The organism is Hydrogenophaga sp. L310, assembly GCF_055703065.1.
In genome coordinates this window covers 1-55,267 of record NZ_JBVPZA010000017.1, presented here as the reverse complement: position 1 = coordinate 55,267, position 55,267 = coordinate 1, and the positions used below count along the sequence as shown (strand labels likewise).

Annotated in this window: 52 protein-coding genes and 1 pseudogene; 37 read left to right on the top strand and 16 right to left on the bottom strand. The window is 67.3% G+C overall.

What is annotated here, in order from left to right; translation table 11 throughout:
* Nucleotides 1–181 precede the first annotated feature (181 nt).
* A complete protein-coding gene (locus AC0GNO_RS20860; protein WP_472886899.1) occupies nt 182–853 on the top strand; it encodes a helix-turn-helix transcriptional regulator in 672 nt (223 codons plus the stop codon).
* Nucleotides 854–929: 76 nt separating this feature from the next.
* The gene (locus tag AC0GNO_RS20855; protein WP_472905354.1) at nt 930–1,694 is read left to right on the top strand and encodes a type III pantothenate kinase; all 765 of its coding nucleotides are present in this window, start codon (nt 930–932) and stop codon (nt 1,692–1,694) included.
* Nucleotides 1,695–1,712: 18 nt separating this feature from the next.
* Here the strand turns inward: AC0GNO_RS20855 and AC0GNO_RS20850 are convergent, their stop codons facing one another.
* The gene (locus AC0GNO_RS20850; RefSeq protein ID WP_472905353.1) at nt 1,713–3,269 is read right to left on the bottom strand and encodes a wax ester/triacylglycerol synthase family O-acyltransferase; all 1,557 of its coding nucleotides are present in this window, start codon (nt 3,267–3,269) and stop codon (nt 1,713–1,715) included.
* 167 nt (nt 3,270–3,436) lie between these two features.
* On the opposite strand from AC0GNO_RS20850, the gene AC0GNO_RS20845 reads away from it, so the two are divergent.
* A complete protein-coding gene (locus AC0GNO_RS20845; protein WP_472905352.1) occupies nt 3,437–3,691 on the top strand; it encodes an acyl-CoA-binding protein in 255 nt (84 codons plus the stop codon).
* A 63-nt stretch (nt 3,692–3,754) separates the two neighbouring features.
* Here the strand turns inward: AC0GNO_RS20845 and AC0GNO_RS20840 are convergent, their stop codons facing one another.
* The 3 genes from AC0GNO_RS20840 to AC0GNO_RS20830 are packed head-to-tail and all read right to left on the bottom strand — an operon-like array spanning nt 3,755 to nt 7,317.
* Entirely contained in the window at nt 3,755–4,087 is a 333-nt protein-coding gene (locus AC0GNO_RS20840; protein WP_472905351.1) for a polyhydroxyalkanoic acid system family protein, read from the bottom strand.
* A 12-nt stretch (nt 4,088–4,099) separates the two neighbouring features.
* Nucleotides 4,100–5,215 carry an aminopeptidase gene (locus tag AC0GNO_RS20835; protein WP_472905350.1) on the bottom strand — a complete coding sequence of 372 codons (1,116 nt, stop codon included), beginning with the start codon at nt 5,213–5,215 and terminating at the stop codon, nt 4,100–4,102.
* Nucleotides 5,216–5,226: 11 nt separating this feature from the next.
* Nucleotides 5,227–7,317 (bottom strand): molybdopterin-containing oxidoreductase family protein, encoded by a 2,091-nt coding sequence (locus AC0GNO_RS20830; RefSeq protein ID WP_472905349.1) that lies wholly within the window; start codon nt 7,315–7,317, stop codon nt 5,227–5,229.
* Nucleotides 7,318–7,410: 93 nt separating this feature from the next.
* Between AC0GNO_RS20830 and AC0GNO_RS20825 the strand changes: the two genes are divergently transcribed.
* From AC0GNO_RS20825 to AC0GNO_RS20815, 3 genes are all read left to right on the top strand, one after another.
* Entirely contained in the window at nt 7,411–8,562 is a 1,152-nt protein-coding gene (locus AC0GNO_RS20825) for an ABC transporter substrate-binding protein (RefSeq protein WP_472886906.1), read from the top strand.
* A gap of 129 nt (nt 8,563–8,691) precedes the next feature.
* Nucleotides 8,692–9,921, top strand: coding sequence for a M20 aminoacylase family protein (locus AC0GNO_RS20820; protein WP_472886907.1), 1,230 nt, complete (start codon nt 8,692–8,694; stop codon nt 9,919–9,921).
* Nucleotides 9,918–11,021, top strand: coding sequence for a M14 family metallopeptidase (locus AC0GNO_RS20815; protein ID WP_472905348.1), 1,104 nt, complete (start codon nt 9,918–9,920; stop codon nt 11,019–11,021). The genes AC0GNO_RS20820 and AC0GNO_RS20815 overlap by 4 nt, the downstream gene beginning before the upstream one ends.
* Before the next feature lie 213 nt (nt 11,022–11,234).
* Here AC0GNO_RS20815 and AC0GNO_RS20810 read toward each other — a convergent pair whose 3' ends face one another.
* The 4 genes from AC0GNO_RS20810 to AC0GNO_RS20795 all read right to left on the bottom strand — a co-directional run bounded on the left by AC0GNO_RS20810 (nt 11,235) and on the right by AC0GNO_RS20795 (nt 14,615).
* On the bottom strand, nt 11,235–12,008 hold the full coding sequence (locus AC0GNO_RS20810; protein ID WP_472905347.1) for a hypothetical protein: 774 nt from the start codon (nt 12,006–12,008) through the stop codon (nt 11,235–11,237).
* Between the two features lie 22 nt (nt 12,009–12,030).
* Nucleotides 12,031–12,696 carry a TetR/AcrR family transcriptional regulator gene (locus AC0GNO_RS20805; protein WP_472905346.1) on the bottom strand — a complete coding sequence of 222 codons (666 nt, stop codon included), beginning with the start codon at nt 12,694–12,696 and terminating at the stop codon, nt 12,031–12,033.
* A 3-nt stretch (nt 12,697–12,699) separates the two neighbouring features.
* Nucleotides 12,700–13,953 (bottom strand): patatin-like phospholipase family protein, encoded by a 1,254-nt coding sequence (locus AC0GNO_RS20800; protein WP_472905345.1) that lies wholly within the window; start codon nt 13,951–13,953, stop codon nt 12,700–12,702.
* Nucleotides 13,954–14,075: 122 nt separating this feature from the next.
* Nucleotides 14,076–14,615 (bottom strand): phasin family protein, encoded by a 540-nt coding sequence (locus AC0GNO_RS20795; RefSeq protein WP_472886912.1) that lies wholly within the window; start codon nt 14,613–14,615, stop codon nt 14,076–14,078.
* A 216-nt stretch (nt 14,616–14,831) separates the two neighbouring features.
* Between AC0GNO_RS20795 and AC0GNO_RS20790 the strand changes: the two genes are divergently transcribed.
* The 8 genes from AC0GNO_RS20790 (at nt 14,832) to AC0GNO_RS20755 (ending at nt 25,979) form a co-directional block, all read left to right on the top strand.
* Nucleotides 14,832–16,817 (top strand): SDR family oxidoreductase, encoded by a 1,986-nt coding sequence (locus AC0GNO_RS20790; protein WP_472905344.1) that lies wholly within the window; start codon nt 14,832–14,834, stop codon nt 16,815–16,817.
* A 502-nt stretch (nt 16,818–17,319) separates the two neighbouring features.
* On the top strand, nt 17,320–18,225 hold the full coding sequence (gene argB / locus AC0GNO_RS20785; RefSeq protein ID WP_472905343.1) for an acetylglutamate kinase: 906 nt from the start codon (nt 17,320–17,322) through the stop codon (nt 18,223–18,225).
* A 140-nt stretch (nt 18,226–18,365) separates the two neighbouring features.
* Nucleotides 18,366–19,019 carry a nucleoid occlusion factor SlmA gene (gene slmA, locus AC0GNO_RS20780; RefSeq protein ID WP_177137560.1) on the top strand — a complete coding sequence of 218 codons (654 nt, stop codon included), beginning with the start codon at nt 18,366–18,368 and terminating at the stop codon, nt 19,017–19,019.
* Nucleotides 19,020–19,224: 205 nt separating this feature from the next.
* Nucleotides 19,225–19,947 carry a TetR/AcrR family transcriptional regulator gene (locus AC0GNO_RS20775; protein WP_472905342.1) on the top strand — a complete coding sequence of 241 codons (723 nt, stop codon included), beginning with the start codon at nt 19,225–19,227 and terminating at the stop codon, nt 19,945–19,947.
* A gap of 45 nt (nt 19,948–19,992) precedes the next feature.
* The gene (locus AC0GNO_RS20770) at nt 19,993–21,789 is read left to right on the top strand and encodes an acyl-CoA dehydrogenase C-terminal domain-containing protein (RefSeq protein ID WP_472886916.1); all 1,797 of its coding nucleotides are present in this window, start codon (nt 19,993–19,995) and stop codon (nt 21,787–21,789) included.
* A gap of 112 nt (nt 21,790–21,901) precedes the next feature.
* Nucleotides 21,902–22,330, top strand: a complete 429-nt coding sequence (locus tag AC0GNO_RS20765; RefSeq protein ID WP_472886917.1) for a DUF2147 domain-containing protein — start codon at nt 21,902–21,904, stop codon at nt 22,328–22,330.
* 31 nt (nt 22,331–22,361) lie between these two features.
* Nucleotides 22,362–24,761: a 3-hydroxyacyl-CoA dehydrogenase NAD-binding domain-containing protein gene (locus tag AC0GNO_RS20760; protein WP_472905341.1), complete on the top strand. Its 2,400-nt coding sequence runs from the start codon at nt 22,362–22,364 to the stop codon at nt 24,759–24,761.
* A gap of 9 nt (nt 24,762–24,770) precedes the next feature.
* Nucleotides 24,771–25,979, top strand: a complete 1,209-nt coding sequence (locus AC0GNO_RS20755; protein WP_472905340.1) for an acetyl-CoA C-acyltransferase — start codon at nt 24,771–24,773, stop codon at nt 25,977–25,979.
* A 148-nt stretch (nt 25,980–26,127) separates the two neighbouring features.
* Here the strand turns inward: AC0GNO_RS20755 and AC0GNO_RS20750 are convergent, their stop codons facing one another.
* On the bottom strand, nt 26,128–28,407 hold the full coding sequence (locus AC0GNO_RS20750; protein WP_472905339.1) for a patatin-like phospholipase family protein: 2,280 nt from the start codon (nt 28,405–28,407) through the stop codon (nt 26,128–26,130).
* Nucleotides 28,408–28,550: 143 nt separating this feature from the next.
* Here AC0GNO_RS20750 and AC0GNO_RS20745 point away from each other — a divergent pair, with 143 nt between their 5' ends.
* The gene (locus AC0GNO_RS20745) at nt 28,551–29,315 is read left to right on the top strand and encodes an enoyl-CoA hydratase (protein ID WP_472886921.1); all 765 of its coding nucleotides are present in this window, start codon (nt 28,551–28,553) and stop codon (nt 29,313–29,315) included.
* Nucleotides 29,316–29,760: 445 nt separating this feature from the next.
* Here the strand turns inward: AC0GNO_RS20745 and AC0GNO_RS20740 are convergent, their stop codons facing one another.
* Both AC0GNO_RS20740 and AC0GNO_RS20735 read right to left on the bottom strand, forming a co-directional pair.
* Nucleotides 29,761–30,657, bottom strand: coding sequence for a YihY/virulence factor BrkB family protein (locus tag AC0GNO_RS20740; RefSeq protein ID WP_472905338.1), 897 nt, complete (start codon nt 30,655–30,657; stop codon nt 29,761–29,763).
* The gene (locus AC0GNO_RS20735; RefSeq protein ID WP_472905337.1) at nt 30,630–30,860 is read right to left on the bottom strand and encodes a CBS domain-containing protein; all 231 of its coding nucleotides are present in this window, start codon (nt 30,858–30,860) and stop codon (nt 30,630–30,632) included. Before AC0GNO_RS20735 ends, AC0GNO_RS20740 begins: the two co-directional genes overlap by 28 nt.
* A 333-nt stretch (nt 30,861–31,193) precedes the next feature.
* On the opposite strand from AC0GNO_RS20735, the gene AC0GNO_RS20730 reads away from it, so the two are divergent.
* From AC0GNO_RS20730 to AC0GNO_RS20700, 7 genes are all read left to right on the top strand, one after another.
* A complete protein-coding gene (locus AC0GNO_RS20730) occupies nt 31,194–31,559 on the top strand; it encodes a YciI family protein (protein ID WP_472886924.1) in 366 nt (121 codons plus the stop codon).
* A gap of 143 nt (nt 31,560–31,702) precedes the next feature.
* Complete coding sequence (locus AC0GNO_RS20725; protein ID WP_472886925.1) at nt 31,703–32,179, top strand: VOC family protein; 477 nt, start codon at nt 31,703–31,705, stop codon at nt 32,177–32,179.
* A 16-nt stretch (nt 32,180–32,195) separates the two neighbouring features.
* Nucleotides 32,196–32,369: a hypothetical protein gene (locus AC0GNO_RS20720; RefSeq protein WP_472905336.1), complete on the top strand. Its 174-nt coding sequence runs from the start codon at nt 32,196–32,198 to the stop codon at nt 32,367–32,369.
* Nucleotides 32,370–32,395: 26 nt separating this feature from the next.
* The gene (locus AC0GNO_RS20715) at nt 32,396–32,818 is read left to right on the top strand and encodes a YciI family protein (RefSeq protein WP_472905335.1); all 423 of its coding nucleotides are present in this window, start codon (nt 32,396–32,398) and stop codon (nt 32,816–32,818) included.
* Between the two features lie 58 nt (nt 32,819–32,876).
* On the top strand, nt 32,877–33,287 hold the full coding sequence (locus tag AC0GNO_RS20710) for a VOC family protein (RefSeq protein WP_472886928.1): 411 nt from the start codon (nt 32,877–32,879) through the stop codon (nt 33,285–33,287).
* Between the two features lie 79 nt (nt 33,288–33,366).
* Entirely contained in the window at nt 33,367–34,638 is a 1,272-nt protein-coding gene (locus AC0GNO_RS20705) for an RNA polymerase sigma factor (protein ID WP_472905334.1), read from the top strand.
* Nucleotides 34,639–34,809: 171 nt separating this feature from the next.
* On the top strand, nt 34,810–35,406 hold the full coding sequence (locus AC0GNO_RS20700) for an HD domain-containing protein (RefSeq protein WP_472905333.1): 597 nt from the start codon (nt 34,810–34,812) through the stop codon (nt 35,404–35,406).
* 64 nt (nt 35,407–35,470) lie between these two features.
* On the opposite strand, the gene AC0GNO_RS20695 is transcribed toward AC0GNO_RS20700, so the two are convergent.
* Nucleotides 35,471–36,394 (bottom strand): Tim44 domain-containing protein, encoded by a 924-nt coding sequence (locus tag AC0GNO_RS20695; protein ID WP_472905332.1) that lies wholly within the window; start codon nt 36,392–36,394, stop codon nt 35,471–35,473.
* Nucleotides 36,395–36,644: 250 nt separating this feature from the next.
* Between AC0GNO_RS20695 and AC0GNO_RS20690 the strand changes: the two genes are divergently transcribed.
* From AC0GNO_RS20690 to AC0GNO_RS20670, 5 genes are all read left to right on the top strand, one after another.
* Nucleotides 36,645–37,898 (top strand): Hsp70 family protein, encoded by a 1,254-nt coding sequence (locus AC0GNO_RS20690; protein WP_472905331.1) that lies wholly within the window; start codon nt 36,645–36,647, stop codon nt 37,896–37,898.
* A gap of 112 nt (nt 37,899–38,010) precedes the next feature.
* On the top strand, nt 38,011–39,057 hold the full coding sequence (locus AC0GNO_RS20685; protein WP_472905330.1) for an AI-2E family transporter: 1,047 nt from the start codon (nt 38,011–38,013) through the stop codon (nt 39,055–39,057).
* A gap of 123 nt (nt 39,058–39,180) precedes the next feature.
* Entirely contained in the window at nt 39,181–39,597 is a 417-nt protein-coding gene (locus tag AC0GNO_RS20680) for a PRC-barrel domain-containing protein (RefSeq protein WP_472886935.1), read from the top strand.
* Entirely contained in the window at nt 39,584–39,811 is a 228-nt protein-coding gene (locus AC0GNO_RS20675; RefSeq protein WP_472905365.1) for a hypothetical protein, read from the top strand. Before AC0GNO_RS20680 ends, AC0GNO_RS20675 begins: the two co-directional genes overlap by 14 nt.
* Nucleotides 39,808–41,154: a PQQ-dependent sugar dehydrogenase gene (locus AC0GNO_RS20670; protein WP_472905329.1), complete on the top strand. Its 1,347-nt coding sequence runs from the start codon at nt 39,808–39,810 to the stop codon at nt 41,152–41,154. The genes AC0GNO_RS20675 and AC0GNO_RS20670 overlap by 4 nt, the downstream gene beginning before the upstream one ends.
* Before the next feature lie 36 nt (nt 41,155–41,190).
* Here AC0GNO_RS20670 and AC0GNO_RS20665 read toward each other — a convergent pair whose 3' ends face one another.
* The 4 genes from AC0GNO_RS20665 to AC0GNO_RS20650 all read right to left on the bottom strand — a co-directional run bounded on the left by AC0GNO_RS20665 (nt 41,191) and on the right by AC0GNO_RS20650 (nt 46,756).
* A complete protein-coding gene (locus AC0GNO_RS20665) occupies nt 41,191–42,780 on the bottom strand; it encodes a Na/Pi cotransporter family protein (RefSeq protein WP_472886937.1) in 1,590 nt (529 codons plus the stop codon).
* 61 nt (nt 42,781–42,841) lie between these two features.
* Nucleotides 42,842–44,197 (bottom strand): SLC13 family permease, encoded by a 1,356-nt coding sequence (locus tag AC0GNO_RS20660; protein WP_472886938.1) that lies wholly within the window; start codon nt 44,195–44,197, stop codon nt 42,842–42,844.
* 1 nt (nt 44,198) lies between these two features.
* Nucleotides 44,199–45,092: a universal stress protein gene (locus AC0GNO_RS20655; RefSeq protein WP_472905328.1), complete on the bottom strand. Its 894-nt coding sequence runs from the start codon at nt 45,090–45,092 to the stop codon at nt 44,199–44,201.
* The gene (locus AC0GNO_RS20650) at nt 45,089–46,756 is read right to left on the bottom strand and encodes a cation:proton antiporter (protein ID WP_472905327.1); all 1,668 of its coding nucleotides are present in this window, start codon (nt 46,754–46,756) and stop codon (nt 45,089–45,091) included. The genes AC0GNO_RS20655 and AC0GNO_RS20650 overlap by 4 nt, the downstream gene beginning before the upstream one ends.
* Before the next feature lie 184 nt (nt 46,757–46,940).
* Here AC0GNO_RS20650 and AC0GNO_RS20645 point away from each other — a divergent pair, with 184 nt between their 5' ends.
* The 10 genes and pseudogenes from AC0GNO_RS20645 to AC0GNO_RS20600 all read left to right on the top strand — a co-directional run.
* On the top strand, nt 46,941–47,621 hold the full coding sequence (locus AC0GNO_RS20645; protein WP_472905326.1) for a TetR/AcrR family transcriptional regulator: 681 nt from the start codon (nt 46,941–46,943) through the stop codon (nt 47,619–47,621).
* Nucleotides 47,618–49,222, top strand: a complete 1,605-nt coding sequence (locus AC0GNO_RS20640; protein WP_472905325.1) for an acyl-CoA carboxylase subunit beta — start codon at nt 47,618–47,620, stop codon at nt 49,220–49,222. Before AC0GNO_RS20645 ends, AC0GNO_RS20640 begins: the two co-directional genes overlap by 4 nt.
* A gap of 73 nt (nt 49,223–49,295) precedes the next feature.
* Nucleotides 49,296–50,471 carry an acyl-CoA dehydrogenase family protein gene (locus tag AC0GNO_RS20635; RefSeq protein ID WP_472905324.1) on the top strand — a complete coding sequence of 392 codons (1,176 nt, stop codon included), beginning with the start codon at nt 49,296–49,298 and terminating at the stop codon, nt 50,469–50,471.
* 98 nt (nt 50,472–50,569) lie between these two features.
* Nucleotides 50,570–51,370 carry an enoyl-CoA hydratase/isomerase family protein gene (locus AC0GNO_RS20630; protein ID WP_472905323.1) on the top strand — a complete coding sequence of 267 codons (801 nt, stop codon included), beginning with the start codon at nt 50,570–50,572 and terminating at the stop codon, nt 51,368–51,370.
* Nucleotides 51,367–53,421 (top strand): ATP-binding protein, encoded by a 2,055-nt coding sequence (locus AC0GNO_RS20625; RefSeq protein ID WP_472905322.1) that lies wholly within the window; start codon nt 51,367–51,369, stop codon nt 53,419–53,421. The genes AC0GNO_RS20630 and AC0GNO_RS20625 overlap by 4 nt, the downstream gene beginning before the upstream one ends.
* Complete coding sequence (locus tag AC0GNO_RS20620) at nt 53,421–53,582, top strand: hypothetical protein (RefSeq protein ID WP_472905321.1); 162 nt, start codon at nt 53,421–53,423, stop codon at nt 53,580–53,582. Before AC0GNO_RS20625 ends, AC0GNO_RS20620 begins: the two co-directional genes overlap by 1 nt.
* Nucleotides 53,579–54,061: a thioesterase family protein gene (locus tag AC0GNO_RS20615; RefSeq protein WP_472905320.1), complete on the top strand. Its 483-nt coding sequence runs from the start codon at nt 53,579–53,581 to the stop codon at nt 54,059–54,061. The genes AC0GNO_RS20620 and AC0GNO_RS20615 overlap by 4 nt, the downstream gene beginning before the upstream one ends.
* 11 nt (nt 54,062–54,072) lie before the next feature.
* Nucleotides 54,073–54,489: a signal peptide prediction gene (locus AC0GNO_RS20610; RefSeq protein ID WP_472905319.1), complete on the top strand. Its 417-nt coding sequence runs from the start codon at nt 54,073–54,075 to the stop codon at nt 54,487–54,489.
* A gap of 244 nt (nt 54,490–54,733) precedes the next feature.
* A complete protein-coding gene (locus AC0GNO_RS20605) occupies nt 54,734–55,069 on the top strand; it encodes a homing endonuclease associated repeat-containing protein (RefSeq protein WP_472905318.1) in 336 nt (111 codons plus the stop codon).
* Between the two features lie 27 nt (nt 55,070–55,096).
* A pseudogene (locus AC0GNO_RS20600) lies at nt 55,097–55,267 on the top strand (IS5/IS1182 family transposase); the annotation flags it as partial.

Here is a 55,267-nt window from a genome sequence, read left to right as displayed (position 1 = left end):
TAGGCTCCATGGGCGCATGCACGAGCTCGCCCAGCAGCCAGTGCCAAATCCAGGCTTTGGCGCTGTGAACCCGCAAACGATCCAACGACAACATGTTCTCCTTGCACCATCCGCATGACCTCCCTCGCCGAGTGCGGGAGCGGTGTGCTTCGATTGTCCATGGTGTGAAGGGGGCGCGAGCATGACCCTGCCTGTCAACTTTGACAGTGTGAGCGTGGATGCGATCCTCGCGGACTGGGTCTGTGCCATCGGCGATCAGGGTGTGGACGCGGTGGTGGTGCTGGGTCCGAACCCCCTGGGCGGGCGGGACGACCGCCAGGTGTTGGCGGTGCATCCGCCCCGCATGCTGGCGCAGGCGCAGGCGCTGGCCGAGAGTAGTGATTTTGGTGCCGGCTGGCGCGACAGCGATGCGCCCCTGGTGGCCTGGCAAGACATTTCCAAATCGGCTTACGCCGAACAGGCCGGCCGCTGGCGCCGTCTGTGGCTGGCCCATGGCCACCGCACGCTGGTGCGCGTGGCGTTCAGCCTGCCGGCCGGGAGAGCGTTCGAATGTTTCATGTTCAGCCCGCGGGCCTTTGCCGGGCGGCCCGAGGCCGCCGAGTTGGCGTGGTCGGCCTTCAACATCTGGCCCATGCTCCGACGCGCCATCGCCGAACAGCGGCTGAGCCTGAGCCCGCGCGAGCAGGAAAGCCTGAACCTGGCTTTCGAAGGACTGACCGCGCGCGAAACCGCGCTGCGCATGGACTGCTCCGAGCGCACGGTGAACTACCACCTGGCCAATGCCATGGCCAAACTGCAGACCGACAACAAGCTCGCCGCCGTGCAGCGGGCCTGCTGGATCGGCCTGATCTGAATCCCTTTCGCGCCGGATCTATGGCCCATGGTGCGATGCCGCAAAAGCGGTGTCCGCGCGTGGTCATAATGCGCGCATGACTTTTTTGGCCCTGGATGTTGGGAACACCCGCCTGAAATGGGCGTTGTACGACGCGCCCCGCGTGGGTGCCCGTTTGCTGGCGCATGGTGCCCAGTTTCTGGAGAACATTGAAAAACTGGCCGATGGCGACTGGTGCGATCTGCCGGCACCGCGCTGGGTGGTCGGCTGCATCGTGGCCGGTGACGCGGTCAAGCAGCGCGTGCAGGAACAGCTCGAGCTGTGGGATGTGAGTCCACAGTGGGTGATTTCCAGCAGCGAGGAGGCGGGCCTGGTCAATGGCTACGACCACCCTGCGCGGCTCGGCTCCGACCGCTGGGTCGCCATGATCGGCGCGCGCCAGCGCCTGCTCTCGCAAGGGCCTGCACGGCCGTGTGTGGTGGTGATGGTGGGCACCGCCGTGACCGTGGAGGCCATCGACACCGAGGGCCGGTTTCTCGGCGGCATCATCCTGCCGGGCCACGGCATCATGCTGCGCGCACTGGAGTCCGGCACGGCCGGCCTGCACGTGCCCACCGGCGAAGTGCGTGACTTTCCCACCAACACCAGCGACGCGCTCACCAGCGGCGGCACCTTTGCCATCGCGGGCGCGGTGCAGCGCATGGTGGAGAACCTGCAGCGCCACTGCGGCGAACCCCCCGTGGCCTACATGACCGGTGGCGCCGGCTGGAAAATGGCGCCCAGCATGTCCATCCCCTTCGAGCTGGTCGACAGCCTGATCTTTGACGGCTTGCTGGAAGTGGCCGACAAAAGGCTGGGGTAACCCCCCGCGCCGCGGGGGTTAGTCAGTCCCTCCCCATGGGAGCATCAGCGTGAGCGCGAGCAGCTTCGCAAACTCGGGTTCGAAGGCGTCGATGATGCGCTGCGGGTCCGGGCAGAGCGTGGTGTCGGCGATGACGCCAAACTGCACGCCACCGCCGTAGCTCAGGATCGACACCCCGAGGCCCACGGTGCCCGTCTGCGGCACCCAGAACATGGTCTGCTCCAGCGTCGCGCCACACAGTTGCAGCTTGGTTGCCGGGCCGGGCACGTTGGTCATCACCGCGGTGGTCTTGCGGCCGAACAGCGCGAGCAGCGCGTCCTGCGCCGGTTTGATCAGCAGGCCCGCCACCGACAGCAGGCCAAACGTCAGCAGTGGTTGCAGGCTGCCCTTGAGCGCGTTCATCCGTGCGCGAACCGCAAACAGCCGCTCGATGGGGTTGTCCATGCCGATCGGCAGGACCAGCGGCACCAGACCGAAGCGGTTGCCCAGCTGCCAGGCGTCTTCCTGGCTGCGCAGGTTGATCGGTACCATCGCCCGGATTTCCTGACCCGCGGTGTTGTCGCCGTGGCCGCGCAGATACGCGCCGATGGCCCCGGCCACGCAGCTCAGCAGCACATCGTTGACCGAGCAGTTCAGCGCCTTGCCGATGGCCTTGACCTCGTCCAGCGGGATCGGCTGGCACCAGGCCACCCGCTTGGCGCGGCCTGGCTGGCCTTTGATCCGGGTGGGCGAGTCGTCGGGCATCAGCGCCAGCGCCGCCAGATCGCTGGCGAGCTGGCCACCCATGCGCGCCAGGTCCACCGCCTGGTCCAGGGTGTCGCTGAGGCTTTGCTGTGGCGAGGCCAGCATCGACAACGACTTGGCCGCACTGCCACCGGCCACCCCCAGCGCCTTCGCCGTGAGATCGCCCAGCGGCCGGATCAGGGTTTCAGCCACCCAGTCGCCAGGCGCATCCAGGCCCTCCGCGGCGGGCTTGCTGCGGGAGCGCCTGGGCGGCAGGCCACCGCCGTCGACCAGGCTCATCATCACGCTGATCAGCGCGATGCCATCGGCAATGCAGTGGTGGATGCGGGCAATCAGCGCTGAGCCGCCTTCGTAGGACTCGATCAGCTCGAACTGCCACAGCGGGTGCTCGTGGTCCAGCGGCTGCATGGTCAGTTCGGCTACGCGCTCTTGCAGGCGGTCCTGTTCGCTCTGTCCGCTCCGATGGGGCAGCGTGCGGGTGAGCACATGGCGTTCGAGCCGGAAGTCGGGGTCGTCGAGCCAGTGGGCACCCGCGGCGTCCTGGCGGGCGATCTGCACAAAGCGGCGGTAGGGCAGCATGCGTTCGCGCACGCGTTCGCTCAGCGCGGCCAAGGTGATGCCCGGCCGCAGGATCCACACGCCCACGATCATCATCAGGTTGGAAGGCGAATCCATGCGCAGCCAGGCCGTGTCGACCTTGCTCATGCGCTCGCCTTCGAGCCCCAAGGCGCTGGCCAGCGTCGGCGTGGCCTTCGGTGGTGCCGGTGTGGTCCGGGGCTGGTCCGCAGCGGCGGCGGTGGGGGAGGCCTTGCGTTTGACGCGCTGGACCATGTCATCTCCTCGGATCCCGGGCCTTTGGTGCTCCTCGCGGGCGCGTTGGCGGGGCTTGTTGTGGGTGGAAACGTCTATTCTGACGGCAGACCGGAACGTAAGATACCGGGCCTGCCCTGAGGTCAATGACGGTTTCAGGGCGATTCAAAACCAGAAGGAGCCTCCGCATGTCCGACCTCAAGACCCGATTCGAAGCCGCCGTGGCCAACTCCAAGAACCTGAGCGAGCGGCCCGACAACGCCACCCTGCTCAAGATATACGCCCTGTACAAGCAGGCGACCACCGGGGACAACGCCGAAAAGAAGCCGGGCTTTGGTGACATGGTGGGCCGCGCCAAATGGGACGCCTGGAACAGCTGCAAGGGCGCCAGCGCGGATGACGCGATGCAGCAGTACATCGACCTGATCGAATCCTTGAGCTGAGACCTCTGCACTGGATCTGTGCCCGCCGTGGCGCAGATCGGGGCCTGACCGCCGCTTGGGCGCTCAGGCCTTCTTCTTTTTGGCCGCCGGTTTGCTGGCTGATTTTTTGGCCGCGAGCAGGGTATCGAGGTTTTTCACAATCTCGCCCTCGATGCGGTCCTTGAACGCGCCGAGCAGGAAACCCAGCTGGGCATCGAGTTCGAAATGGTCTTCCGAGACCCTGAGCGTACCCTTGACGCCGGTGCGGCTGAACTGCACTTCGTCGCAGTCGCAGCCCTCTTCGTAGGTGCAGCTCATGTCGAATTCGGCTTCGGCCTGTTCGGCCCATTTCCAGGCCACTTTTCGTGCGCCAGAGAGGCCCAGGTGGTGGCTGCGTTGGATGTGGATGTCGGCCATGGATGGTCCTGCTCAAGGGGTTGTGGAGTGTGCAGGCGCAGCGACCTGCAGGTCGGGCGTCAGCCCGCTCAGCAGGGCCAGGCGCGCTTGCGGCGGCAGTTTCGCGAGGGCGCGCACCGCATCATAGAACCGGGCAAAGTCCCGGCCTTCGCGCTCGAACAGCGCTTCGAAGCCGGGCACGAGGTCGTCGTAGGCGGCCTGCGCGCCAAAGCTGGCGTTGTTGGCCCGGGCCACCCAGGCGTCGTAGCCCCGGTAGCCATTCCAGTGTTGCCGCATCTCGGCGAACCGCGCGTGGAACCGCGTCATCTCGCCGGCCTTGAGCTGGCGCTTCTGGTCGGCGGTGGTGTTCACGTCTTCAAAGATCGCCTGCAGGTGCTCGCGCGTGTCGCGTGTGAGCGCGCGGAAAGCCTGGCGCCGGGCGTCGAAGGCCGCGTATTCCCGTTGCGCCTTTTCGCCCGCCTGCGTCAGCCAGCGTGCGCCTCCGAGCCGCTCCACCGCGGTCGCGAACGATTCATTGAACGCGGTGTCGTCGGCCACGTAGACCACCTGGTGCGCCAGTTCGTGAAACAGGATGCGGGCGAGTTCGCCTTCGGGGTAAGCGATGAAGGTGTTGAGCAAAGGGTCGCCGCCGGCCCAGTTCATCCAGCCCAGCGTTGAATAGGCCAGCACCGGATACACCGCCACATCCATGGGGCCGTCGGTCAGGCTGGCCGCAAAGGCCTTCGCATCACTTTCGTTGAAATAGCCCCGGTAGCCCACGCAGCCCGCGACCGGAAAGCACCATTGCTTCAGCGTGAGCGACAGCTCGGGTGCGGCCACGACGTTGTAGACCGCGGCGCGGCGCTGCAGATCGGCGTAGCGCTGGTAGCTGGTGTTGTCGGGCAGGGCCAGCGCGTCCACGGCAAAGCGGCGCATGCGCTGGGCGAGTTGCAGGCGCTGGCGCAGCTCTGCGGGGGTTTGTGCGTCATTGATCCAGTCGTGCAGCGGGCGGGCCGCGCCCATCAACCGCAGGTGCCCGGAAACCGATTGCCAGTAGTAGCCCACGCCGCTGGCCGGGCCGGCGCAACCGCTCAGCGCCCAGATGAGCGCGGCGGCCAGGGCGGCGGTCAGCGGGCGGTTGCGTGACATGGCCGGGGCTTTCAGGTGGTCGGGCTGGCCGCGGGTTCGACCTCGACCAGGCAGTCGTAGAACACCGGTCCGCGCCCCAGGTCGGTCAAGTGCTGGCTGGTGAGTTGGTTGACGTTGGTGCCGGCCAGCCCGAGCTTGCGCCACCAGATGCCCAGGCCGTTGACCACGCCGGGGCGGGCGCGTTTCGAGACTTCGGCCTTGCAGAGATATTCACCCCGGTCGTTGAACACGCGCACCACCTGGCCGCTCTGGATGCCGCGGGCCGAAGCGTCGTCGGCGTGCAGTTCCAGCACCGGTTCACCCTCGATGTCGCGCAGGCTCTTCACGTTGACGAAGCTGGAATTGAGGAAGTTGCGCGCCGGCGGCGAGATCATGGCCAGGGGGTAGCGCTCGTTGCTGCCCGGGGTCTCGAAGTTGGGCAGGTGGTCGGGCAGGCCGTCCAGCCCCATCGCAGCCAGCCCGGCGTTGAAGAAGGTGCAGCGGCCCGAGGGTGTGGGGAAACCGCCCTGGGCAAAGGGCGCGTCGGGCAGCGACAGCGTGGCAAAACCCTGGTCGAGCAGTGTCTGGAAATCCACCGCATCGCCAAACGCCGTGCGGCACAGGGTTTCATCGCTGTCGCTGAAGCAGGGGTCGTCAAAGCCCAGGCGGGCGGCCAGCGCGCGGAAGATGTCGGTGTTGCTGCGCGCCTGGCCCAGTGGTTCGATCGCCGGGCGGTTGAGCAGCACGTCGGTGTGGCCGTAGCTGGCGTGGATGTCCCAGTGCTCCAGCTGTGTGGTGGCGGGCAGGATGTAGTCCGCATAGTCGGCGGTGTCGGTCTGGAAGTGCTCCAGCACCACGGTGAACAGGTCTTCGCGCTCGAAGCCCTGCACCACCTTGCCCGACTCGGGCGCCACCGCCACCGGGTTGCTGTTGTAGACGATCAGCGCTTCGATCTTCGGGCCGAAAGCGGGCGAGCTGTCGCGCAGCAGATCGTCGCCGATGGTGATCATGTTGATGGTGCGCGGCTGGCGGCCGGCCAGGAGGTCGGGGCGGTGCAAGGCCGAGCGCTGGACGGGGAAATGCCCCGAGGCGGACAGCAGCAGGCCACCCGCGCGGTGGCGCCAGGCGCCCACCAGCGCCGGCAGGCAGGCGATGGCGCGCACCGCGTTGCCGCCGCCACGCACGCGCTGCATGCCGTAGTTCAGGCGGATCGCGGCGGGCCGGGTGGTGCCGTAGGCGCGCGCCAGGTCGGTGATCTGCTGCACCGGGATACCGCAGACCTCGGCGGAGCGCTCGGGCGGCCATTGCAGGGCGCGCTCGCGCAGCGCGTCCCAGCCCAGCGTGTGTTGCGCGATGTAGTGATGGTCCAGCCAGTCGTGGGTGATCAGCTCGTGCATCAGCGCCAGGGCCAGCGCGGCGTCGGTGCCGGGGCGCAGGGCGATGTGTTCGTGGCACTTGTCGGCGGTTTCGCTGCGGCGCGGGTCGATGCAGACCAGGCGCGCGCCGTCCCGTTTGGCCTGCTGTGCCAGGCGCCAGAAGTGCAGGTTGCTGGCGATCGAGTTGCTGCCCCAGATGACGATGAGCTTCGCTTCGGCGAAAAACTCGACCTTCATGCCGACCTTGGCGCCCAGGGTGGTGATCAGGCCTTCGGCGCCCGCGGCCGCGCAGATGGTGCGCTCCAGGTGCGAGGCGCCCAGCTGGTGGAAGAAGCGCGCGGCCATGCCTTCGCTTTGCACCAGACCCATGGTGCCGGCGTAGCTGTAGGGCAGGATGGCTTGCGGGTCGCGGGCGGCGATGGTCTTCAGGCGTGCCGCGATGTCGTCCAGCGCTTCGTCCCAGTCCACCGGAGCGAACTGGCCGCTGCCTTTGGGGCCTGTGCGTCTGAGCGGCTGCAGGATGCGCTCGGGGTGGTAGCTGCGTTCGGTGTAGCGCGAGACCTTGGTGCACAGCGCACCATCGGTGTGCCGGTGGTCCGGGTTGCCCTGCACGCGCAGGGCCACGCCGTTCTCCACCGTGGTGAGCAGGGCGCAGGTGTCGGGGCAGTCGTGTGGGCAGGCGCCGCGCACCACCGTGTCCACCGGGTTCGTCGGGCCGCCGACCCTGTGGGGCGGGTTGTCGATCATGGGTGTAAAAAAATGTTGTACGCTGGGCGCTCCGTCAAGCACGGTTTTTGCTGTGCAGAAACCTGCCCAAATTAGCATATCAGGAGATTCCGCATGCAGCGTCGTCAGGCCCTTTCAACCGTGTGCAAACTCGTGGGTTCTTCGGCCCTGACTTCCTGGGGCGCGGCGGCCCAGGCGCAAAGCGAAGGCGTGAGCGACAACCGCATCGTGCTCGGGCAGTCGGCCCCCTTCAGCGGGGCGGCCGTGCAACTGGGCCTGCAGTTCAATCTCGGGGCGCAACTGCATTTTGACGCCTTGAACGCGCGCGGCGGTATCAATGGACGGCGCATCGAGATCGCCCGGCTCGACGACGGCTACGAACCCGAACGCTGTGCCGCCAACACGCGCCAGTTCATCCAGGACGGTGTGTTCGCCCTGTTCGGCTACATCGGAACGCCCACCAGCCTGGTGGCGCTGCCGCTCGCCACCGAGGCCAGGATCCCGTTCTTCGCCCCCTTCACCGGTGCGCAGGCCCTGCGCGAGCCCTTCAACCGCTACGCCATCCACGTGCGCGCCTCGTACTTTGACGAAACCGCCGCCATCGTTCGCCAGACGACGTCGGTGGGCATCAAGAAGATTGCGGTTTTCTACCAGAACGATGCCTACGGCAAGGCGGGTCTGGAAGGTGTCACCCGCGCGCTCAAGGCGCTGGACCTGGAGCCGGTGGCGGTGGGCACGGTGGAGCGCAACGCCACCGACGTGAGCCAGGCCCTCAAGGACATTCTGGCCGCCAAGCCCGAAGCCATCGTGCAGATCAGCGCCTACAAGTCCTGCGCATCGTTCATTCGCCTGGCGCGCCGCCAGGGTTTTTCGGGCAATTTCTACAACGTGTCCTTCGTCGGCACCCAGGCGTTGCTGGACGAGCTGGGCGCCGAGGCGCGCGGTGTGGTGGTCAGCCAGGTGATGCCTTTCCCCTACTCGGCGACGCAGGCGATTTCAGGCGAGTACCTGGCCGCGCTCAAGGACAAGCGCGGGGTGGTGCCGAACTATTCGGGCATCGAGGGTTTTGTCGCAGCCAAGGTGTTTGCCGAGGGGGTTCGCCGCGCCGGACGCAACCTGACCCGGGAGGGTTTCATCGCTGCTGTGCAGGGCATGCAGAACCTGCAGCTCGGCGGCTTCACCGTGGACTTCGGGCCGAAAAAGCACACCGGCTCGCGCTTCGTCGAGCTCACCATGCTGACCGAAGACGGGCGCGTGCGCCGCTGAGTGCCATCCAGGGACCCGCTTGGCCCTTTGGAATGAGTGACTGCAACCAACGGGGCTGCGCGGTCCACGGGTCTTCGGTAGGATGTACTTTTGACTCCAGCGCCGCTGCGGGCGGCCAACGAGGTTCGCATGAAACTCATCGACTCCATCCTGACCCAGGCGGCGGGCATCGCCAGCCTGCGGCGCGACATCCACGCGCACCCGGAACTCTGTTTTGAAGAGGTGCGCACCGCCGACGTGGTGGCGCAGAAACTCGCCGAGTGGGGCATTCCGGTGCACCGCGGCATGGGCACGACCGGTGTCGTTGGCATCGTGCACGGGCGCGATGGCGGCGCCTGCGGTCGCGCGATCGGCCTGCGCGCCGACATGGACGCGTTGCCCATGCAGGAGCGCAACCGCTTTGCCCACGCCAGCCAGCACGCCGGCAAGATGCACGCCTGCGGCCACGATGGCCACACCGCCATGTTGCTCGCCGCCGGGCAGCATCTGGCGCAACACCGCGATTTCGACGGCACCGTCTACCTGATCTTCCAGCCGGCTGAAGAGGGCGGCGGCGGCGCGCGCGAGATGATCAAGGACGGCCTGTTCGAGCAGTTCCCGGTCGAGGCGGTGTTCGGCATGCACAACTGGCCGGGCCTGCCCGTGGGCACGTTCGCCGCGAGCACCGGGCCGGTGATGGCGTCGAGCAACGACTTCTGCATCGTGATCCGCGGCAAGGGATCGCACGCCGCGCTGCCGCACAACGGCATCGATCCGGTGCCGGTGGCCTGCCAGATGGTGATGGCCTTCCAGACCATCATCACGCGCAACAAGAAGCCGGTGGACGCGGGTGTGATCTCGGTGACCATGATCCACACCGGCGAGGCCAACAACGTGGTGCCCGACAGCTGCGAGATCCGTGGCACGGTGCGCACCTTCACCTTCGAGGTGCTCGACCTGATCGAGCGCCGCATGCAGGAAATTGCCGAACACACCTGTGCGGCCTTCGGCGCGACCTGCGAGTTCGGCTTCAACCGCAACTACCCGCCCACCGTCAACCACCCGGCGGAAACCGAGTTTGCCCGTTCGGTCATGGCCGACATCGTGGGTGCCGATCAGGTGCTGGACCAGGAGCCCACCATGGGCGCCGAAGACTTTGCCTACATGCTGCAGGCGCGGCCGGGCTGCTATGTGTTCATCGCCAACGGCGACGGTGCGCACCGCGCCGGCTACGAAGGCGGTGGCCACGATGTGGGACCGTGCATGCTGCACAACCCGCACTACGACTTCAACGACGACCTGATCCCGCTCGGGGCGACCTACTGGGTCCGCCTGGCCACGCAGTGGCTGGCCCGGCCGCGCACCGGTGCGGCCGCATGATCGACATCCAGGCTGCTTTTGCGCCTTCGTACGCCCGTGCCCGGGTCTTGTTTCTGGAAGGGGCTGCCGCGGCCGGCATGGCCATCCGCAGCCACAACCATCCCTTGCCCGGTCGCGAGGGCGAAACCCTGGCCATGGACCTGGCGCTCGATGGCTCGCCCGACGCCGAGCGCCTGCTCATTGTCAGCAGCGCCTGTCACGGGGCCGAGGGCTTTTGCGGCTCCGGGGTGCAGGTCTATGCGACCCACGATCAGGCCTGGCGCCAGCACGCACGCGAGGCGGGGGTCGCGGTGCTCTACATCCACGCGCTCAACCCCTACGGCTTTTCGCACCTGCGCCGCGTGACGAACGAAAACGTCGATCTCAACCGCAACTTCCAGGATTTCAGCCAGCCGCTGCCGGTGAACACGGCCTACGCCGGGCTGCACGATCTGCTGTTGCCACCCGAATGGCCACCGGGTCCGGACAACGCGGCCGCGCTCGACCGCTGGATCGCCCTGCACGGCGAGACGGCTTACCAGGCCGCGGTGTCGCAGGGGCAGCATGCGTTTGCCGATGGCCTGTTTTTTGGCGGCACCGCGCCCACCTGGAGCAACCAGACCCTGCGCCAGGTCTTGCGCAGCCACGCCCGGCGGGCGCGCCACATCGCCTGGATCGACCTGCACACCGGCCTCGGGCCATGCGGCGTGGGCGAGCGCATCTTTGCCTGCCGCGACGATGCCGCGGCCTTGCAGCGCGCCCGGGCCTGGTGGGGCAGCAACGGTGAGACGCCCGTGACTTCGATCTACGACGGGTCGTCAACCTCGGCGCTGCTCACCGGCCTGATGTGGGGCGCGATGTACGAAGAGTGTCCACAGGCCGAATACACCGGCATCGCCCTGGAGTACGGCACCGTGCCCATCATGGAAGTGATCAACGCGCTGCGCGGCGACCACTGGTTGAACCGCCATCCCGAAGCGCCTGCGGCGCTGCGGGCCGCCATCCACCAGCGCATGAAAGACGCGTTCTATGTGGATACGAATGACTGGCGCACACAGATCGTGGGTCAGGGGCGGCAGGCCCTGTTTCAGGCCGTCGAAGGGCTGGCCGCTTCGGCATGAAGTGAAACCCCTTGGGGTGATCCGCAACGCGCGGAGCTGTCCAGCCGAGGGCACCGCCGGGCCGGCTTTGCCGGACGGCCAGTGCACCTTGCAGGCCGCAGCCTCGCCAGAGTCGAGGCTTCTTCGGGCCGTCCAAGCCTGCGCAGGCAGGCTCGGAGCCGCGGCCCTCAGCCCCCTTTGAGGGGGTCGCGCGAAGCGCGGCGGGGGTGTGTCCTAATCCTCCAGCGCCATCCGGCTGGCTTCCACATACAGGCGCTCCATCGCGTCCAGCGGCTCGAACGCTGCGGCGCGTTCACGCAGGCGGGTCGCTTCTTCCAGAGCGCGCGCGCCTTCGAGCATCAGCAGGCCGTTGGCGTACTCGTGGAGCGTGATGGCGGAGTCCGGGTTCAACGCCAGGGCTTTGCGGTAGAGCGCCAGGCCGGTGTCCTTGCGTGCGCCATGGGTCATGCTGCCGATCAGCTCGCCGACCTTGTCGATCACCTCCGCGTGGTAGTTGGCCAGTGCGAGGTGGGCGTCGGCGTGGTTCGGCGCGAGTTCGATCGTGGTCTGCAGGGCAAGGCGCACCTTGCTGCCCAGGCCCTTGGCGAGCGCCTTGGCCACGTTCACCCCCTGGCTGTAGCGGCCCAGCGCGTAGCCCTGCCAGTACCAGGCGTTGGCATTGTGCGGTGCGCTGGCCTGGTGCGCCTGGGCCCGTTCGGCGGCGCTGACCAGCAACAGCAGTCGGGTCTGCTCGCCGGGTTCGACGTAGTTCGCGTAGATGCAGGCGGCCTTGTTGGCCAGCGCCAGGCCGTCAACGCCCGTGGCCAGACCGGCGTGAACGGCGCGTTCGAATTCACCGTTGTGGTACAGCGCCCAGGCGTCCAGCAGGGCCGGGTCGGTCGGCATCGGTTCGGCATCGCCAGCGTGCAGGCGGGTCCAGTCGCGAGCGAGGCTGTCGCTGTCGTGGCGGTAGAGGCCGGCGTAGGGGCAAGGGGCCCAGGGTGCCATGGGGACTGTCCTTGCCGTGTGTTCAGGTGGCGGCGCCGTTGTAGGCGTCGGTGAGTTCCAGCAGGTGTTGCCGCTGGCTGGCTTCCAGGTAGGGCGCGAGCAGGTTGAGCACGTGCTGCGCGCCGCGCATCAGCGCCTGTTGCGCGTTGTCGGGTTCCAGTGCGTGGCGCGGGTCGCGCACGTACTCAAAACTCAGCCAGTAGGTCAGCACCACCACCATGCAGTTGGCGGTGGGTTCGAGTTCGCGCGCATCGATGTCCAGCGCGCCGCTGCGGCTCATGCCCGAGAGCAGCGCGCGGACGGCGCGGGTCTTGTTTTTCAGCACGCCCTGGAAGCGGGTCTCCAGCAGGCGGTTCTTGGACAGCAGGTCGTTGAGATCGCGGTAAAGAAAGCGGTAGGCCCAGATGATCTCGAACAGCGAATGCAGGAAGAACCAGGCATCTTCCACGTTGCGCACGCCGTCGCCCGCACCCAGCAGCTCGTTGAGCGCGTGTTCATAGCGCTCGAACAGCGAATTGATCAGTTCGTCTTTGGCGGGGTAGTGGTAATACAGATTGCCCGGGCTGATGCCGAGTTCGGCCGAAATCAGGGTGGTTGAGACATTGGGCTCGCCGAAGCGGTTGAACAGCTCCAGCGTCACCTCCAGGATGCGTTCGGCGGTGCGGCGCGGGGGCTTTTTGATGGCCATGGTTCAGGCCCGGGCCGGCCGCCGGGACAGCTGCTGCTGCAGCTGGTCGAGCGTGGCGTGCAACTGTTCCACGGCGCGGGTGGTGGGGCGGTCGGCAGCGGGTGGCACCGGCCGGAGCAGGTGCCGCCCGGTGTCGTCCAGGGCGGCCTGGTCGAAGTGGATGCCATGGCGCTGCAGCTTGGGCGCCAGCTGGGACTGTCGGTCGCGCAGCATCTGGCGCGTCTGCTGGTACGCGTGTTCGGCGAGTTCGCGGCGCTGGCGGTAGCTGAAGGTGTTGGCAAAAAACAGCTCGGCATCGCGCTGGTCGGGTTCGATCAGCACGATGTCGGTGTCCGGGTAGCTGCGTTCGTACTGCTTGAAGCCCAGCTCCAGGCGCGAATGGATCATGGAGCGGAAGGTCTGGCTCATCACGGTCGGCAGACCGCCTTCGATCAACGCAGGAATGCGCTGCTGGCCGCTGGCGGCGGGTTCGGCGTGAAGCCCTGCGCGAAACGGCACCAGCGGGTTCAGGCAGATCAGCAGGTCCACGCCCTCGTCCAGCGCCACGGTGGCGTGCAGCGTTTTCTTGAGCGCGCCGTCCACATAGTGTTTGCCGTCGATGACCACCGGCGGAAACAGGCCGGGCAGGGCGGCACTGGCCTGGATCGCGCGCGAGATCGGCACGTGGTCCCAGCCCGGGCGGCCAAAGGGCGCGGCGTCGCCGGTGTCGAGCTCGGTAGCGACCAGCGTCAAACGCGCACGCAGCTCGCGGAAATCGTTGCTGCGGCCTTCGCGGCTGAACAGGCGTTCGACCTGGCGGTGGATGTCCTCGTTGTCGAACACGCCGGTGGGCAGGGCCGCACCCAGACGTTCGAGCGCCTGGGTCAGGGGTTTGCCCTGTGCAGCCCAGGCCCAGAGGGCGCTGCCGAGCAGGCCCGGCAGGCGCTGGAGACGGCCGCCGAGTTCGGCCCAGGCCGGTTTGATCAGCCAGGCGGTATCGAAATTTTCTTCGGTGGACCGGTCTTCGATGAACGCCTCGCAGAGCTGGCGGGGTGTCAGCCCGTTGGCCAGGCCTGCTGCGATGAACCCGCCAGCCGAGACGCCCACGTAGTGGTCACACGCATTGAAATCGATGCCTTGCAGGCTGTCGTCGAGCGCACACAGGGCGCCGATTTCGTAGATCGCACCGAGCGGCCCGCCACCGGCCAGCGCCAGCGCCAACCGCGGGCGGGTCTTGCGAGCAGCGCTGGAACGGTGGGCTTTGCGGGTGGTGGTCATGCGTTCGAGTGTAGAGCGCCAAGCCGGCGCTTCATGTTGCATTGCAACACGAGGCGCAGGCGAAAAAAAAGGGGCGCGGCGCGCCCCCTGTTGTGCCGAGCCGGATGGCCCTGGCGCCAGCGTCAGGCTTTGGACCTGGCGGCGGTTTTGCGCACCGCTGTCTTGCGTGCGGCGGGTGCGGCGGCCTTGGCCGGTGCGGCTTTGCGCGCAGCGGGGGCCTTCTTGGCTGCGGGGGTTTTGCTGCTCAGGCGCTGCACGTGGCGGTTGAGTTCATCGATGCGCTCCATCAGCGTTTCGATGTCGCGCGCCGAGGGCACGCCCAGCTTGTTCAGCGCCTTGGCCACCCGGTCTTCAAAAATGCTCTCCAGCTTGTCCCACTGGCCGGCCGCCTTGGAGGAAATTTCGGTGGCCATACCGGACACGCGGTTGGTGGCTTCGGAGATGCGTTCTTCAGCGACGGCCTGGGTCTTGCGCTGGATGGACAGACCTTCCTTCACCAAGGTGTCAAAGGCCTTGCCGCCTTCAGCCTGGGCTTTGGAGAAGGCGCCCAGACCGGCCAGCCAGATCTGTTGGGCCGAGTCCTTGATGGCGCCCGACAGCGGTGAACTGGCGCCTGCAGCGGCTTTGGATGCGGTGGTGGATTTCTGGATTTTCTTGACCATGGGGCGACTCCGGTGTGGGTTGACAGGGGGCAACGGGCAAAACAGGCCAGTCACCGTATGAGCACTGTACGGTTCCCACACAGGCGCTGTGTAGAGGGGGCCAACTAAACCCGGGGCCTGTCCCGCGGGTTTGTGCGGAATCGGTGGCGCCAGCGGGTGGTGAAGAATGGCGGGCTGATTCCATCCCGTGTGCAACAACCCAGGCAGGAGAACCCCATGCACTATTTCGTCACAGGCGCGACCGGTTTCATCGGCAAACGGCTCGTCAAGAAACTGCTGGAGCGCAAGGGCTCGGTGGTGCATTTCCTGATCCGCCAGGCGAGTGAAGCCAAGGTGACAGGCCTGCGCGAGTACTGGGGGGTGAGCGCATCGCGCGCGCTGCCCGTGTTTGGTGACCTGACGTCGAAGAAGCTCGGCGTGAGCGCCGACGACATCAAGGCGCTGAAGGGCCAGATGGATCACTTCTACCACCTCGCTGCCGTCTACGACCTGGAGGCGGACGCCGAGAGCCAGATCGCCGTCAACATCGACGGCACGCGCAACACGGTGGAGCTGGCCAAGGCCATCGGCGCCAAGCACTTTCACCACGTGTCGTCGATTGCCGCGGCGGGCCTGTACGAAGGCGTGTTCCGCGAAGACATGTTCGACGAGGCCGAGAACATCGACCACCCGTATTTCATGACCAAGCACGAGAGCGAAAAGATTGTGCGCACCGAATGCAAAGTGCCCTGGAGCGTGTACCGGCCGGCGCTGGTGGTGGGCGACAGCCGCACCGGCGAGATGGACAAGATCGATGGCCCGTACTACTTCTTCAAGCTGATCCAGCGCATGCGCCAGATCCTGCCGCCGTGGATGCCCAGCGTGGGCCTGGAGGGCGGGCGCATCAACATCGTGCCGGTGGACTTTGTGGTGGAGGCGCTGGACCACATCAGCCACCACAAACGCGCCAGCGGCCAGTGCTTTCACCTGGTCGACCCCATGGGCTACCGCGTGGGCGATGTGCTCGACATATTGAGCAAGGCGGCGCACGCGCCGAAGATGAACCTGTTCGTCAACGCCGCGCTGATGGGTTTCATCCCCAAGAGCGTGAAGAAGGGCCTGATGGCACTGGCGCCGGTGCGCCGCGTCTACCGCGCCATCATGCAGGACCTCGGCTTGCCCGAGGACATGATGAACTTCGTCAACTACCCGACGCGCTTCGACTGCCGCGAGACGCTGGCCGCGCTCAAGGGCAGCGGCATCGAATGCCCCAACCTCAAGGACTACGCCTGGCGGCTGTGGGACTACTGGGAGCGCCACCTCGACCCCGACCTGCACATCGACCGCAGCTTGAAGGGCACCGTGGCGGGCAAGGTGGTGCTGGTCACGGGCGGGAGCTCGGGCATCGGCCTGGCGGCGGCGCACAAGTTCGCCGAGGCCGGCGCGGTGACGATCATCTGCGGACGCGACCAGGACAAGCTCGATGAAGCCTGCAAGGAAGCCAAGGGCAAGGGTTACCAGTTCATCGCCTACCCGGCCGACATCGCCGACATGGCCGATGCCGACCGCTTCGTGCAACTGTTGATCGCCAACCACGGCGGCGTCGACTTCCTGATCAACAACGCGGGCCGCTCGATCCGCCGCGCCATCGAAGGCAGCTACGACCGCTTTCACGACTTCGAGCGCACCATGCAGCTGAACTACTTCGGCTGCCTGCGCGTGACCATGGGCCTGCTGCCCGGCATGGTGGCCAAGCGCAAGGGCCATGTGGTGAACATCAGCTCCATCGGTGTGCTGACCAACGCGCCGCGCTTCAGCGCCTACGTGGCCAGCAAGGCTGCGCTGGACGCCTGGACGCGTTGCGCCTCCAGCGAGTTCGCCGACCAGGGCATCTCGTTCACCACCATCAACATGCCGCTGGTGCGAACGCCCATGATCGCGCCGACGCAGATCTACAAGAACGTGCCGACGCTGGCGCCGGAAGAAGCGGCCGACATGATCGCGCAGGCCTGCATCTTCAAGCCCGTGCGCATTGCGACGCGGCTGGGGGTGACGGGGCAGGTGCTGCACGCGTTCGTGCCGCGGGTGGCGCAGATCGTGATGAACACGAGCTTCCGCATGTTCCCGGATTCTTCGGCTGCGAAGGGGGAGAAAGGGGCCAGGCCTCAGTTGTCGCCGGAGGCCGTGGCCATGCAGCAGATGATGCGGGGGATTCACTTCTGATTTCGTTGTCTTTGTGTTGTTGGCTTTCGCGGCTTTTGTGGGCCGGGTCTCGCCCCGGCGGGCGACTCACTTTTCTTTGCTTCGCCAAAGAAAAGTAAGCAAAAGAAAGGCGAGCCGAAGTCCGGGCCGCTGCGCGGTGCCTTGCGCTGCTCGCGTCGAGCGGGGTCGGGCTGAACTCGCTTCGCTCAAACAACGCCCGCCCTGATCCGCTCGCCGCTGCGCTGCTCAGCCCGGCCACACGGCGACAAGCGGAATCGGGATCGGGATCGGACTCCCCTTCTTTCTCCCTCGCCCTTTGGGAGAGGGCAACACCAACAGGGCAGCCGGAGTGCATGTTCCCGCGCCCGCATCCGGCTCGCCTTTTCTTTGCTTACTTTCTTTTGGTCGTTGCAAAAGAAAGTGAGGCGCCGCCGGGGCGCGACCCGGCACGCCACAGGCGCCAAAAAGGCTGACCACGAAGCCTACAATTTGCCAACCGAACAGCCCCACCGGGAACCCGAACATGACCACCCACACCCCCGTCGACCTCTCCCACATCCAGCCCAGAGAAAAAGCCGAAATCCTGGCCCAGGCCTTGCCCTACATCCGCAAGTACCACGGCAAAACCATGGTCATCAAGTACGGCGGCAACGCCATGACCGACCCGGCCCTGCAGCAGGACTTTGCCGAAGACGTGGTGCTCTTGAAGCTGGTGGGCATCAACCCGGTCGTTGTGCACGGCGGCGGCCCGCAGATCGAGACGCTGCTCAAGCGCCTGGGCAAGAAGGGCGAGTTCATCCAGGGCATGCGCGTGACCGATGCCGAGACCATGGAGGTGGTCGAGTGGGTGCTGGCCGGTGAGGTGCAGCAGGACATCGTCGGCATGATCAACGCCGCGGGTGGCAAGGCCGTGGGCCTGACCGGGCGCGACGGCGCCATGATCCGGGCGCGCAAACTGCGTCTCGCCGATCAGCAGAACCCCGAGCAGGAGCACGACGTTGGTCAGGTCGGTGACATCGTCAGCATCGACCCCAGCGTGGTGAAGGCGCTGCAGGACGACCAGTTCATTCCTGTCGTCAGCCCCATTGGCTTCGGCGAAAACAACGAAAGCTACAACATCAACGCCGACGTGGTGGCCGCCAAGCTCGCCACCGTGCTGCAGGCCGAGAAGCTGCTGATGCTGACCAACATCCGCGGCGTGCTCGACAAGGACGGCCAGCTGATGAGCGAACTGACGCCGCGCCGCATCGACGAGCTGTGCGAAGACGGCACCATCAGCGGCGGCATGATCCCCAAGATCGCTGGCGCGCTCGACGCGGCCAAGAGCGGTGTCAACGCCGTGCACATCATCGATGGCCGCGTGCCGCATGCGCTGCTGCTGGAGGTGCTGGGCAACCAGCCGTTCGGCACCATGATCCGCTCCCACTGAATCCGCGGCGGGCAGCCGGGAGGCCGGCGGGAAGGCTGTGAGAAAATGAAACAAGGGATGACAAACACCGGGCCGCGCCAACGGCCTCCAGCCGATAACCGACGGACCGACCGCCCATGACTTCCAGCGCTCCATTGCCCATGGCCGACCTGACGGCCGATGTCTCTACCGATGTTGCTGGAGGCGTTGAGGGCAATGGTCGCAAGCGTCCCAAGCCAGGCGAGCGTCGGGTGCAGATCCTGCACGCGCTGGCCGCCATGCTGGAGCAACCAGGTGCCGAGCGCGTCACCACGGCCGCGCTGGCCGCGCGACTGGATGTGAGCGAGGCTGCGCTCTACCGCCACTTCGCCAGCAAGGCGCAGATGTTTGAGGGCCTGATCGAGTTCATCGAGCAGTCGGTGTTCGGTCTGGTCAACCAGCTGGGTGAACGAGAGCCCGACGCCATGGCCCGTTCGCGCAAGCTCGTGGCCCTGCTGCTGCAGTTCGGCGAGAAGAACCCCGGCATGACGCGCGTCATGGTGGGCGACGCGCTGGTGTACGAAAACGAGCGCCTGCAGCAGCGCATGAACCTGTTCTTCGACAAGATCGAATCGGCCCTGCGCCAGAACTTGCGCGAGGTCGCCGTGGTGGCCGGAGCGACCACACCCACCGTGGATGCGCAGGCCGACGCATCGGTGGTCACGGCTTTCTGCATGGGCCGACTGCAGCGCTTTGCCCGCAGCGGATTCAAGCGCTCGCCCAACGAGAACCTGGAACACAGCCTGCGCCTGCTGCTGCCCGACGGCCGTCTCTGACCGTTCGCGCGGCGAGTGGTCCGGGTTAACCCGAACCGCTGGCATGCATCGGTGTCGTTTAGGGAACGGCACCTAAACAATTCCCCCACAAAGTCCTGCAGGACCGTGCATTGGCCGGGTTTTGCGGTAAAAATAGCACGACCGTTCGATTTATCGGCGGTCTGTTTTTTGCCCCATCCCTTTTGCCATCACCTGGCCTTGCAGCATGAGTCCACAATCTCCCGCCAGACGCCTTCGCAGCGACAGTGCCACCCGGCCGCTGCAAAAAGGCCAGCAGACCAAGGCGGCCATCGTGGATGCCGCCCTCGGGCTGGCGACGCAGATCGGCCTGGAAGGCCTGTCCATCGGCGCGCTGGCCGAAGTCATGCAGATGAGCAAATCGGGCGTGTTCGCCCACTTCGGTTCTCGCGAGGAACTGCAGATTTCGGTGGTGCGCGAGTACCACGCCCGGTTCGAGGACGAGGTCTTCTATCCCGCCATGGCCTTTGCCCGCGGCCTGCCCCGGTTGCGTGCGATGTTCGACAACTGGATGAAACGCACTTCGGTCGAGATCGACTCGGGCTGCATCTACATCAGTGGCGCGGTGCAGTTCGAAGACCGGCCCGGCCCGGTGCGTGATGCACTGGCCGGCTCGGTCAACACCTGGCTGTCGGCCATGCGCCGCGCCGTCGAAATGGCCGTTGTGGAAGGCCACCTGCACCCGGCCACCGATGCGGCCCAGATGGCCTTTGAAGTCCATGCGCTCATCCTCGCGCTGCACTACGAGGCGCGGTTCCTCGGCAGTCCGGATTCGCTGCAACGTGCGCTGACGGCCTTTGAAGGCATCGTGGGCCGCTTCAGCACGGCCGCCGCGCCCGTTCCGGAAACCCCCCCTGCGTCGGCCAGGTTGCGTCAACGCAAGATGCTGAAGACTGCTTCCCAGGCCTGAGACCAGGCCCTGTTCTTTTCACAAAACCCACTCCAGGAGATACCCATGCCCGTCTACAACCCGCCCCTGCGCGACATGCAGTTCGTGATGCACGAGGTGCTCAACGTGAGCGCCGATCTCCAGACCATGCCGCAGCACGCCGACATGGATGCCGACACCATCAACGCGGTGCTTGAAGAAGCTGGCAAGTTCGCATCCCAGGTGATCTTTCCGCTGAACATCAGCGGCGACACCGAAGGCTGCAAGCTCGACCAGAAGACCCACGAAGTCACCACGCCAGCGGGCTTCAAGGAGGCGTACAAGACCTATGTGGACGGTGGTTGGGCGGCGCTGAGTTGCGATCCCGAATTCGGCGGCCAGGGCCTGCCGCTGGTGGTCAACCAGTGCCTTTACGAGATGATGAATTCGGCCAACCAGGCCTGGACCATGTACCCCGGCCTCACGCACGGCGCCTACGCCGCGCTGCACGCCCACGGCACCCCCGAGCAGAAGTCGACCTACCTGCCCAGGATGACCAGCGGCGAGTGGACCGGCACCATGTGCCTGACAGAACCCCATTGCGGCACCGACCTCGGCCTGATGCGCACCAAGGCCGAACCGCAGGCCGACGGCAGCTACAGGATCACCGGCAACAAGATCTTCATCAGCGCCGGTGAACACGACATGGCGCCCAACATCATCCACCTGGTGCTGGCCCGCCTGCCCGATGCGCCTCCCGGTATCAAGGGCATCAGCCTGTTCGTCGTGCCGAAGTTCCTGGTGAATGCCGACGGTTCGCTGGGTGAGCGCAACGGTATCTACTGCGGCGGCCTGGAGCACAAGATGGGCATCCACGGCAACGCCACGGCGCAGATCGTGATCGATGGCGCCACCGGCACCCTGGTGGGCCAGCCGCACAAGGGAATGCAGGCCATGTTCGTGATGATGAACGCCGCCCGTCTGGGCGTGGGCAACCAGTCGCTCGGCCTGACCGAAGTGGCCTACCAGAACGCCCTGGCCTACGCCAAGGACCGCATCCAGATGCGCAGCCTGAGCGGCACCAAGGCCAAGGACAAGCCGGCCGATCCGATCATCGTGCACCCCGACGTGCGCAAGATGTTGCTGACCGCCAAGGCCTACGCCGAAGGCGGCCGCGCGCTCGCCATCTACAGCTCGGTGCTGCTGGAGAAGGTGCACAACCACCCGGACGACAAGGTGCGCAAGGAGGCGGACGAACTGCTCTCGCTGCTCACGCCCATCACCAAGGCCTTCCTGACCGACAACGGTTACCAGGCGGCAACGATGTGCCAGCAGGTCTTCGGTGGCCACGGCTACATCAAGGAATGGGGCATGGAGCAGTTCGTGCGCGATGCCCGCATCAACATGATCTACGAAGGCACCAACACCATCCAGAGCCTGGATCTGCTGGGCCGCAAGGTGCTGGGCAACAACGGCGCCACGCTCAAGAAGTTCGGCAAGCTGGTGGGCGCGCTGGTGATGGAAGAGGGCGTCAACGAGAAGATGGCCGAGTTCATCAACCCGCTGGCCGTGCTGGGCGAGCAGATCACCAAGTTCACCATGGAGATCGGCTTCAAGGGCCTGCAGAACGCCGACGAAGTGGGCGCTGCCGCCGTGGACTACCTGCGCGTGGCCGGCCACCTGGTGTTCGGCTACTTCTGGGCCCGCATGGCGCAGGTGGCGCTGCGCGAGATCGCCGCCGGCAACACCGATCCGTTCTACGTGGCCAAGCTGCAGACCGCGCGCTTCTACTTTGCCAAGCTGTTCCCTGAGACCGCGTCGCTGATGCGCACGGCGCGTGCGGGTTCGAAGGTGCTGATGGACACCGACGCGGCATTGGCATGACCCCCCTGCGCCGCTTCGCGGCTTCCCCCCAGGGGGACAACACCAGCGGCCCGGCAAAGCCGGTTCCGCGGTGTTCTTGCGAAACATCCCTTGGTCCGCAAAGGAGACTTCGATGATCAAAACCCTGCCCATCCTGCTGGCGTTCGGCTCGACGATAGTCTTCGCCCAGGCCACTCCCGAAGGCCTGTGGCGCAACATCGACGACAAGACCGGTGAGGCCAAGGCCGAGATCCGCATCGTGTCCAGCCCGGCGGGCGTGTTCACCGGCCGGATCGAGAAGTCGCTCACCAAGGGCAGCGAGCCCACCTGCACCGCCTGCACCGACGACCGCAAGGACCAACCCAAGGTCGGCATGGAAATCATCCGCGGCGCGAAGAAATCCGCCACGGAAGCAGTGTGGGAAGACGGCAAGATCCTCGACCCCGAAAACGGCAAGAACTACACCCTGCGCATGACGCCCATCGAAGACGGCAAGAAGCTGCAGGTGCGTGGTTACATCGGCCCGTTCTACCGCACCCAGGTCTGGACACGCGTCGAGTGAACGCGTCCTCCCTTTTCTTCATGGAAAACCAATGAACCGATTTCAAGTGAAAAAAGTCGCCGTGCTCGGCGCGGGCGTGATGGGTGCGCAGATCGCTGCGCACCTGGTCAACGTCAAGGTGCCGGTGGTGCTGTTTGACCTGCCGGCCAAGGAAGGCCCGAAGAACGGCATCGTCATCCGCGCCATCGAGAACCTCAAGAAACTCAAGCCCTCGCCGCTGGGCGTGGTGAGCGACGCTGACCTTATTGGCCAGGCCAACTACGAAGAGCACATGGAGCAGTTGAAAGACTGCGACCTGATCATCGAGGCCATCGCCGAGCGCATGGACTGGAAGCTCGACCTCTACACCAAGATCGCGCCGTTCATTGCCGAACACGCCATCGTCGCGTCCAACACCTCGGGCCTGTCGATCACCAAGTTGTCTGAAGTGCTGCCCGAGGCCATCAAGCCGCGCTTCTGCGGCATCCACTTCTTCAACCCGCCGCGCTACATGACGCTGGTGGAACTGATCGCCACGCCCACCACCGAGCCGCAGATCCTCAACGACCTGGAGACCTTCGTCACCAGCGGCCTGGGCAAGGGCGTGGTGCGTGCCAAGGACACGCCCAACTTCGTGGCCAACCGCATCGGCATCGCCGGCATGCTGGCGACCATGAAAGAGGTGGAGAACTTCGGCCTGACGTACGACGTGGTGGACGACCTGACCGGCAAGCGCTTGGGCCGCGCCAGCAGCGGCACCTTCCGCACCGCCGACGTGGTGGGCCTGGATACCATGGCCCATGTGGTCAAGACGCTGCAGGACAACCTGAACGAGCAGACCGACCCGTTCTACGGCAGCTTCGGCACACCGCCGGTGCTGGCCAAGCTGATCGAACTCGGCAACCTCGGCCAGAAAGCCAAGGCCGGCTTCTTCAAGAAGGTCGGTCGTGACATCCAGCGCTTCGATCTGGACAGCGGTGAGTACGTGCCCGCCGGCGAGAAGGCCGACGAGGTGTATGGCCGCATGCTGAAGCGCCCGGCCGCCGAGCGCCTGAAACTGCTGCGCAACGCCGAAGGCCCACAGGGCCAGTTCCTGTGGGCCATCCTGCGCAACAGCTTCCACTACGCCGCCGTGCACCTGGCCACCATCGCCGAGACCGCGCGCGACGTGGACCAGGCCATGCGCTGGGGCTTCGGCATGAAGCAGGGCCCGTTTGAACTCTGGCAGGAAGCCGGCTGGCTCGAAGTGGCGAAGATGATCCAGGAAGACATCGACGCCGGCAAGGCGCTGAGCAAAGCACCGCTGCCGGAGTGGGTGTTCAAGGGCCCCGTGGCCGATGCCGGTGGCGTGCACACCGCGCAGGGATCGTGGAACCCCACCAAAGGTGAATTCGAAGGTCGCCTGCAACTGCCGGTGTACCAGCGCCAGCACTTCCCCGAGTTGCTGCTGGGCGAAGCCGGTCACAAGTTCGAGACCGCTGGCATCACCCTTGAAGAGAACGATGCCATCCGCATCTGGACGCTCGACGAGCAGGTGCTGATTGCCAGCATCAAGACCAAGATGCACGCCATCAGCCCCGAGGTGTGTGAAGGCCTGATGGCGGCCGTGGACCTGGCCGAGAAGGAATTCCAGGGCCTGGTGGTCTGGTCGGGCGACGAGCCCTTCAGCGCCGGCGCCGACCTGCAGGCCATGCTGCCCGCCTTCATGGCGGTGGGCGTGAGCGCGATCGAAGACGCCGAGGGCTTCATGCAGCAGACCATGCTGCGCCTGCGTTACGCCAACGTGCCGGTGGTCAGCGCCGTGCGAGGTCTGGCGCTGGGCGGTGGCTGCGAGCTGGCCGTGTACAGCGCGCGCCGCGTGGTGCACATGGAGAGCTACATCGGCCTGGTGGAAGTGGGCGTCGGCCTGGTGCCCGGTGCCGGTGGCCTCACCTACATCGCGCGCCGCGCGGCCGAGAACGCCGAGACCTCCACCGGCAAGGACCTGCTGCCCTTCCTGACCGAAGGCTTCACCGCCGCTGCCATGGCCAAGTTGGGCACCAGCGCTCTGGAATCCCGCAAGCTGGGCTACGTGCTGCACTCCGATGTGATCGTGCCGCACAAGGACGAGCTGCTGTTCGTCGCCATCAACGAGGCCAAGGCTTTGTTCAATGGCGGCTACCGCGCACCGCACAAGCGCCTGTTCCCGGTCGCCGGTCGCGACGGCAAGGCCACCATCCTGGGCAGCCTGGTGAACATGCGCGACGGCGGTTTCATCAGCCAGCACGACTTCCACATCGCGTCGCTGATCGCGGGTGTGGTGACGGGGGGTGACGTCGATCCCGGAACGCTGGTGAACGAGGACTACCTGATGACGCTGGAGCGCCGCGCGTTCTGCTCGTTGATCGTGCACCCCAAGACACAAGAACGCATCCTCGGCATGCTGAACACCGGCAAGCCGGTCCGCAACTAAGGACACGACATGAGCAAACAAATTCAAGACGCCTACATCGTCGCCGCCACCCGCACCCCCATCGGCCGTTCGCACAAGGGCTCGTTCAAGCACCTGCGCCCGGACGACCTGCTGGCCCATGCCTTGCGTTCGGCCATGGCCCAGGTGCCTGGCTTGGACCCGAAGGCCGTGGAAGACGTGATCTGCGGCTGCGCCATTCCCGAAGGGCAACAGGGCCTGAACGTGGCGCGCATCGGCGCCATCCTGGCCGGCCTGCCCAACTCGGTGGGCGGCATCACGGTCAACCGCTTCTGCGCCTCGGGCCTGTCCGCTGTGCAGATGGCGGCGGATCGCATCCGCGTCGGCGAGGCCGACGTGATGATCGCCGCCGGCACCGAGAGCATGAGCATGGTGCCCATGATGGGCAACACGCCCAGCCTGTCGCCCACCATCTTCCGCAACACCGACGATGTGGAGAGCTACGGCATTGCCTACGGCATGGGCCTGACCGCCGAGAAGGTGGCGCAGCAGTGGAAGGTGTCGCGCGACGCGCAGGACGCGTTCGCCGTGCAGTCGCACCAGCGCGCCGTGATCGCGATGAAGAACGGCGAATTCACCGACGAGATCACGCCGGTGGAAGTGACCGACCGCAGCGTGGACCTGGAGACCGCCGAGGTCGCGACCCGCAGCCGCATCATCAGCCTCGACGAAGGCGCGCGCCCCGACACCTCGCTCGAAGGCCTGGCCAGGCTGCGCACCGTGTTCGCCGCGCGCGGCTCGGTGACCGCGGGCAACAGCTCGCAGACCAGTGACGGCGCGGGCGCGCTGATCCTGGTGAGCGAGGCCGCCTTGAAACGCTACAACCTCACGCCGCTGGCCCGTTTCGTGAGCTACGCATCGCGCGGCGTGCCGCCGCACCTGATGGGCATCGGCCCGATCGAGGCCATCCCGGCCGCGCTGAAGAACGCGGGCCTGAAGCAGGACGACATCGACTGGTTCGAACTGAACGAGGCCTTTGCCGCGCAGTCGCTCGCCGTGATGAACACCCTGGGTCTGGACCCGGCCAAGGTCAACCCCATGGGTGGCGCGATCGCGCTCGGCCACCCGCTGGGTGCCACCGGTGCCATCCGCGCGGCCACCGTGGTGCATGCCCTGCGCCGCCACAACAAGAAGTACGGCATGGTCACGATGTGCGTGGGCATGGGGCAGGGCGCCGCCGGAATCTTCGAACGCGTGTGAACACGCGCACCCCCGCGCCGCGCTTGCAGCGCGTCACCCCCCTCCAGGGGGCGGACACCAGCGGCCCGGCAAAGCCGGTTCCGCGGTGTCCCTGCGGTGGGGCATTTCGCTCCGCCCAGCTTCTCAACGCGCCGCTCCTGAGCGAGTCCTACGTCCGCCCCAGCAGCAGGTAGAGCCCGGTGTAGCCGCGCGCGGCGTGCACCAGGCTCAGGTAGAACGGTCCCACCCCGGTGTCCGCGCCGATGAACACGCTGGAGCCGGTGCGCAGGCCCTTGAAGCTGATGTCGCTGCGGTTCAGCCAGGCGTTGCCGGCTTCCAGCGAACCACCGGCGAACACCGCGCGCGCCACGCCCACGTTCCAGGGCATGCGCCGGTAGTAGGTGATGCGCCCGAACAGCAGGTGGTTGCCGGCCACCTGGCCCACGCGGTAGCCCGAGAGGTTCTGGAAACCGCCCAGCGAGTACTCGTCCAGCGCCCCCACCGGAATCTGGTTGACGTAGGCCAGCCGGGCGCCCAGGTTGAAGGTGTGTTCGCCCCAGGAGCGGACCGCCGTGAAGCTGCTGTCCAGCCGCACGAATTCGGAGCTGTTGCCCTTGTTGTACAAGCGGCCGAAGACCAGATCGCCCTTGAAGCGGTAGCCGCTCGACGGGAAGTTGGCGTGGTCGAGCTGGTCCGAGGTCAGTGCCGCGTGCAGGCCGGTTTCGCGCCAGCGCTGGGTGGACAGGTCCAGCGACTGGTCCGCCAGGCTGCTGCTCACCAGGTCGGGCGCAGCGCGGCGCGCGCTGCCCACCAGGCCCAGCCGCATCTCGCCCAGGCTGCCCTGCAGGCCGATGGGCCAGCCGATGTCGGCGCCCATCTGCAGCCCGCGCCGTTTGCCGGTGGCGATCTGGCGCCCATCGGCGTCGAACACGTCCACGCGCTTCAGGCTGGCGTCGGCCCAGGCCGACACGAACCAGTTGGCGCGCCGGTCCAGCGGCTGGTAGAACTCGGTGAACGCGCCCAGCGTCTCGCCCAGCTGGATGCGGTTGCGCCATTCGGCGCCGCGGCGGTTGACCCAGTGCCGGTTGTGGCTCAGGCGCAGGTTGAACGCGCCCTGGCCATCGAAATCGGTGCGCAGGTCGAGCCCGAGCCGGAAGTAGTTGGGGCCCCAGCGGTTCTCGCGCAGCCGCACCACCAGCGCTTCGTCGCGGCTGCTGCCAATGCGCTCCAGCCGGTAGTCCACCTGCTCGTAGTCGCCCGTGGCCGCCAGCTGCTGCACGTCGTCTTCGATGCGCGCCAGATCGATCGGCTGACCCGGTTCGCTCTCCACCATCTGCGACAACCGCTGGGCCCTCGAAGCGTCCACGCCCTCGAAGCGCAGGGCGCCCACGCTGCCCGCAGTGGTCACCCCGGTATCGGCCACGGTCTGGCGCTGGGCGACCCAGTCGGCGTACTGCGCCGGGCTGACCGCGAAGCGGTTCAGCGCTTCGCGCACCGACTCCGCGTAGACGGTGCCGAGTCGCACGAGTTCGGGCGCCCGGTTGAAATGGGCCGAACTCAGCGTGCCCAGTGGTGGCTGCAGCAGCAGGTCCTGCGTGGTCAGGGTGGCGATGCTGGCCTGCACGTTCTGCTCGGTCAGGATGTTGACCATCTGCGTCGTGATGCCCAGCAGGCTGCCCAGCGTTTCGCGGCCCGCCAGCGGCGTGCCGATGCTCACCGCGATGATCACGTCCGCCCCCATGCGCCGCGCCACATCCACCGGCAGGTTGTTCACCAGCCCGCCGTCGCCCAGGATGCGGCCGTCGAGCTCCAGCGGGGAGAACACGCCCGGCACCGACATGCTCGCGCGCAAGGCCGCGGCGAGGTCGCCGTGGTCCATCACCACGGCCTGGCCGGTCTCCATGTCGGTGGCCACGGCGCGAAACGGCGTCGGCAGGCCGTCGAAGCTGGCCCGGTGTCGCGCGGGCAGGGTGTAGCGGCGCAGCATGGTTTCCAGCGCCCGCGTCGACACCGCGCCCGTGGGCAGGCGGAATTCGCCATCGCGAAAGCCCAGCCGCAACACGGGCGAGAGCTCCAGGTCTTCTTCCTTGCGCCGCTGCGACAGCAGCTGGCGCGGCTCGCGCGAGTCGAAGAGGCTGCCCCATTCCAGCGCCAGGATCTCGCGCTCCAGTTCGTCGGCCGTCATGCCGCTGGCGTACAGCCCGCCGATGATCGCGCCCATCGAGGTGCCGACGATCAGGTCCACCGGCACGCGCGCCGCCTCCAGCACCTTGAGCACGCCGACGTGCGACAGACCACGCGCGCCACCGCCCGAAAGCACCAGGCCCACGCGGGGCCGGGCGGGGGCGGTGGAGGGGGTTGTATCGGCTGCGGCAGCGGGCGCTGGCCAGAGCGCGGCCAGCAAGGCCAGTGACAGACACAGGGCGGCGAGCAGGCGTGTGGACAACATGGCGGGGGCGGGACTTTCGCGAGGATGTCCGGAGTGTAGGTGTCTGTCACCGACTGGGCACGCCCCTCCAGACACCGCGCGGCAATCGTGTTAACTTGGCGCCCTTTTCGGCGCACGGCCGCAACCCAACCCAGCACAAGCCCATGAGCGACATCCTCGTCCACACCGAAGCCGGCGTCACCACGCTGACCTTCAACCGCCCCGACAAGAAGAACTCCATCACCGCCGCGATGTACGCCGCGCTGGCCGACGCGCTGGAAGCCGCCGAGGCCGATCCGGCCGTGCGCTGCGTGCTGTTCCAGGGCAACGAGACCACCTTCAGCGCCGGCAACGACATCGGCGACTTCCTGAACAACCCGCCCGCCACGCAGGACTCGCCGGTGTTCCGTTTCCTGCGCGGCATCGCGCAGTTCAGCAAGCCCGCGCTCGCCGTGGTGTGTGGCCCGGCCGTGGGCATCGGCACCACGCTGCTGTTCCACTGCGATCTGGTCTACGCGGGCGACAACGCCGCCTTCTCCATGCCCTTCGTCAACCTCGGCCTGTGCCCTGAAGCGGCGTCGAGCCTGCTGGTGCCGCAGATGCTGGGCTACCACCGCGCGGCCGAGGCGCTGCTGCTGGGCGAGCCCTTCATGGCCGAGGCCGCGCTCGAAGTCGGGCTGGTCAACCGCGTGCTGCCTCCCATGGAGGCCGCGGGTTACGCGCAGACCGTGGCGCGCAAGCTCGCGGCCAAGCCGATCAGCTCGCTGATCGAGACCAAGCGCCTGATGAAAAAAAGCCAGAGCCAGCTGGTGATGGCGCAGATGGCCGAAGAGGGCGTGAGCTTCGGTCGCATGCTCGGTGAGCCGGCCGCCAAAGAGGCCTTCGGCGCGTTCATGGAACGGCGCAAGCCGGACTTTTCAAAGGTCTGAGACAGGTCCCCCGCGCCTCACAGACGCTGAAACATCACCCGCGCGCCGGTAAAACCATGCACGGGGTCGAGAAACGCTTCCGGCAGGCGGCTCACGGTTCAAGGCCCATGCCGGTCCACAGCTTCACGGCCCGGTGGTCGCTCGCGACACGAAGTTGAACGGCATCGCACGAAACCCCTGCGCGCGCGCCACCCCTTGGCCCGTGGCATCGGCCGCCGTCATGTGGCCGCAGTTCGCCACATGCGACCCACCGCCCAGGCGGTTCGGGTGCAGTACACAGGTGCCCAGCACCCGCTGCCCGTCTTCGGCCACAAAACACGGGAAGCCTGGCGCCAGCCAGGCAGCCAGGGCGGCCTCCCGGCCCGTGTCGCGCGGGAAGTCGCAGGTCTCGCCCGCACGACCGGATGATCGGCGCCGTGATCGACCGCGACATGGCCGTGCGCGATCAGTCCGGCCGTTGCGGTATGTCCGGTGCTGGGGGTGAGGGCGCTGGCTTGCGGCGTTGCGCGAACACCCAGGTGAACTCCGCACCGAGCAGGAAGACTTGCGCCGAGTAGTACACCCACAGCAGCAGCACCACCAGTGACGATGCGGCGCCGAACACCGAAGCCACGGCGCTGCGGCCGATGTACAGACCGATCAGCGTTTTGCCGACCGTGAACAACAAGGCGGTGATGAGTGCGCCGATCCACACATCGCGCCAGGCGACAGCTGTCCTGGGCATCCATTTGTAGATCATCGCAAACACGGCGGTGATGAACGTCAGTGTCACCACAAAGTTGACGGCATCGGCCACGAGCGCGAATTCGCCGAACCAGGGTGCCCACCATTTGCCCAGTGCGGCCATCAAGGCACTGAGCACCAGTGAAACCAGGAGCAGGAAACCGATGCCCAGGACCAGCCCGAGCGAGAGCAGGCGTACCCGGAAGAAGTCCCGCACACCACTGAAGTCGGGGCGGAGGGGGACTTGCCAGATGCGGTCCATGGCATTCTGCAGTTCGACAAACACGGTGGTGGCACCGATCAGCAGTGTGCCCAGGCCCACCAGCATGCCCAACAGGCTGGCGGCGGGTTTGTCCAGGCTCTTGAGCACCGTGTCCAGGGTGGTGGCGCTGTCCTCTCCCACCATCAGGGATATCTGCGCAAAGATCTCCGCCCGGGCAGCCGCTTCGCCAAAGAAAAAACCGGTGACCGAAATGACGATCAGCAGCAGCGGTGCGATCGAGAACAGCGTGTAGAAAGCGAGTGCCGCACCCATGCTGGGCGCGTAATCGTCGAGCCACGCGTTGACCGTCGAGGTGAGCAGCCGCCAGATCATCCAGGCGCCGAAATTTCGGCCCATGTGAATCCCGCCATTTCAGCGTCTGACCTGGCCGCCAGGTCGCCCAGCGAGAGCCTGCCGACAATCCGCTGGGCATCGTCCAGCACGGGAAGCCGACGGATCTGTGACGCCTGCATCTTCGCGATCACATCTTCAAGGCCTGCGTGTTCAAAACCGCATTCCACCTGGCCCGTCATCAACTCGCCGAGCAGGGTCGTGGCCATCGGTATTTCCAGCGGTGTTCTTTCGGACATGGTGATGGCTTCGGTGCGGAGATGCTGTGGTCAGTTGTTGCGGCCATCCTCCCCGCCATCGCTCCACCTCCGTCCGGCGTGGCGTGCGAAGGGGGTGGATGTGTCGTTTGTGGGGGCTGAATCACGTCAAAGTGGCCGCGACTGCAGTATGGTCGAGCATGTAGGGGGTTCTTGTTCGCGTCGGTGCGATGGCAAACAGATGCCGAGCGAACGCTGTCTTGCGCAGGCCGGTGTGCCGGTGCTTGCGCCAGCCCCGGGCCGCCTGTGTAGCATCGCCCCATTCGTTTGTTGAAAGGCGCCGCCATGTCCTACATGCTCCTCATCATCGAACCCGAAGGCCAGCGCGCCACCCGCACCGAGGCCGAAGGCCGCGCTGCCTATGCCGCCATGCAGGCTTTCGGCGACGGGCTTGCAGCCGAAGGCAAGCTCAAGGCGGTGGAATCGCTGGCTGGAATGTCGAGCGCGGTGCGCGTGAGCCTGGCCGGGGGGCATCCGCAGGTGCTGGACGGCCCGTTTGCCGAAGCCAAGGAAATGATCGGCGGCTTCTTCCTGTTGCAGAACGTGGGCCGTGAAGAGGCCATCGCCATCGCCCAGCGCTGCCCCGCCGCGCAGTGGGCCACCGTTGAGGTGCGCCCGCTCGCCCCCTGTTTCGACGAGAGTCGCGCTTGAGTATTTCCTAGGGTTTCTGCTTATGCGGGCGCTGTCGAAAACGCCCAGCCTGTTCCGTCGTACCCACAGAAGCCGCTGAACCGGCTTCACGCGAGGCCCGGCAAGTCCGCCGCCGCCCGCGTCGACGCACAGGAGTCTTTTGCATGAAACCCCGCATCCACACCTGCCTGTGGTTCGACACCCAGGCCGAAGAAGCCGCGCAGTTCTACATCTCGGTTTTTCCAGACTCGCGCATCACCAGCGTGTTGCGCTATGGCCCGGGCGATCCCATGCCCGAGGGCACGGCGATGCTGGTGACCCTGGAGCTCGATGGCCATGTGCTGTCCCTGCTCAACGGCGGGCCGCACTACCGCCTCTCGCCGGCCGCTTCGCTGGTCGTGAGCTGTGCCGACCAGGCCGAGGTCGACCGCTGCTGGGCAGCGCTCTCGGCCGTGCCCGAGGCCGAGATGTGTGGCTGGCTGGTGGATCGCTGGGGTGTCTCCTGGCAGATCGTGCCGATCTTCCTCATGGACCGGCTCTCGGGTCCACCCGGCCCGGCCGTGCAGCGCATGACGGCCGCCATGAGGACGATGCGCAAGCTCGATATCGCGGCTTTGCAGGCCGCCTGCGACGCCCACTGAACCAAAGGACCTCACCATGAAAACCCAGCATTTCGACATCCTCATCCAGGCCCCGCGCGAGCGTGTGTGGGCCACCATGCTGCAGTCGCCCACCTGCGAGCGCTGGACCTCCACCTTCTTCGAAGGCTCGCGCTTCGAGGGCTCGTGGGACCCAGACCAGAAGTTCCGTTTCCTCGACCCCCAGGGCTAAACCCCGACCTGAGTAAGGAGAACCCCATGCGATTCATGATCATCGTCAAGTCCTGCCCCGAGTTCGAGGCCGAGCTCATGCCCGAAGCCCCGGAGGAACTCATGGCCGAGATGGCCGCGTACCACGAGGAACTGGCGCGCGCGGGCGTGCTGCTCGACGCCAGCGGGCTGCACCCCAGCCGCACCGGCTGGCGCGTGCACTACGACGCCTCGGGCCAGCGCGTCGTGGACGGCCCTTTCGCCGAGGCCAAGGAGCTGATCGCCGGCTACACCCTGATCCAGGTGCGCTCGCGCGAAGAAGCCATGGAATGGAGCCGCCGTTTTCCCAACCCCGCAGGTCGTGGCAAGGAGGCCGTGATCGAGCTGCGCCAGCTCATCGAGCTGGACGAGTTCCCGCCCAGCGAGGCGCTGGACAAGTTCAAGCAGATGGAAGCGAAGCAGAAAGCCTGATCACCATCCACCCACACCAACCATCCGCCAGCCAACAAACCCACCAGGAGAACCCCTCATGTTCCGCCAGATCTTCGTCAATCTGCCCATCCAGGACATGGCCCGCTCGCAGGCCTTCTTCAAGGCCCTGGGCCTCACGTTCAACCAGCGCTTCACCAACGAGCAGGGTGCTTGTCTGGAGATCGGCGAAAACTTCTACGCCATGCTGCTGGTCGAGCCCTTCTTCCAGGGCTTCACCAAAAAACCGATCGGTGACGCGCACAAGGCCACCGAAGTCATTCTGGCCCTGTCGGTCGACAGCCGCGCCGAGGCCGAAGAAGTCGTGCGCAAGGCGGTGGCCGCTGGTGCCACCACACCCAACCCGCCGCAGGACCACGGCTTCATGTTCCAGCACGGCTTCGCCGATCTGGACGGTCACCAGTGGGAGGTGTTCTGGATGGACGAAGCCGCCGCCCCGGCGCAGATGTGAGTGCGAATCCCCCTCTCCCGCACGCGGGAGAGGGCCAGGGTGAGGGTCTCCCCATGGCCCCCGCAGTAAGCTCCCGCCCGTGCATTCAGCCGTCCACCAAACCATCGCCGCCGTCTGGCGCATCGAGTCCGCGCGCATCGTCGCCGCCGTGGCGCGGCGCGTGCGCGACCTCGGTGTGGCCGAAGAGCTGGCGCAGGACGCGCTCGTGGCCGCGCTGGAACACTGGCCGAAAGACGGCGTGCCGCACAACCCCGGCGCCTGGCTCATGACCACCGCCAAAAACCGCGCGCTCGACCACCTGCGCCACCGCCAGATGGCCGACGCGCGGCACGAAGACATCGCGCGCGACCTCGAAGCGCTGGGTGCGCTCACCGTGCCCGACTTCGTCGACGCGCTCGATGCTGCACGGCAGGATCAGATCGGCGACGACCTGCTGCGCCTCATCTTCACCGCCTGCCACCCGGTGCTGTCGACCGACGCGCGCGTGGCGCTCACGCTCAAGCTGCTCGGCGGCCTGACCACGCACGAAATCTCACGCGCCTTCCTCGTGCCCGAAGCCACCATCGCGCAGCGCATCGTGCGCGCCAAGCGCACGCTGGCCGATGCGCAAGTGCCGCTCGAAGTGCCGCGCGGCGAGCAACTGAACGAGCGCCTGGGCTCGGTGCTCGAAGTCGTCTACCTGGTGTTCAACGAGGGCTACACCGCCACCAGCGGCGGCGACTGGATGCGCCCCGAACTCTGCAACGAAGCCCTGCGCCTGGGCCGCATGCTCGCCGAGCTGGCGTCCGAACAGGCCGAGGTGCACGGCCTCGTGGCGCTGATGGAAATCCAGGCCTCGCGCACCGCCGCGCGAACCGACGCAGAAGGCAACCCCGTGCTGCTCAACCAGCAGAACCGCGCCCGCTGGGACCACCTGCTCATCCGCCGCGGCCTGGCCGCGCTGGAGCGCGCCGAAGCGCTGGGCCCGTCCGCCGGCAGCTACCGCCTTCAAGCGGAGATCGCCGCCTGCCACGCCCGCTCGCCCACCGCCGAAGCCACCGACTGGCCGCGCATCGCCGCGCTCTACGCCCGGCTGATGCGGGTGGCGCCGTCACCGGTGATCGAGCTCAACCGCGCCGTCGCCGTGGGCATGAGCGAAGGCCCGGCCGCCGGCCTCACCATCGTCGAGACGCTGATGCAGGACAAAGCCTTGCCGCGCTACCACTGGCTGCACGCCGTGCGGGGCGATCTGCTGGAGAAGCTCGGGCGCGGCGAGGAAGCGCGGGCCGCGTTCCGGCAAGCCGCTGCGCTTTCAGAAAACCAGCGCGAGAAAAAACTGCTGACCCAGCGGGCCGGTGGGCCAGCCGCCTGAAACAACAAGGCGCTGGTGGCGCATCACCGGGCTCAGGGCGAGGGCGGCTCTGCGCCCGGCGGCGGCGCCGTGATCGCCGCCTGTACCCATGGCGACTGAAAGCCGGGACTCTGCTCTTGTCGGTCGCAGGTCTTTCAGACAGCATGGCCTGCAAGCCAACAGGAGCCCTCCATGCAAAACCCCCGAGCCACGTTCAGACGAATGGAACAAAGTACCCAGCAGGACTGGGCCTGCATCCTCCCCGAAGCCATGGCGATGGCGAAGTCGCTGCCCGACCGGGTGCTCGTCCACCTCAAGCTGCTTGACGGTGACCACGGCGGCTTCCCCGTCGACCGCCTCACGCACAGCCTGCAGACCGCGACCCTCGCGCTGAAGGATGGACGCGATGAGGAATACGTGGTGTGCGCCCTGCTGCACGACATCGGCGACACCCTCGGCTCCTTCAACCACCCGGACATCGCCGCCGCGATCCTCAAGCCCTTCGTCAGCGAAGAGAACCTGTGGATGGTGCAGAACCACGGCATCTTCCAGGGCTACAACTTCTTCCACCACATCGGTCTGGACCGCAACATGCGCGACATGTTCAAGGACCACCCCCACTACGACCGCGCGGCCGAATTCGTCGAACGCTACGACAACCCGGCCTTTGATCCGGCCATGGACGCGCTGCCCCTGCGCCACTTCGAGCCCATGCTGCGCCGGCTGATGGCCGCTCCGAAGCATTCGGTTTACAAGGCGGCGTTGCCGGGGGAGATGGCGGCAGCCTGAACCAGACGAAAAAAACCCCGGCGCTTGGGCCGGGGCAATGAGGCGTTCGGGGAACTTGCGCGGATCAGGTGTTTTGCTGGATCCCGGCCAGCACCCAGCCGCCGCTGCCTTGGCGGGGCTTGGTCAGGTGCCAGACTTCGTTGATGTCTTCGGGGTCGGCGCCGTCTTCCTGCACGCGGCCGGTGAAGTGCGTGCTGACCACGTAGATTGCGTCTTCTTCGGCCACTTCCAGCACGCTGGCTTCGAGGTCGAGCACGCGGGTTTCCTGCGTGGCGCCGTTGCGTTCGCGGATGTCCATCTGGATCTCGGCAAACATCTCCGGCGTGGTGAAGGCGCGGATGTCGTCGAGGTTGCCCGCGTCGTTGGCGGCCTGCAGGCGGATGAAGTTGACCTTGGCGTTGCGCACGAAGGCGGGCACGTCAAAGTCGGCCGGGATGGTGCTGGCGGGTTGTTGCAGGTTGGCGCCGATCATGGAGCCGCCCTGGCTGAAGCCCGTGCCGCCATGGCTCGCCGGGGTCGAGGGCATGCGGAAGGCGTTGTTGCCCGCGTTGCCTGCACCCGCGCCCGCACCGGCGTAGGCCGCGCCACCGCCTTGCGAGGCGGCGCGTTTGGCCATGAAGAAGCGGAAGGCGGCGAACGCGGCCACCACCAGCAGGCCGATCATGAGCATGTTGGCCAGGCCTTCGCCAAAACCGAGGTGCGAGGCGAGCGCGGCCAGGCCCAGGCCGGCGGCGAGGCCGGCGATCGGGCCCATCCACTTGCTGCGGGTGGACGCGGCGGCGGCAGCGGGTGCGCCAGCGGCGGCGGGTGCTGCGGCGTTGGCCGGCGTCTGAGCCGGCGTGGCGGTGGGTGCCTTGGCGGGCGGGGCGCTCTGGCGCTGCATGCCAAAGGACTTGCCGCCACCGATGCGCCGGGCTTCGGCGTCCATGGCCACGGAAGACAGGCCGATGGCAAATACCATGGCCAGCAGGGAAAGGGTTTTCTTCATGGGGTCTCCAGCAAAAGGGAATGGAACAGCAAGAGTCTAGGGGCTTTGTGAATCAATAAAAAGCAGAAATATAGAGAGTTTTCAATCGGTAAAACAGGATGATTGAGGCCTCAGGTGGTGTGGCCGCGTCGGGCGGGGGGCGCATGCGACCCGCAAGCTGGCAAAATCGCCGCTCTTTCGGGCGGGGTGTTCTCCCGGCCCGCCTCGCCGAGCCCCATGTACCGGCCCCCCGTCTTCTCCCTGTTCCCCCATGACCCCTTTGCCCCACGGCACCCTTGGTATCGACTTTGGCACCTCCAATTCGGCGGTGTCCTGGGCCGAACCCGGGGGGCTTGCGCGCCTGATTCCGCTGGAGGGCGAGGCGCTGGCCATGCCCACCGCCGTGTTCTTCAACGCCGAGGACCACCTCACGCACTTTGGCCGCGACGCGGTGGCGCAGTACCTGAGCGGCACCGAGGGCCGCCTGATGCGTTCGCTCAAGAGCCTGCTGGGCAGCCCGCTGCTGCAGGAGAAGACCGAGGTCAACCACCAGCAGATCAGTTTCCAGGACATCGTGGCCACGTTCCTCTCCGAGCTCCGCGACCGCGCCGACAGGGCGCTGGGCGAGGCGCCCTCGCGCGTGGTGATGGGCCGGCCGGTGCATTTTGTCGACGACGACCCCGAGCGCGATGCCCTGGCCCAGCGCTCGCTGCAGGAGGCCGCGGTGTCGGTCGGGTTTGACGAGGTGTCGTTCCAGCTGGAGCCGATCGCCGCCGCGCTGGACTACGAGCGGCGGCTGACACGCGAGGCCACGGTGCTGGTGGTTGACCTGGGCGGCGGCACCTCGGACTTCACCGTCGTGCGCCTGGGACCGGACCGCACGCGGGCCGACCGCAGCGGCGACGTGCTGGCCACCACCGGCGTGCACATCGGCGGCACCGACTTCGACCAGAAGCTCAGCCTGGAGCGCGTGATGCCGCTGCTGGGCCACCGCCATCTGGGGCCGCAGCAGCGTGAAGTGCCGAGCCGGGTCTTTTTCGACCTGTCCACCTGGCACCTGATCCAGTGGCTGTACCTGCCCCGGGCGATGAGCCAGGCGCAGTCGCTGCGCGTCAACTACACCGAGCCGCGGCTGCACGAGCGGCTCATGAAGGTGCTCAGGCACCGCGACGGCCACCGCATCGCCCACGAGGTGGAACTGGCCAAGATCCGCTGCTCGCAGGAAGACGCGGCATCGGAGGTCGACCTGTCCTTTGTCGAAACCGGGCTGGAGGCGTCGCTCACGCCGGCCGACATGCGCGATCACCTGGCGGCCCTGCTGGCGCGCACGGTGGCCTGCGCGCGCGAGTGTGTGCAGCGCGCGGGGCTGACCGATGGTGCCCTCGACGCGATCTACCTGACCGGCGGATCTTCCGCCCTGCGCCCGTTCCAGCAGGCGCTGCAGGCCGAGTTTGCGGGCGTGGAACTGGTGGTGGGCGACCTGTTTGGCGGTGTGGCCTCGGGCCTGGCCTACAGCCGCGGCTGATCGGGTTTCGGCGTCACGATCTCGGGCGCTGGGTGCGCTGGCAGACAGACAGCCGCCGGTGGACGACGCAGACTGCGGCAAGACCCCGTTTGCCCTTCCAGAAGACGCGCCCATGAACACACGCACCGACATCCCACTTCCAGCGCTGGCGCCGACCACACCGGTGCGCATGGGCTACATCCGGCCCATGGCCCTGGTTCTGTTTCTGGGCGTGCTGGTGCTGCTGGCGTTCCGCCTGTCGGACCTGTTGCTGATGCTCTTCGGGGCGGTCATCGTCGCGGTGGCCCTGCACGCTTTGGCCCAGCCGCTGGGGCGCTTCCTGCACCTGTCGCCGCGGCTGGCGGTTGCGCTGGCGGTTGCGTTGGCGGTGGTGGTGATCGTGCTCGGTTCCTGGCTGGTGGGTGACCGCCTGGTGGCGCAGTTCGACGACCTGGCCCGCAAGCTGCCCAAGGCGCTGTCCACGCTGATCAGCTGGGCCCGCGAACGCACCATCGGTGAAGCGCTGTGGAAGGTGTGGCGCGGCACGAACGCGGACGATGTGCCCTGGGCCAGCGTGGCCGTGGCGGCGACCCAGGCCCTGAGTGCCGTGGGCGGCATCGGCCTGGTGCTGGTGGTGGGGGTGTACCTCGCGGCCGACCCGGTGCTGTACCGCGAAGGCCTGTTGCGGCTGGTGCCGCCGACCTACCGCGGCCGCGTGGACGAGGCGCTGCTCGCCAGCGGACACGCGCTGTCGCGCTGGCTGCTCGGTCAGGGCATCTCGATGCTGTTCGTGGGCACGTCCACGGCCATCGGTCTGGCCTTGCTGGGCCTGCCGCTGGCGTTGACGCTGGGCCTGTTGGCCGGCGCGCTGGCGTTCATCCCGTTCTTCGGTCCGATCGCGTCGGGCGTGCTGGCGGTGCTGCTGGCCTTCATGCAGGGGCCGGAGCTGGCGCTGTACGTGGCGATCCTGTGCGTGGTGATCCAGCAGATCGAGGGCAATCTGCTGATGCCGCTGGTGCAGCGCTGGGCGGTGGAGCTGCCGCCGGTGCTGGGCATCACGGCGGCGGTCATCTTCGGTCTGCTGTTTGGCCTGCCCGGCGTGATCCTCGCGTCGCCGCTGATGGTGGTGGCGATGGTGCTGGTGCGCATGTTGTACGTCGAGGGCGTGCTGGAGGCGTGAGCCGCGGCATGTGCGCTGGTGCACAGACCCCGGCCCTTCCGCTGCCTATTCTGAATGCCCAGCAACAGGCGGGTGCATCCTGCTCTCGCCGATGGCCTTGCTGGTGAGACCAAGGACACTCCCATGAACTACCAAGAGCAAGACACCTACGGCATGTACAAGAGCCGGACCGACGGTGGCCCTGGCCCCGGACTGATGGGCGCCAACACGCTCGACGGCAACGACGTCTACAACCGCAAGGACGAAGACCTGGGCGACATCAAGGAAATCATGCTCGACATGGGCACCGGCCGGGTGGCCTACGCGGTGCTGTCGTACGGCGGTTTCCTGGGGATGGGCGACAAGCTGTTTGCCGTGCCCTGGAGCGCCCTGACGCTGGACACCGTCAACAAGCGTTTTGTGCTCGACGTCGAAAAAGACCGGCTGGAAAACGCGCCCGGTTTCGACAAGGACCAGTGGCCCGACATGGCCGATGCGACCTGGAGCAAGGAAATCCACGACTACTACGGCGTGACGCCGTATTCGGATGGCCGCGTCTGATCGCGATCTGCTGAATGAAAAAAGGGCTGCAACCCTTCGGCTGCAGCCCTTTTTCATGGCGGGGCAGGCCGGTTGGGAACATGCCATACCGCTGGAGGTTCGCTACCGCACCGACGTGAACGACCCCGGGTGGGACATTGCGCTCGCCATGGCGCTGCCATGCGCCGACCCCGCCATGGGGGTCCTTGAGAAGACGAACCAGGACACGGCATGACCTACACGACTTCCACGGTCCGCGCTGCGTGGGCAGCGACCGGCGCCGCCGCGTTGCTGGCGCTGGGCGCCTGCGCCGAGCCCGCCCGCTTCACCATCGCCGAGGGCTCCGGCAACAACCCGGCCTTGCCCACCCCCAGCCGGGCGTGGATCCCCACGGTGAACATCGCGCCGGCGCGGGGCTGGCCGGCTGGCGTCATGCCCACCCCCGCGCGGGGTCTGCGGGTGCAGGCTTTTGCCCGCGACCTGGACCACCCGCGCTGGTTGCTGGTGCTGCCCAACGGCGACGTGCTGGTGGCCGAGACCAACGCGCCGCCCAAGGCGGACCCGCCCAAAGGCATCATGGCCTGGATCAAGGGCAAGGTGATGGGCCTGGTGATGAAGCGCGCGGGCGCGGCCGTGCCGAGCGCCAACCGCATCACCCTGCTGCGCGACACCGATGGCGACGGCGTGGCCGATGTGCGCTCGGCGTTGCTCAGTGGGTTGAACTCGCCCTTCGGCATGGCGCTGGTGGGCGAAACGCTGTTCGTTGCCAACGCCGACGCGGTGCTGGCCTTTCCCTACCGCCGGGGCGACACGGTCATCCACACGGCCGGCACCCCGCTGCTGGAGCTGCCCGGCGGGCCGATCAACCACCACTGGACCAAGAGCCTGCTCGCCAGTCCGGATGGCCAGAGCCTCTACGTCGGTGTGGGGTCGAACAGCAACATTGGTGAGAACGGCATGGCGGCCGAAGAAGGCCGGGCCGCCATCTGGGAGGTGGACATCCGCACCGGCGCCCACCGCGTCTTCGCTTCGGGCCTGCGCAACCCGGTCGGCATGGCCTGGGACGCCAGCGGCCGCACGCTCTGGACCGTGGTCAACGAGCGCGACGAACTCGGCAGCGACCTGGTGCCCGACTACCTCACCTCGGTGCGCGATGGCGCCTTCTACGGCTGGCCCTACAGCTACTACGGCCAGCGGGTGGACACGCGCGTTGCCCAGTCCGCGCCCGACAAGGTGGCCGCTGCCGTCGTGCCGGACTTCGCGCTGGGCGCGCACGTCGCACCCCTGGGCCTGGCCTCATCCGCCGGCAGCCGACTGCCCGCGCCGTTCATCAACGGCATGTTCATCGGCCAGCACGGCTCCTGGAACCGCCGCCCGCACAGCGGCTACAAGGTGGTGCACGTGCCGTTCAGCGGCGGCCAGCCGGCCGGGCCGGCGCGGGATGTGCTGGGGGGCTTTCTCAATGCGGAGGGTGAGGCCCAGGGCCGGCCGGTGGGCGTGGCGATGGATGCGCAGGGTGCGCTGCTGGTGGCCGACGACGTGGGCAATGTGGTCTGGCGCGTCAGTGCGCAGCCTTGAAGCACCCGCGGCGAAAGGCCCCCCGGCGGGGCTCTGTCAGGGGGCGCGCTGGCGGTGCAGGTGTTCGCGCGCCTTGGCCGCCTGCTGGGCCGCACGGCGCAGCGCACTGTACTGGCCGAGCGACGTTTCCATCCGCGACAGCGGCAGGGCGCCCGCCGCCGCAGACACCAGCACCGCGGCCTTCAGGCTCTGGTAGGCCTGCTCCATGGGCGCCACGTCGACCAGCGACGTGGCGCCGTGCGCCCCGGAACCCGCATCCTGCTGCGTGAAGAGCTGCTGCAGCGCCACCACAAAGGCCTGCTGGTGGGCCGCCAGGGACGGGTCTTCGGGTGCCCTCAAGGGCGCCGCGCTCTGCGCCTGTTCTGCGCAGGTCTTGTAATAGCGGTGGATGCGCAGCAACTCGGCCAGGCGCTCGCTCGCCTCCTTGGACAACTCCAGGCGGCTCAGGCGTTCGGTAAAGGACTCCACAGCCGCGTCGAGTTGTGTCATGGCGGTGCGGTCGCCGACCAGCGCGACCGGCGCCGCCCCGGTGAGCACTTCGCCCGCGATGCGCACGCACAACTGGCCAAACCGCGCCACCTCGCGCTCCAGCGCGTCCAGCGCCAGGGCGGGAACGGCCAGCACGTTGTCGTCCAGATAACGCGGCTGGGCTTCGTCTTCCTCGCGGGCGCGAAAGCGCTGCAGCAGCCAGCGTGTGAGCCCGTCGGCCAGCGGCCACATCAGGGCCACACCGAGCACGTTGAACGTGGTGTGAAACAGCGCCAGCATGGCCGCGGGGTCGGCGGACAGGCCGAGCGCGTCGCGGGCGCTGGCCAGCGCGCCGATGAGCCAGGGCAGCAACGCCAGCGCCACGCAGGCGGTGATGAGGTTGAAGATCACGTGTGCGGCGGCAGCGCGGCGCGCGTTGGGTGTGGCGCCGATGGCGGCCAGCAGCGCGGTGACGGTGGTGCCGATGTTGGCGCCGATCACCACGGCCGCGGCCCCCTGGGCATCAAGCAGGCCACCTTGCGCCGCGGTCAGGGCAATCGCCATCGAAGCGGCCGACGACTGCATCAGCACCGTCATCAGCAGGCCGATGAGCACTTGCGCCAGTACGGTCTGCACGCCATCACCCTGGGGCAGGGCGATCTGCCCCGCGATGCCGTTGAACGATTCCTGCAACAGACCGATGCCGAGGAACAGCAGACCAAAACCGGCCACGGCGGTGCCGATGGCTCCGCGGCGCTGGCTGGCGCCGGTCAGGCGCAGCAGCATGCCCAGACCCACCAGCGGCAGCGCAAAGGCTTCGATCTTGAACTTGAGCCCCACCAGCGCCACCAGCCAGCCGGTCATGGTGGAGCCGATGTTGGCGCCGAACAGCACCCACAGCGCGGGCGCGAGCCCGAGCAGGCCGGCGTTGATGAAGCCGATGGCGGCCACCGTGACGGCGGTGGACGACTGCACCATCGCGGTCACGAGCGCCCCCGAGCCGAGCGCGTGCCAGCGGGTGCGGGTGGCGCTGGCGAGGATGTTGTGCAGCGCCTGGCCCGCGGCCTGCTTGAGGCCGTCGGTCATCATGCCCATGCCCAGCAGGAACAGGCCGAGGCCACCCGCCAGCAGGCTCAGCGAATGCCAGATGCTGCTCATGGGGAAACCGCCGTGCTTCGCACAGCGGTGCGAACTGGCCTGGGGCGGCCCGGCGCTGCGCTCATGAATACACCACCGACGCCACGACCACGATCACGGCGATGCAGACCAGGTTGAGCACCATTCCGCAGCGCATCATGGTGGCCTGCGGCACCTCGTTCGTTGCAAAGACGATGGCGTTGGGCGGCGTGGCCACCGGCAGCATGAAGGCACACGACGCCGCCACCGCGATGGCGGCCGCGAGCAGCGGCGCGGGCAGGCCCAGCGCCTGCGCCACGCCCAGAAAGATCGGCACCATCAACGCGGCGCTGGCGGTGTTGCTGACGAGTTCGGTGAGGAAGACCACGAAGCTCACCACGCCGAGCAGCAGCCACAGCGTGGAGGCGCCGTGCATGGCCGCCACCAGCCCGTCGGCGAGAAAACGGCTGGCGCCACTGACCTGCATGACCTGACTCAGCGCCAGACCGCCCCCGAACAGCAGCAGCACGCCCCAGTGCGTCTGGCGTTCGATGGTCGGCCAGGCCATCACCCGCGTGGCCACCAGTGCGACGATGGCGGTCACGGCGACCCAGCTGTCCATGTCGGCGGCGATGCCCAGTGCGCGGCCCAGCGGCTCGGCGGCCATCCAGCCGGCGGCGGTGAGCGTGAAGATGAGCAGTGTGGTGCGCCGCCCCGGCGTCCATTCAAAGACCTCGTCCTGCAGCACCAGCTGCCCGCCCAGGCGCGGCCGCAGCATGAGGTAGAGCACGCCCACCATCAGGGGCAGCAGCAGGAGCACCATCGGAATGCCGAAGCGCATCCACTCGGCAAAGCCGATGCCCGCCTGCGCAGCGGCAATGGCGTTGGGCGGGCTGCCCACCAGGGTGCCGATGCCGCCGATGCTGGCGCTGTAGGCCACGCCCAGCAGCACGAAGACGCGTTCACGCGGGCCCACGTCGTCGGCACCCTCCTGTGCGCGCAGCAGGCCCAGCGCCATCGGCAGCACCATGGCCGCGGTGGCGGTGTTGCTGATCCACATCGAGAGCAACGCGGTCAGGCCGAACAGCAGGGCCACCGCCAGTGCCCGGCGCCCGGCGGCCAGGCGCAGCACGGCGAGCGCCAGCGCGCGGTCCAGCCCCTGCCGCTGCAGCGCGGCGGCCAGCGCGAAGCCGCCGAGGAAAAGAAAGATGATCGGGTGGGCAAATGAAGCCAGGGCCTCGCGAAAGCTCATCAGGCCCGCCGCCACCGCCAGCAGCGGCACCAGCAGGGCGGTCACGCTCAGGTGCAGCGCCTGGGTCATCCACAGCCCGCCGATCAGGGTGAACAGGGCCAAGCCGGCGCGCAGGGTCTCGGGGCCGGGCGTGATCTGGTACACCCCGGCGGCCAGCGCCAGGCAGGCCAGCGCGCGCACCAGCGTGTTGGGAACGCTCCAAGCCATGTCAGACGGCACGGGCTGTGGACACCAGCACGTCGGCGCTGCCCTCAGCGAGCACATGCTTGGTCACGCTGCCCAGCAGCAGGTCTTCGGTGGCCGACTGACCGTGCTTGCCCAGCACCACCAGGTCGCAGTCGCGTTCCTGTTCCTGCTCCACGATGCGCTGCGACGCATCGCCCTCGATCACGCAGGCTTCCCACTGGCCGGGCTTCAGGCCCGTCTGCGCGGCGAAAGCGTTCACGCGTTGCACGGCTTCGGCTCGCGCCTGATCGCGGTAGTGGTCGATGGTGGCGGCGTCGACACCGGCGTAGCGCAGCTTGTCCTCGAACGGCACCTGGAACGCGTTGAGCAGCACAAAGCGGGCGTGGGGCGCCACGCGAAGCGCAACCGCCACCGCCTGCATCGACCAGGGCGAAAAATCCAGCGCCAGCAGCACCCGGCGGTAGGGCTCGTGGGGTGTCTGGCGCACCACCAGCACGGGCCGGCTGGTGCGGCGCAGCAGGCGCTCCGAGGTGGAGCCCAGCACCAGCCGGCGCAGGAAGCCCGTACCGCGAGCGCCCAGCACCAGCAGGGACGCGTCCAGCGCATCGGCCTGTTTGCGGATCTCGTCGAGCACCGAGCCGCTGGACTCGACCACATGCACGGTGATCTGTTGCTGGGTGCGCAAGCTCTCGGCGAGCTGCTGCAGTTGCTGGAGGCTGGCGTCCATCAGCCGGCCTTCGGTGGCGTGCCCGGCGCCCAGCCAATGGCGCAATTCGGTCAACGCCTCGCCGGGCATCACGTGCATCAGCGTCAGCGGGCTGCCGGACTCGCGGGCCAGGCGCGCGGCGCGGTCGGCGGCGTGGCGGGCCGGGCCGGAGAAGTCGGTGGTGGTGAGGATCGGTCCCCAGGCTTTCATGTTGCGTTCTCCTTGCTGTGGATCGCTTGGGCCAGTTGCCCGGCCGCGTGGTCGGCGGCGTCTTCGAAGGGGTTGAGGATATGGCGCACACCCGCGTGGCCGAGCGCGCGGCCGTGGGCCGCGTCGCGCACCGCCGCCACCACCTGGCCCTCGAAGCGCGCGCCCTTCAATGCGTGCAGCAAGGCGCGGTTCGATTCCCATTGGGGAAAGGTGGTGACGACCCAGTGCACCTTCGCCAGCGGCAGTGTCTCCAGAAAGTCCGGATCTTCCCCGTCGCCGAAGTGCACCGGCAGCTGCAGGGCCTGCAGCGTTTTCACCGCCTCGGGGTCGAAGTCGACGCCGATCGCTTCGACGCCCGCCGCCCGCAGTTGCCGCAGCAGCCGGCTGCCGTAGCGCCCCAGCCCGAACACGACCACCTCGGCCGCGGGCCGGTCCGCGGGCTGCCTCTCGGCCGCCAGTTCCCGGAAGGGCTGGTGACGCTCGAAGCGGCCCAGCCAGGGGGCCAGGCGTTCGTAGAGCGGCTGCGAGTACAGGATCATGTAGGTGGACAGGGTGATCGTGATCACGCCGACCAGCGTGGTCAGCCCCAGTGCCGGCGTACCGACATGGCCGAGCGTGATGCCCATGGCCATGAACACGATGGAGAACTCGCTGATCTGTGCCACCGTGAGACCGGCCATGAAGCCGGTGCGTTTGCGGTAGCCCATGTAGCCCATGATGGCCATGACGATCAGCGGATTGCCGATCAGCACGAACAGCGACAGCAGCAGCGCGGGCCCCACTTCCGCGCCCAGGGTCGAGAAGTCGAGCCGGGCGCCGAGGTCGATGAAGAAGAACAGCAACAGGAAGTCGCGGATGCCGGTCAGGCGGGCGTTCATGGCTTCGCGGTAGGGCGTGGAGGCGAGCGAGAAGCCCGCCAGGAAAGCGCCCGCCTCTTTGCTGAAGCCGGCCCATTCGCCCACGGCCGCCAGCGCCACGCCCCAGGCGATCGCAAACACCAGCAGCAGCTCCTGCGAGCGGGCCATGGAGGCCACCACCCGCGGGAGCACCCAGCGCATCAGCACGAACATCAGCGCGGCCGCCAGTGCCAGTCGCCAGACCAGTGAAAGGGCCACATCGATCAGCGCCGTTTCGGCGCCGTCGGCTCCGCCGGTGCCGCGCAGGGCGCTCATGGTCATCATGGCGATCACCACCGCCAGGTCCTGCACGATCAGGAAGCCCACGGCGATGCGCCCGTGCAGGCTGTCAAGCTCGCGTTTGTCGGACAGCAGCTTGACGATGATGATGGTGCTGGAAAACGTGAGCGCCACGGCCACGTAGAGCGCTTCCATCCAGTCGCGGCCCAGCGCCATGACGATGGCAAAACCGATCACGATGGTGAAGCTCAGCTGGCCCAGGCCCGTGGCCAGCGCCACCGGGCCGATGTGGCGGATGTGGTGCAGGTCGAGCTTCAGGCCCACCGCAAACAGCAGCACCGCCACCCCCACCTGGGCGAGCAGGGCGATCTGGTCGTGTGCCGTGACCAGGCCGAACACGGCCGGCCCCACCAGCACACCGACGACGATGTAGGCGATCAGCACCGGCTGGCGCAGACGGACGAACAGGGCGCCGACGAGCGCGCAGATCAGCAGCAGGGCGGCAAACTCGGCAAAGGGTTCGTGCATGGCGTCGAGCGCGGATGGTTGTGGTCAGGACAGGTCAAGGGTAACAAACGGACACACCCCATGCGCAAATACCAGACTGGTGTGCCGCCCGGCTGGACGGGTGCGTGGGCACACCTCCACCGGGTCTTATTTATGCAAAGCATGTGCTTGCTGAAAATAACATGGACTGCTATGGTTCGTTGCCATGAGCTGCCCATCTGACGACACGGCCACCCCGGACGCGCCCCGCCGGGCACGCGGTCGACCGCGAAAAACCGACGACGAGCGCGATGACGGCAACCGCCGGCAGGCCCTGCTGCAAGCCGCGGCCCGCCTGTTTCGCCAGCAGGGGTTTGCGGCAACCAGCACGCGCGACATCGCCACCGCCGCCGGCATGCGCTCGGGCTCGCCTTTCTACCACTTCGAGAACAAGGAAGCCCTGCTGGCCGGCGTGATGCGCGAAGGCATGCAGAGCGCGCTGCGGCGCCAGGCGGCAGCCATGGACAGTGCGGTGGCCGCAGGCGCCATGAACGGGCGAGCCCTGGGCGCGCGCGATTGCCTGCGGGTGCTGGTGCGCAGCCACTTTGAAGTGCTGCTCGGACCCGACAGCGATTTCATCCCCGTCATGTTGTACGAATGGCGTTCGCTGTCCGAGGCGCAGCGCGGCGAGGTGAATCACCAGAAGGCCGACTACGAAGCCGCCTGGGTGCCGGTTCTGCAGGCACTGCACGCCAGCGGCGAGCTGCGCGGCGACCCGGGGCTGGCGCGGCTGATGCTGTTTGGCGCGCTGAACTGGTCCGTGCAGTGGTACGACCCGGCGCGCCAGGCTTCGCTGGACGACCTGACCCAGACCACGCTGCAGCTCTTTCTGAAGGATCCGGTATGAGCCCGCACCCGGCCGATCTGGTGAAGCAGCGCCGTGAAGCGATGTTGGCCCGCATCGCCCAGCTGCGTGCCCTCGAAGACCGCGCCGCCCAGGCCTCGGCGAAATCCCGGCCGGTGTTCGACCAGCGTGGCCAGCTGCTGCCGCGCGAACGCATCGGCCTGCTGCTCGACCCCGGTGCACCGTTCCTCCCGCTGTGTTCGCTCGCCGGTTTTCTGCAGGACAGCAAAGACCCGGACAAGTCCGTGCCCGGTGGCGGCGTTGTGGCCGGCATCGGCTTCATCAGCGGCGTGCGCTGCATGGTGGTGGCGAGCGATTCTGGCATCGAGGCCGGAGCGATCCAGCCGCGTGGGCTGGAGAAGATCCTGCGCGTGCAGGAGATGGCGCTGGAAAACAAGCTCCCCTTCTTGCACCTGGTCGAAAGCGCGGGCGCGAACCTCATGAAATACCAGGTTGAGGGCTTCGTGCTCGGCGGTGCGCTGTTCCGCAACCTGGCGCGCCTCTCGGCCGCGGGCCTGCCGGTGATCACGGTGCAGCACGGCTCGGGCACGGCGGGCGGCGCCTACATGCCGGGCCTCTCCGACGTGGTGATCATGGTGCGCGGGCGCTCGCGGGCTTTTCTCGCCGGGCCACCGCTGTTGATGGCGGCCACCGGCGAAGTGGCGACCGAAGAGGAGCTGGGTGGCGCCGAGATGCACACCGGTGTGTCGGGGTTGGGCGAGTACCTGGCGGAGGATGACCGGGAGGCATTGGGCATCGCTCGGCGGGTGGTGGGCCAGACGGGTTGGCAGGGGGCCCTGGCCCCAACGGCCGAGCCGCCGCGGTTTGACACCGAAGACCTGCTCGCCCTCATGCCCCCGCACCACCGCGAACCGGTCGACATGCGCGAGATCCTGCTGCGCATCACCGACGCCTCCGACATCCTTGAATTCAAACCGCTCTACGGCCCCGCCACCGTCTGCGCCCAGGCGCACATCGGCGGCCACGCGGTGGGCATCGTCAGCAACAACGGCCCCATCGACGTGGCCGGCGCCAACAAGGCCACGCACTTCATCCAGTGGATGTGCCAGCTCGGCCACCCCATCGTCTACCTGCAGAACACCACCGGCTACATGGTCGGCAAGGACAGCGAGCAGGCCGGCATGATCAAACACGGCAGCAAGATGATCCAGGCCGTGACCAACGCCAGCGTGCCGCAGGTCACCATCCAGTGCGGGGCCAGCTTCGGCGCCGGCAACTACGGCATGTGCGGCCGCGGTTACGCGCCGCGTTTCCTGTTCAGCTGGCCCAACGCACGCACCGCGGTGATGGGCGGCGAGCAGGCCGCACGCACCATGCGCATCGTGGCCGAGGCCGGCTTGGCGCGCAAAGGCATCCCGACCGATACGCCCGAAGTGAAGGCGCAGATGCAGGCGCAATTCGACCAGATCGTCCACGTGTTCGAAAGCCAGGCCGACGCGTTCCACACCAGCGGCCTGGTGCTCGACGACGGCGTGATCGACCCGCGCGACACGCGCGCCGTGCTCGCCTTCTGCCTCGACACCTGCGCCGAAGCGGCCGCACGCCAGCCCAGGCCGATGCAGTTTGGCGTGGCGCGCATGTAAAACCTTGTGGGACAGACCCAGAGACGCGCGCAGCGCCCTCTGGCTCTGTCCCCAACTGAACAGGACATATCCAATGCAGTTCACCCACGAACACCGCGAGATCCAGGCCACGCTCAAGCGCTACATCGACGAGCACATCAACCCGCACGTGGACGAGTGGGAGGCGGCCGAGATCTTCCCGGCGCACGAAGTCTTCAAAGGGCTGGGCCAGCTGGGCCTGCTGGGCCTGACCAAGCCCGAGGCCTTCGGCGGCGCGGGTCTGGACTATTCGTACAGCCTGGCCATGGCCGAAGCGCTGGGCCACATCCACTGCGGCGGCGTGCCCATGGCCATCGGCGTGCAGACCGACATGGCCACGCCCGCACTCGCGCGCTTCGGCAGCGACGAGCTGCGCGCCCAGTTCCTCGCGCCGGCGATCGCGGGCGACATGGTGGGCTGCATCGGCGTGAGCGAGCCCGGCGCGGGCAGCGACGTCTCGGCCATCAAGACCACGGCGCGCAAGGACGGCGACGACTACGTCATCAGCGGGCAGAAAATGTGGATCACCAACAGCCTGCAGGCCGACTGGATGTGCATGCTGGTCAACACCAGCGAGGGCCCCGCGCACAAGAACAAGAGCCTGGTCATGGTGCCGCTGCGCGAGAACGGCAAGACCGTCAAAGGCTTCGAGGTCGGCCAGAAGATCCGGAAGATCGGCATGAACAGCAGCGACACCGGCCTGCTGTTTTTTGACGAAGTGCGCGTGCCGCAGCGCTACCGCATCGGCGCCGAGGGCGCGGGCTTCATCTACCAGATGCAGCAGTTCCAGGAGGAGCGCCTGTGGGCCGCAGCCAGCTGCATCCAGAGCTTGAGCAACTGCATCCAGTGGACGGTGGACTATGCGCAAGATCGCCAGCTCTTCGGCGCCACGCTGGCCGATCAGCAGTGGGTGCAGTTCAAGCTGGCCGAGATGAAGACCGAGGTGGAGAGCCTGCGCGCGCTCACCTACCAGGCGTGTGAACATTACGTGGCGGGCGAAGACGTGACCGAGTGGGCGACCATGGCCAAGCTGAAAGCCGGGCGTCTGAACCGCCTGGTGCCCGACACCTGCCTGCAGTTCTGGGGCGGCATGGGCTATACATGGGAAAACAAGGTCTCGCGCATGTTCCGTGACGGGCGGCTGGCGTCGATTGGCGGTGGGGCGGATGAAGTGATGCTGGGCATCCTGGCCAAGACCATGGGACTGCAGAAATCCTCCCTGCGCCGCTGACGCGGCATCCCCCCAGGGGGACGTTGCCCTTTGACCGGCAGAGCCGGATCGTCGGCGACTGCGGGTCCAGACACTTCTCTCAAACTCGAAAGGTGGATATGAGCAATTTTCTGGTGGTTCGACAAGGTGACACCGAGCGCTGGACGCTCAACGACCCCGGCACGCGCAACGCCCTCTCCGACACCCTGGTGCTGGCCCTGTTCGAGGCCTGCCTGCGCGCCAAGCAAGACACATCCTTGCGCGGCATCGTGCTCACCGGCGCGGGCGGCGCCTTCAGCGCGGGCGGCAGCCTGGGCGGTTTTGCCAGCGCCATCGGCCAACCCCTGCAGCCCGGTGAGGATGACCCGCTGATCGCCATGAACCGTGGCTTTGGCGACGTGCTGCACGCACTCACCGAGCTGCCGCAGTGGCTGGTGATCGCGGTGGACGGCACGGCCATGGGCGGGGGCTTTGGCCTGGTGTGCTGTGCCGACGTCGTGATCGCCACCGAGCGCTCGGTGTTCGCCACGCCCGAGGTCACGCTCGGCCTGCCGCCGGCGCAGATCGCGCCCTTCGTCTGGCAGCGACTGGGCGATGCGGTGGCGCGGCAGTGCCTGCTGAGCGGTGCGCGCTGGAGCGCGGCCCAGGCGCAGGCTGCGGGTCTGGTGAACACCGTGGTGGCCGACGGCGCGCTCGGTGCCGCCGTGGCCGAAGCCGAGCGGGCCTTGCGGGCCGCGGCCCCGGGCGCGGTCGCCGCCACCAAGCAACTGCTGCACCGCCTGCGCGACAAGGCGCCCGACCTGCGCAGCGAGGCCGCCATCGCTTTCGCCGCCGCGCTGCGTGGCCCCGAGGCCGCGGCCGGCCTGGGCGCTTTCGCGAAGAAACAGCCCGCGCCGTGGGCGAAAGACGGCCCGGCATGAAAAAGCTCCTGATCGCGAATAGAGGGGAGATATCCCGCCGCATCATCCGCAGCGCCCACGCCATGGGCATCGCCACCGTGGCCGTGTATTCCGACGCCGACCGGAACGCGCTGCACGTGCGCGAGGCGGATACCTCGTTCGCGCTCGGCGGCCTGGCCTCGGCCGACTCCTACCTGCGCGTGAACCAGCTGCTCGAAGCCGCGCGCGCCACCGGCGCCGACGCCGTGCACCCCGGCTACGGTTTCCTGAGCGAGAACGCACACTTCGCCCAGTCCGTGATCGACGCCGGGCTGGTCTGGGTCGGCCCGCCGCCGGCGGCGATCCGGGCGCTGGGCAGCAAGTCGGCCGCGAAGGCCCTGGCGCTGGCGCAAGGCGTGCATTGTCTGCCCGGCTATTTTGGTGACGACCAGCGCGATCAAACCTTCATCGCCGAAGCGCAACGCATCGGCTTCCCGCTTATGGTCAAGGCCGTGGCGGGCGGCGGCGGTCGTGGCATGCGGCTGGTGCACGACACTGCGCAGCTGCTGCCGGCCCTGCACAGCGCTCGCTCTGAAGCGCTGTCGGGTTTCGGCAATGGCGATCTGCTGATCGAACGCGCGCTGCTGCGCCCTCGGCATGTGGAGGTGCAGGTGTTTGCCGACGCGCACGGCCACTGCATCCACCTCGGCGAACGCGACTGCTCGGTGCAGCGCCGCCACCAGAAGATCATCGAAGAATCGCCCAGCCCGGCGGTGTCGCCTGCGCTGCGGGCCGAGCTGGGCCGGTGTGCGGTGGCGCTCGCGCAGGCCGCGGGGTATGTGGGGGCGGGCACGGTGGAGTTTTTGCTGGAGGGTGAGCAGGACCGTTTCGCCGCCGGGCCGCCCCAAGGCGAAACAGCCCCTGGACCCAGCAAGGACTGGGTCCCTCCCCAGACCTGGGACAGCGACCCGCGCAGCGGCAGTTTCTACCTGATGGAGATGAACACGCGGCTGCAGGTCGAACACCCGGTCACGGAAATGATCACCGGTCTCGACCTCGTCGAATGGCAGCTGCGCGTTGCGCGCGGCGAGCCGCTGCCGCTGACCCAGGAGCAGGTCCGCTTCAACGGCCACGCCATCGAAGTGCGCCTGTGCGCCGAAGACGAACACCACACGCCACACACCGGCCGCGTGCGCCACTTCACCGAACCCGACCTTTCGGTCCCCGGCCTGCGGTTCGACCACGCGCTGGAAACCGGTGCCGAAGTCACGCCGCACTACGACGCCCTGCTCGGCAAGCTCATCGCCCACGCGCCCACACGCGCCGAGGCCATCCGCCGCCTGGCGCACGCGCTGGGTGCCACGCAGGTGCTTGGCCTGCACACCAACCGCGCCTTTCTGTCGGCCTGCCTGTGGCACCCGGTGTTGGCCGCGGGGGCCGCGAGCATTCCCTTTCTGGCCGAACACGGCGACGCGCTGCGCACCAGCCTGCAGACCACACCAGCCGCCGAGGGGGTGGCCGCGCTGGCCCTGCTGTACGTCAGCCAGCCGCCGGCCGGGGCCTTGCCCAGTCCCCACCCGCGCCACCTGCGCCTGCGCCTGGGCAGCAAGGTGCACAAGTGGCTGGTGCAGGAAACCGGCCAGGGCCGCCTGCGCGTGATCCAGGGCGACCGGGTTCACGAGGCACAGGTCAGCGGCCAGCGCATCGTGCTCGACGGGGTCGGCTGGAGCGCCCGGGCCGTGCCGGTCGACCCCGGCGCTGGCGTGCCGCGCTGGCATGTGCAACTCACCGGAGGCGACCTGCCGGCCGGCACCGCCACCGAACTCTGGATCGACGACCTGGGCTTTGCGCCCCGCGAAGCCGCGGGGGGCGCCAGCGCCGCGCGCGAGCTGCGCGCCCCCTTCAACGGCAAGCTCATCGCCCTGCATGTGCAGACCGGGCAGACGGTGGCGCGCGGCGCGCCGCTGCTGGTGATCGAGTCCATGAAGCTGGAGCACACCCTGCACGCGCCGCGCGACACGGTGATCGAAAGCCTGAACGTGGCGCCGGGCCAGCAGGTGGCACCCGGCCAACTGCTGGCCACCTTCCTGTGATGAACATTCACCCCACCCCCGACTGCAACCCGGAAGACCGCGTCGCGCTGATCGACACGGTGCGCCGTTTCCCACCCCAGACCATCGCGCCGAACGTGAACGCCTGGGACGAAACGGGCGATGGCCCAGACGGACAACGATCCGACACAATCCCTGCATGACCAAAACCATCACCCTGCCCACCGAATTCGAGCCCGAGTTCATCGCCGGCCTGAAGGCCATCTTTGAAGAAAAAATCGTCTTCAACCAGGTGCTCGGCCTGAAGATCACCAGCCTGCTGCCCGAGCGCGTGACCGCGCGCATCGACATGAAGCCGCAGCTCGTGGGCCACTACAGCTACAACCGCATCCACGGTGGCGTCATCAGCGCCGGGCTCGATGCCATGGGCGGCCTCGCCTGCATGGCCGCCATCGGCGCGCGCCACATGGACGAGTCACCCGATCAGCGCCTGCACCGCTTTGCCAAGCTCGGCACCATCGACCTGCGCATCGACTACCTGCGCCCCGGCATCGGTGACCATTTCGAACTGCGCGCCGAAGTCATGCGCCTGGGCTCACGCGTTGCGAGCACGCGCATGGAGTTCCTGGGGCCGGACGGCAAGCTGCTGTCCTGCGGCTCGGGCGCGTACATCGTGTCCTGAGGGCTGGCACCGTGCGCCGTCGCCCATCGAAGTTGGCGCGACGCCAGCGACTGCTGCGCTGGGCTCGCCTGCTCTGGGCCTCGCCCAACACCCTCATCGGTCTGGCGCTCGGGCTGCTGCTGCTCCTGGTGGGTGCGCGTGTCCGGCGCGTGGGCGGCGTGCTTGAAATCGCCGCCCTGCGCCAGCGGCCCCGGCGCCGCTGGCCCTTCAACGCCATCACCTTCGGCCACGTGATCCTGGGCACCCACGCGCAGGAACTGGAGCGCCTGCGCGCACACGAACGGGTGCACGTGCGGCAGTGCGAGCGCTGGGGACCGCTGTTTCTGCCCGCGTACCTGCTGGCCGGGGCCTGGCAGTGGGTGCGGGGGCGGGATGCCTACTGGGACAACCCTTTCGAGGTGGAGGCGCGGCGGGTTGGAGGATGTTGATGGGCAAACCGGCAACAAGCTCGATTCAACCCGATTCGAGTCCAGCAAGGGAATCAGCGGAGGGTTGCATTGCCCGCAGTCGCTGATAGATCTGGGATTTGACAAGTGGGCTTGTTAACCAGTTCAGCATGCCTTTCGTCAAGTAGTCGCTTTCAGTTTTCGACTTGTTGGGTCAATTTCCGCAGCGTCTACGATTGCGGATATTTGATTTTGTCTTTTGTTTCGGAACTTAGCTGCAGAAAAAATGGCATCAGACCTCTTCACGTTGTCGCGCGTTCGTGGCGTGCCCGTCACGGACGCACAGCTCATCGAAGACTTGAGGCGAGTTGCGGGCTTGATCGGCCTTGGCACCGTAAGTCAACCTCAATACCTGCAGCATGGACGTTTTGACATGAAAAACCTCTCGCGCCGTCTTGGGGGTTGGGAGGCTGCGCTTTCGGCCGCTGGACTTGGGCCGACTTCATATCAAGGCGAATACTCCGACGAACAGCTGTTCGCCAACATCCTCGTTCTTTGGCAACACCTCGGGCGCCAGCCTAGGGATTGTGTTCAAAACCCCGTGCAGTCCCCGATGGTCTGAAGGTGCGAGGCGAGGAACAATGGCGTCATGAAGAAACAAGCGGAACTGGGACTGAACCTGAGCACGAGGCGCACGCGCAAGGCTGTGTTCCTCGACGAGATGGAGCTGGTGGTGCCGTGGCGCGAACTCATTGCGCTGATTGCAGCGGCCGCGCCGGTTGCCAGCACGGGGCGCCCACCATTTGCACACGAGACCATG

Excerpts from the sequence above, each read along its gene's own strand:
- AC0GNO_RS20715 (WP_472905335.1), top strand. The coding sequence starts at position 32,396 with ATGCGATTCATGATCATCGTCAAGTCCTGCCCCGAGTTCGAGGCCGAG.
- AC0GNO_RS20620 (WP_472905321.1), top strand. The coding sequence starts at position 53,421 with ATGAACATTCACCCCACCCCCGACTGCAACCCGGAAGACCGCGTCGCG.
- AC0GNO_RS20605 (WP_472905318.1), top strand. The coding sequence starts at position 54,734 with ATGGCATCAGACCTCTTCACGTTGTCGCGCGTTCGTGGCGTGCCCGTC.
- AC0GNO_RS20805 (WP_472905346.1), bottom strand. The coding sequence starts at position 12,696 with ATGGCCATCAAAAAGCCCCCGCGCCGCACCGCCGAACGCATCCTGGAG.
- AC0GNO_RS20830 (WP_472905349.1), bottom strand. The coding sequence starts at position 7,317 with ATGATCGACAACCCGCCCCACAGGGTCGGCGGCCCGACGAACCCGGTG.
- AC0GNO_RS20650 (WP_472905327.1), bottom strand. The coding sequence starts at position 46,756 with ATGCACGAACCCTTTGCCGAGTTTGCCGCCCTGCTGCTGATCTGCGCG.
- AC0GNO_RS20675 (WP_472905365.1), top strand. The coding sequence starts at position 39,584 with ATGGCCGCGTCTGATCGCGATCTGCTGAATGAAAAAAGGGCTGCAACC.
- AC0GNO_RS20770 (WP_472886916.1), top strand. The coding sequence starts at position 19,993 with ATGCCCGTCTACAACCCGCCCCTGCGCGACATGCAGTTCGTGATGCAC.
- AC0GNO_RS20695 (WP_472905332.1), bottom strand. The coding sequence starts at position 36,394 with ATGAAGAAAACCCTTTCCCTGCTGGCCATGGTATTTGCCATCGGCCTG.
- AC0GNO_RS20815 (WP_472905348.1), top strand. The coding sequence starts at position 9,918 with ATGATCGACATCCAGGCTGCTTTTGCGCCTTCGTACGCCCGTGCCCGG.
- AC0GNO_RS20755 (WP_472905340.1), top strand. The coding sequence starts at position 24,771 with ATGAGCAAACAAATTCAAGACGCCTACATCGTCGCCGCCACCCGCACC.
- AC0GNO_RS20850 (WP_472905353.1), bottom strand. The coding sequence starts at position 3,269 with ATGGTCCAGCGCGTCAAACGCAAGGCCTCCCCCACCGCCGCCGCTGCG.
- AC0GNO_RS20775 (WP_472905342.1), top strand. The coding sequence starts at position 19,225 with ATGAGTCCACAATCTCCCGCCAGACGCCTTCGCAGCGACAGTGCCACC.
- AC0GNO_RS20750 (WP_472905339.1), bottom strand. The coding sequence starts at position 28,407 with ATGTTGTCCACACGCCTGCTCGCCGCCCTGTGTCTGTCACTGGCCTTG.
- AC0GNO_RS20745 (WP_472886921.1), top strand. The coding sequence starts at position 28,551 with ATGAGCGACATCCTCGTCCACACCGAAGCCGGCGTCACCACGCTGACC.
- AC0GNO_RS20855 (WP_472905354.1), top strand. The coding sequence starts at position 930 with ATGACTTTTTTGGCCCTGGATGTTGGGAACACCCGCCTGAAATGGGCG.
- argB (WP_472905343.1), top strand. The coding sequence starts at position 17,320 with ATGACCACCCACACCCCCGTCGACCTCTCCCACATCCAGCCCAGAGAA.
- AC0GNO_RS20795 (WP_472886912.1), bottom strand. The coding sequence starts at position 14,615 with ATGGTCAAGAAAATCCAGAAATCCACCACCGCATCCAAAGCCGCTGCA.
- AC0GNO_RS20700 (WP_472905333.1), top strand. The coding sequence starts at position 34,810 with ATGCAAAACCCCCGAGCCACGTTCAGACGAATGGAACAAAGTACCCAG.
- AC0GNO_RS20710 (WP_472886928.1), top strand. The coding sequence starts at position 32,877 with ATGTTCCGCCAGATCTTCGTCAATCTGCCCATCCAGGACATGGCCCGC.
- AC0GNO_RS20845 (WP_472905352.1), top strand. The coding sequence starts at position 3,437 with ATGTCCGACCTCAAGACCCGATTCGAAGCCGCCGTGGCCAACTCCAAG.
- AC0GNO_RS20860 (WP_472886899.1), top strand. The coding sequence starts at position 182 with ATGACCCTGCCTGTCAACTTTGACAGTGTGAGCGTGGATGCGATCCTC.
- AC0GNO_RS20640 (WP_472905325.1), top strand. The coding sequence starts at position 47,618 with ATGAGCCCGCACCCGGCCGATCTGGTGAAGCAGCGCCGTGAAGCGATG.
- AC0GNO_RS20690 (WP_472905331.1), top strand. The coding sequence starts at position 36,645 with ATGACCCCTTTGCCCCACGGCACCCTTGGTATCGACTTTGGCACCTCC.
- AC0GNO_RS20670 (WP_472905329.1), top strand. The coding sequence starts at position 39,808 with ATGACCTACACGACTTCCACGGTCCGCGCTGCGTGGGCAGCGACCGGC.
- AC0GNO_RS20625 (WP_472905322.1), top strand. The coding sequence starts at position 51,367 with ATGAAAAAGCTCCTGATCGCGAATAGAGGGGAGATATCCCGCCGCATC.
- AC0GNO_RS20840 (WP_472905351.1), bottom strand. The coding sequence starts at position 4,087 with ATGGCCGACATCCACATCCAACGCAGCCACCACCTGGGCCTCTCTGGC.
- AC0GNO_RS20760 (WP_472905341.1), top strand. The coding sequence starts at position 22,362 with ATGAACCGATTTCAAGTGAAAAAAGTCGCCGTGCTCGGCGCGGGCGTG.
- AC0GNO_RS20630 (WP_472905323.1), top strand. The coding sequence starts at position 50,570 with ATGAGCAATTTTCTGGTGGTTCGACAAGGTGACACCGAGCGCTGGACG.
- AC0GNO_RS20655 (WP_472905328.1), bottom strand. The coding sequence starts at position 45,092 with ATGAAAGCCTGGGGACCGATCCTCACCACCACCGACTTCTCCGGCCCG.
- AC0GNO_RS20680 (WP_472886935.1), top strand. The coding sequence starts at position 39,181 with ATGAACTACCAAGAGCAAGACACCTACGGCATGTACAAGAGCCGGACC.
- AC0GNO_RS20660 (WP_472886938.1), bottom strand. The coding sequence starts at position 44,197 with ATGGCTTGGAGCGTTCCCAACACGCTGGTGCGCGCGCTGGCCTGCCTG.
- AC0GNO_RS20720 (WP_472905336.1), top strand. The coding sequence starts at position 32,196 with ATGAAAACCCAGCATTTCGACATCCTCATCCAGGCCCCGCGCGAGCGT.
- AC0GNO_RS20725 (WP_472886925.1), top strand. The coding sequence starts at position 31,703 with ATGAAACCCCGCATCCACACCTGCCTGTGGTTCGACACCCAGGCCGAA.
- AC0GNO_RS20790 (WP_472905344.1), top strand. The coding sequence starts at position 14,832 with ATGCACTATTTCGTCACAGGCGCGACCGGTTTCATCGGCAAACGGCTC.
- AC0GNO_RS20825 (WP_472886906.1), top strand. The coding sequence starts at position 7,411 with ATGCAGCGTCGTCAGGCCCTTTCAACCGTGTGCAAACTCGTGGGTTCT.
- slmA (WP_177137560.1), top strand. The coding sequence starts at position 18,366 with ATGGCCGACCTGACGGCCGATGTCTCTACCGATGTTGCTGGAGGCGTT.
- AC0GNO_RS20835 (WP_472905350.1), bottom strand. The coding sequence starts at position 5,215 with ATGTCACGCAACCGCCCGCTGACCGCCGCCCTGGCCGCCGCGCTCATC.
- AC0GNO_RS20615 (WP_472905320.1), top strand. The coding sequence starts at position 53,579 with ATGACCAAAACCATCACCCTGCCCACCGAATTCGAGCCCGAGTTCATC.
- AC0GNO_RS20665 (WP_472886937.1), bottom strand. The coding sequence starts at position 42,780 with ATGAGCAGCATCTGGCATTCGCTGAGCCTGCTGGCGGGTGGCCTCGGC.
- AC0GNO_RS20730 (WP_472886924.1), top strand. The coding sequence starts at position 31,194 with ATGTCCTACATGCTCCTCATCATCGAACCCGAAGGCCAGCGCGCCACC.
- AC0GNO_RS20740 (WP_472905338.1), bottom strand. The coding sequence starts at position 30,657 with ATGGGCCGAAATTTCGGCGCCTGGATGATCTGGCGGCTGCTCACCTCG.
- AC0GNO_RS20800 (WP_472905345.1), bottom strand. The coding sequence starts at position 13,953 with ATGACCACCACCCGCAAAGCCCACCGTTCCAGCGCTGCTCGCAAGACC.
- AC0GNO_RS20735 (WP_472905337.1), bottom strand. The coding sequence starts at position 30,860 with ATGGCCACGACCCTGCTCGGCGAGTTGATGACGGGCCAGGTGGAATGC.
- AC0GNO_RS20765 (WP_472886917.1), top strand. The coding sequence starts at position 21,902 with ATGATCAAAACCCTGCCCATCCTGCTGGCGTTCGGCTCGACGATAGTC.
- AC0GNO_RS20635 (WP_472905324.1), top strand. The coding sequence starts at position 49,296 with ATGCAGTTCACCCACGAACACCGCGAGATCCAGGCCACGCTCAAGCGC.
- AC0GNO_RS20645 (WP_472905326.1), top strand. The coding sequence starts at position 46,941 with ATGAGCTGCCCATCTGACGACACGGCCACCCCGGACGCGCCCCGCCGG.
- AC0GNO_RS20685 (WP_472905330.1), top strand. The coding sequence starts at position 38,011 with ATGAACACACGCACCGACATCCCACTTCCAGCGCTGGCGCCGACCACA.
- AC0GNO_RS20820 (WP_472886907.1), top strand. The coding sequence starts at position 8,692 with ATGAAACTCATCGACTCCATCCTGACCCAGGCGGCGGGCATCGCCAGC.
- AC0GNO_RS20810 (WP_472905347.1), bottom strand. The coding sequence starts at position 12,008 with ATGGCACCCTGGGCCCCTTGCCCCTACGCCGGCCTCTACCGCCACGAC.